This is a genomic window from Phyllobacterium sp. 22552, from assembly GCF_052044585.1.
Taxonomy (GTDB): Bacteria; Pseudomonadota; Alphaproteobacteria; order Rhizobiales; family Rhizobiaceae; genus Phyllobacterium; species Phyllobacterium ifriqiyense.
The window spans coordinates 395,903-453,573 of the sequence record NZ_JBQENG010000001.1 but is presented as its reverse complement, the minus strand read 5'-3'; the positions used below and the strand labels follow the sequence as shown (position 1 = coordinate 453,573).

The 57,671-nt window shown below is 53.4% G+C and carries 53 protein-coding genes and 1 other RNA gene (2 of these 54 running past the window's edge); 16 read left to right on the top strand and 38 right to left on the bottom strand.

Going from position 1 to position 57,671, the window contains the following annotated elements; genetic code table 11:
* Both ACTJI9_RS02265 and ACTJI9_RS02260 read right to left on the bottom strand, forming a co-directional pair.
* A protein-coding gene (locus tag ACTJI9_RS02265) for a glyoxalase superfamily protein (protein ID WP_115052575.1) crosses the window boundary here: on the bottom strand, nt 1-281 show its 5' portion. 253 nt of this gene lie to the left of the window's left edge; the window shows 281 of its 534 coding nt (coding positions 1-281); its start codon is at nt 279-281; the stop codon falls past the left edge of the window.
* A gap of 180 nt (nt 282-461) precedes the next feature.
* A complete protein-coding gene (locus ACTJI9_RS02260) occupies nt 462-2,804 on the bottom strand; it encodes a glucose/quinate/shikimate family membrane-bound PQQ-dependent dehydrogenase (RefSeq protein WP_440805731.1) in 2,343 nt (780 codons plus the stop codon).
* Nucleotides 2,805-3,062: 258 nt separating this feature from the next.
* On the opposite strand from ACTJI9_RS02260, the gene ACTJI9_RS02255 reads away from it, so the two are divergent.
* The gene (locus tag ACTJI9_RS02255; protein WP_115053246.1) at nt 3,063-5,504 is read left to right on the top strand and encodes an ATP-dependent helicase; all 2,442 of its coding nucleotides are present in this window, start codon (nt 3,063-3,065) and stop codon (nt 5,502-5,504) included.
* A gap of 93 nt (nt 5,505-5,597) precedes the next feature.
* Here ACTJI9_RS02255 and ACTJI9_RS02250 read toward each other — a convergent pair whose 3' ends face one another.
* From ACTJI9_RS02250 to ACTJI9_RS02240, 3 genes are all read right to left on the bottom strand, one after another.
* Complete coding sequence (locus ACTJI9_RS02250; RefSeq protein ID WP_440805729.1) at nt 5,598-6,221, bottom strand: N-acetylmuramoyl-L-alanine amidase; 624 nt, start codon at nt 6,219-6,221, stop codon at nt 5,598-5,600.
* Nucleotides 6,222-6,325: 104 nt separating this feature from the next.
* Nucleotides 6,326-6,808 (bottom strand): CreA family protein, encoded by a 483-nt coding sequence (locus ACTJI9_RS02245; RefSeq protein WP_440805726.1) that lies wholly within the window; start codon nt 6,806-6,808, stop codon nt 6,326-6,328.
* An 86-nt stretch (nt 6,809-6,894) separates the two neighbouring features.
* Complete coding sequence (locus ACTJI9_RS02240; protein ID WP_440805724.1) at nt 6,895-7,527, bottom strand: DapH/DapD/GlmU-related protein; 633 nt, start codon at nt 7,525-7,527, stop codon at nt 6,895-6,897.
* Nucleotides 7,528-7,641: 114 nt separating this feature from the next.
* On the opposite strand from ACTJI9_RS02240, the gene ACTJI9_RS02235 reads away from it, so the two are divergent.
* The 4 genes from ACTJI9_RS02235 to ACTJI9_RS02220 all read left to right on the top strand — a co-directional run bounded on the left by ACTJI9_RS02235 (nt 7,642) and on the right by ACTJI9_RS02220 (nt 11,665).
* A complete protein-coding gene (locus ACTJI9_RS02235) occupies nt 7,642-8,517 on the top strand; it encodes a 50S ribosomal protein L11 methyltransferase (protein ID WP_115053243.1) in 876 nt (291 codons plus the stop codon).
* A gap of 82 nt (nt 8,518-8,599) precedes the next feature.
* On the top strand, nt 8,600-8,863 hold the full coding sequence (locus tag ACTJI9_RS02230; protein WP_440805721.1) for a hypothetical protein: 264 nt from the start codon (nt 8,600-8,602) through the stop codon (nt 8,861-8,863).
* A 114-nt stretch (nt 8,864-8,977) separates the two neighbouring features.
* A complete protein-coding gene (locus ACTJI9_RS02225) occupies nt 8,978-9,727 on the top strand; it encodes a hypothetical protein (protein WP_440805719.1) in 750 nt (249 codons plus the stop codon).
* A 99-nt stretch (nt 9,728-9,826) separates the two neighbouring features.
* Nucleotides 9,827-11,665, top strand: coding sequence for an aminopeptidase P family protein (locus ACTJI9_RS02220; RefSeq protein ID WP_440806203.1), 1,839 nt, complete (start codon nt 9,827-9,829; stop codon nt 11,663-11,665).
* A gap of 1 nt (nt 11,666) precedes the next feature.
* Here the strand turns inward: ACTJI9_RS02220 and ACTJI9_RS02215 are convergent, their stop codons facing one another.
* Nucleotides 11,667-11,960 (bottom strand): AzlD family protein, encoded by a 294-nt coding sequence (locus tag ACTJI9_RS02215; RefSeq protein ID WP_307279148.1) that lies wholly within the window; start codon nt 11,958-11,960, stop codon nt 11,667-11,669.
* On the bottom strand, nt 11,960-12,706 hold the full coding sequence (locus ACTJI9_RS02210) for an AzlC family ABC transporter permease (protein ID WP_337354520.1): 747 nt from the start codon (nt 12,704-12,706) through the stop codon (nt 11,960-11,962). Before ACTJI9_RS02210 ends, ACTJI9_RS02215 begins: the two co-directional genes overlap by 1 nt.
* A 136-nt stretch (nt 12,707-12,842) precedes the next feature.
* Between ACTJI9_RS02210 and ACTJI9_RS02205 the strand changes: the two genes are divergently transcribed.
* A complete protein-coding gene (locus tag ACTJI9_RS02205; RefSeq protein ID WP_115052565.1) occupies nt 12,843-13,187 on the top strand; it encodes a cupin domain-containing protein in 345 nt (114 codons plus the stop codon).
* 53 nt (nt 13,188-13,240) lie between these two features.
* Here the strand turns inward: ACTJI9_RS02205 and ACTJI9_RS02200 are convergent, their stop codons facing one another.
* The 8 genes from ACTJI9_RS02200 to ACTJI9_RS02165 all read right to left on the bottom strand — a co-directional run bounded on the left by ACTJI9_RS02200 (nt 13,241) and on the right by ACTJI9_RS02165 (nt 22,857).
* On the bottom strand, nt 13,241-15,505 hold the full coding sequence (locus ACTJI9_RS02200) for a TonB-dependent hemoglobin/transferrin/lactoferrin family receptor (protein ID WP_440805713.1): 2,265 nt from the start codon (nt 15,503-15,505) through the stop codon (nt 13,241-13,243).
* Nucleotides 15,506-15,730: 225 nt separating this feature from the next.
* Nucleotides 15,731-16,435 carry a DUF2461 domain-containing protein gene (locus ACTJI9_RS02195; protein ID WP_440805712.1) on the bottom strand — a complete coding sequence of 235 codons (705 nt, stop codon included), beginning with the start codon at nt 16,433-16,435 and terminating at the stop codon, nt 15,731-15,733.
* The gene (gene ligA, locus ACTJI9_RS02190; RefSeq protein WP_440805709.1) at nt 16,432-18,576 is read right to left on the bottom strand and encodes an NAD-dependent DNA ligase LigA; all 2,145 of its coding nucleotides are present in this window, start codon (nt 18,574-18,576) and stop codon (nt 16,432-16,434) included. The genes ACTJI9_RS02195 and ligA overlap by 4 nt, the downstream gene beginning before the upstream one ends.
* 109 nt (nt 18,577-18,685) lie before the next feature.
* A complete protein-coding gene (gene recN, locus ACTJI9_RS02185) occupies nt 18,686-20,356 on the bottom strand; it encodes a DNA repair protein RecN (protein ID WP_440805706.1) in 1,671 nt (556 codons plus the stop codon).
* Nucleotides 20,357-20,379: 23 nt separating this feature from the next.
* Nucleotides 20,380-21,282 carry an outer membrane protein assembly factor BamD gene (locus tag ACTJI9_RS02180; RefSeq protein WP_115052560.1) on the bottom strand — a complete coding sequence of 301 codons (903 nt, stop codon included), beginning with the start codon at nt 21,280-21,282 and terminating at the stop codon, nt 20,380-20,382.
* Nucleotides 21,283-21,461: 179 nt separating this feature from the next.
* Nucleotides 21,462-22,031, bottom strand: a complete 570-nt coding sequence (locus ACTJI9_RS02175; protein ID WP_440805703.1) for a DUF4865 family protein — start codon at nt 22,029-22,031, stop codon at nt 21,462-21,464.
* Nucleotides 22,028-22,420: a cupin domain-containing protein gene (locus ACTJI9_RS02170; RefSeq protein ID WP_440805700.1), complete on the bottom strand. Its 393-nt coding sequence runs from the start codon at nt 22,418-22,420 to the stop codon at nt 22,028-22,030. Before ACTJI9_RS02170 ends, ACTJI9_RS02175 begins: the two co-directional genes overlap by 4 nt.
* Before the next feature lie 47 nt (nt 22,421-22,467).
* Complete coding sequence (locus ACTJI9_RS02165) at nt 22,468-22,857, bottom strand: tautomerase family protein (RefSeq protein WP_115052557.1); 390 nt, start codon at nt 22,855-22,857, stop codon at nt 22,468-22,470.
* A gap of 108 nt (nt 22,858-22,965) precedes the next feature.
* On the opposite strand from ACTJI9_RS02165, the gene ACTJI9_RS02160 reads away from it, so the two are divergent.
* A complete protein-coding gene (locus ACTJI9_RS02160; RefSeq protein WP_440805697.1) occupies nt 22,966-23,856 on the top strand; it encodes a LysR substrate-binding domain-containing protein in 891 nt (296 codons plus the stop codon).
* A 1-nt stretch (nt 23,857) separates the two neighbouring features.
* On the opposite strand, the gene lpxC is transcribed toward ACTJI9_RS02160, so the two are convergent.
* The 22 genes from lpxC to ACTJI9_RS02050 all read right to left on the bottom strand — a co-directional run bounded on the left by lpxC (nt 23,858) and on the right by ACTJI9_RS02050 (nt 47,918).
* Entirely contained in the window at nt 23,858-24,778 is a 921-nt protein-coding gene (gene lpxC / locus ACTJI9_RS02155) for a UDP-3-O-acyl-N-acetylglucosamine deacetylase (RefSeq protein WP_354344155.1), read from the bottom strand.
* A 145-nt stretch (nt 24,779-24,923) separates the two neighbouring features.
* Nucleotides 24,924-26,612 carry a cell division protein FtsZ gene (gene ftsZ, locus ACTJI9_RS02150; RefSeq protein WP_115052554.1) on the bottom strand — a complete coding sequence of 563 codons (1,689 nt, stop codon included), beginning with the start codon at nt 26,610-26,612 and terminating at the stop codon, nt 24,924-24,926.
* A gap of 67 nt (nt 26,613-26,679) precedes the next feature.
* Entirely contained in the window at nt 26,680-28,002 is a 1,323-nt protein-coding gene (gene ftsA / locus ACTJI9_RS02145; RefSeq protein WP_440805695.1) for a cell division protein FtsA, read from the bottom strand.
* Nucleotides 27,999-28,940 carry an FtsQ-type POTRA domain-containing protein gene (locus ACTJI9_RS02140; RefSeq protein WP_115052552.1) on the bottom strand — a complete coding sequence of 314 codons (942 nt, stop codon included), beginning with the start codon at nt 28,938-28,940 and terminating at the stop codon, nt 27,999-28,001. Before ACTJI9_RS02140 ends, ftsA begins: the two co-directional genes overlap by 4 nt.
* A complete protein-coding gene (locus ACTJI9_RS02135; RefSeq protein WP_440805691.1) occupies nt 28,928-29,854 on the bottom strand; it encodes a D-alanine--D-alanine ligase in 927 nt (308 codons plus the stop codon). Before ACTJI9_RS02135 ends, ACTJI9_RS02140 begins: the two co-directional genes overlap by 13 nt.
* Before the next feature lie 405 nt (nt 29,855-30,259).
* Complete coding sequence (murB, locus tag ACTJI9_RS02130; protein WP_115052550.1) at nt 30,260-31,234, bottom strand: UDP-N-acetylmuramate dehydrogenase; 975 nt, start codon at nt 31,232-31,234, stop codon at nt 30,260-30,262.
* A 45-nt stretch (nt 31,235-31,279) separates the two neighbouring features.
* Nucleotides 31,280-32,680 (bottom strand): UDP-N-acetylmuramate--L-alanine ligase, encoded by a 1,401-nt coding sequence (gene murC / locus ACTJI9_RS02125; RefSeq protein ID WP_440805688.1) that lies wholly within the window; start codon nt 32,678-32,680, stop codon nt 31,280-31,282.
* On the bottom strand, nt 32,677-33,804 hold the full coding sequence (locus ACTJI9_RS02120) for a UDP-N-acetylglucosamine--N-acetylmuramyl-(pentapeptide) pyrophosphoryl-undecaprenol N-acetylglucosamine transferase (protein WP_440805685.1): 1,128 nt from the start codon (nt 33,802-33,804) through the stop codon (nt 32,677-32,679). Before ACTJI9_RS02120 ends, murC begins: the two co-directional genes overlap by 4 nt.
* Before the next feature lie 3 nt (nt 33,805-33,807).
* A complete protein-coding gene (gene ftsW / locus ACTJI9_RS02115) occupies nt 33,808-34,965 on the bottom strand; it encodes a putative lipid II flippase FtsW (protein WP_115052547.1) in 1,158 nt (385 codons plus the stop codon).
* Nucleotides 34,965-36,377, bottom strand: coding sequence for a UDP-N-acetylmuramoyl-L-alanine--D-glutamate ligase (murD, locus tag ACTJI9_RS02110; RefSeq protein ID WP_440805682.1), 1,413 nt, complete (start codon nt 36,375-36,377; stop codon nt 34,965-34,967). The genes ftsW and murD overlap by 1 nt, the downstream gene beginning before the upstream one ends.
* Before the next feature lie 10 nt (nt 36,378-36,387).
* A complete protein-coding gene (mraY, locus tag ACTJI9_RS02105; protein WP_115052545.1) occupies nt 36,388-37,470 on the bottom strand; it encodes a phospho-N-acetylmuramoyl-pentapeptide-transferase in 1,083 nt (360 codons plus the stop codon).
* Nucleotides 37,471-37,502: 32 nt separating this feature from the next.
* Entirely contained in the window at nt 37,503-38,936 is a 1,434-nt protein-coding gene (locus ACTJI9_RS02100) for a UDP-N-acetylmuramoylalanyl-D-glutamyl-2,6-diaminopimelate--D-alanyl-D-alanine ligase (RefSeq protein WP_440805680.1), read from the bottom strand.
* Nucleotides 38,933-40,402, bottom strand: a complete 1,470-nt coding sequence (locus tag ACTJI9_RS02095; protein WP_115052543.1) for a UDP-N-acetylmuramoyl-L-alanyl-D-glutamate--2,6-diaminopimelate ligase — start codon at nt 40,400-40,402, stop codon at nt 38,933-38,935. Before ACTJI9_RS02095 ends, ACTJI9_RS02100 begins: the two co-directional genes overlap by 4 nt.
* A gap of 72 nt (nt 40,403-40,474) precedes the next feature.
* The gene (locus ACTJI9_RS02090) at nt 40,475-42,214 is read right to left on the bottom strand and encodes a peptidoglycan D,D-transpeptidase FtsI family protein (RefSeq protein ID WP_440805677.1); all 1,740 of its coding nucleotides are present in this window, start codon (nt 42,212-42,214) and stop codon (nt 40,475-40,477) included.
* On the bottom strand, nt 42,214-42,627 hold the full coding sequence (gene ftsL, locus ACTJI9_RS02085) for a cell division protein FtsL (protein WP_115052541.1): 414 nt from the start codon (nt 42,625-42,627) through the stop codon (nt 42,214-42,216). Before ftsL ends, ACTJI9_RS02090 begins: the two co-directional genes overlap by 1 nt.
* A 3-nt stretch (nt 42,628-42,630) precedes the next feature.
* Entirely contained in the window at nt 42,631-43,668 is a 1,038-nt protein-coding gene (rsmH, locus tag ACTJI9_RS02080; protein WP_440805673.1) for a 16S rRNA (cytosine(1402)-N(4))-methyltransferase RsmH, read from the bottom strand.
* Nucleotides 43,668-44,111 (bottom strand): division/cell wall cluster transcriptional repressor MraZ, encoded by a 444-nt coding sequence (gene mraZ / locus ACTJI9_RS02075; RefSeq protein WP_115052539.1) that lies wholly within the window; start codon nt 44,109-44,111, stop codon nt 43,668-43,670. Before mraZ ends, rsmH begins: the two co-directional genes overlap by 1 nt.
* Before the next feature lie 363 nt (nt 44,112-44,474).
* Nucleotides 44,475-44,908, bottom strand: an RNA gene (gene rnpB / locus ACTJI9_RS02070) — RNase P RNA component class A.
* An 88-nt stretch (nt 44,909-44,996) separates the two neighbouring features.
* The gene (locus ACTJI9_RS02065) at nt 44,997-45,755 is read right to left on the bottom strand and encodes a lytic transglycosylase domain-containing protein (protein ID WP_354344170.1); all 759 of its coding nucleotides are present in this window, start codon (nt 45,753-45,755) and stop codon (nt 44,997-44,999) included.
* 214 nt (nt 45,756-45,969) lie between these two features.
* Nucleotides 45,970-46,734 (bottom strand): N-acetylmuramoyl-L-alanine amidase, encoded by a 765-nt coding sequence (locus ACTJI9_RS02060; protein ID WP_115052537.1) that lies wholly within the window; start codon nt 46,732-46,734, stop codon nt 45,970-45,972.
* Nucleotides 46,721-47,440, bottom strand: coding sequence for a DnaJ family molecular chaperone (locus tag ACTJI9_RS02055; protein WP_337354508.1), 720 nt, complete (start codon nt 47,438-47,440; stop codon nt 46,721-46,723). The genes ACTJI9_RS02060 and ACTJI9_RS02055 overlap by 14 nt, the downstream gene beginning before the upstream one ends.
* A gap of 121 nt (nt 47,441-47,561) precedes the next feature.
* Nucleotides 47,562-47,918 carry an antifreeze protein gene (locus ACTJI9_RS02050; protein ID WP_115052535.1) on the bottom strand — a complete coding sequence of 119 codons (357 nt, stop codon included), beginning with the start codon at nt 47,916-47,918 and terminating at the stop codon, nt 47,562-47,564.
* Between the two features lie 172 nt (nt 47,919-48,090).
* Between ACTJI9_RS02050 and ACTJI9_RS02045 the strand changes: the two genes are divergently transcribed.
* From ACTJI9_RS02045 to ACTJI9_RS02010, 8 genes are all read left to right on the top strand, one after another.
* Nucleotides 48,091-48,591 (top strand): N-acetyltransferase family protein, encoded by a 501-nt coding sequence (locus ACTJI9_RS02045; protein WP_440805670.1) that lies wholly within the window; start codon nt 48,091-48,093, stop codon nt 48,589-48,591.
* Between the two features lie 78 nt (nt 48,592-48,669).
* A complete protein-coding gene (locus ACTJI9_RS02040; RefSeq protein WP_115052533.1) occupies nt 48,670-49,116 on the top strand; it encodes a MarR family transcriptional regulator in 447 nt (148 codons plus the stop codon).
* Between the two features lie 5 nt (nt 49,117-49,121).
* Nucleotides 49,122-50,765: an MFS transporter gene (locus ACTJI9_RS02035; RefSeq protein WP_370878723.1), complete on the top strand. Its 1,644-nt coding sequence runs from the start codon at nt 49,122-49,124 to the stop codon at nt 50,763-50,765.
* Nucleotides 50,766-50,772: 7 nt separating this feature from the next.
* Complete coding sequence (locus ACTJI9_RS02030; RefSeq protein WP_440806200.1) at nt 50,773-51,813, top strand: HlyD family secretion protein; 1,041 nt, start codon at nt 50,773-50,775, stop codon at nt 51,811-51,813.
* 166 nt (nt 51,814-51,979) lie between these two features.
* Nucleotides 51,980-53,245, top strand: coding sequence for a DUF3419 family protein (locus tag ACTJI9_RS02025; protein WP_307279233.1), 1,266 nt, complete (start codon nt 51,980-51,982; stop codon nt 53,243-53,245).
* Between the two features lie 3 nt (nt 53,246-53,248).
* Nucleotides 53,249-53,908 (top strand): class I SAM-dependent methyltransferase, encoded by a 660-nt coding sequence (locus tag ACTJI9_RS02020; protein ID WP_440805666.1) that lies wholly within the window; start codon nt 53,249-53,251, stop codon nt 53,906-53,908.
* A gap of 108 nt (nt 53,909-54,016) precedes the next feature.
* Nucleotides 54,017-54,835 carry a glycoside hydrolase family 25 protein gene (locus ACTJI9_RS02015; RefSeq protein WP_115052528.1) on the top strand — a complete coding sequence of 273 codons (819 nt, stop codon included), beginning with the start codon at nt 54,017-54,019 and terminating at the stop codon, nt 54,833-54,835.
* A gap of 114 nt (nt 54,836-54,949) precedes the next feature.
* On the top strand, nt 54,950-56,161 hold the full coding sequence (locus tag ACTJI9_RS02010; RefSeq protein WP_307279239.1) for a lytic murein transglycosylase: 1,212 nt from the start codon (nt 54,950-54,952) through the stop codon (nt 56,159-56,161).
* Here the strand turns inward: ACTJI9_RS02010 and ACTJI9_RS02005 are convergent.
* Nucleotides 56,156-57,391 carry an alanine racemase gene (locus tag ACTJI9_RS02005; RefSeq protein WP_115052526.1) on the bottom strand — a complete coding sequence of 412 codons (1,236 nt, stop codon included), beginning with the start codon at nt 57,389-57,391 and terminating at the stop codon, nt 56,156-56,158. The genes ACTJI9_RS02010 and ACTJI9_RS02005 overlap by 6 nt on opposite strands.
* A 140-nt stretch (nt 57,392-57,531) precedes the next feature.
* On the opposite strand from ACTJI9_RS02005, the gene ACTJI9_RS02000 reads away from it, so the two are divergent.
* On the top strand, nt 57,532-57,671 hold the 5' end (the start) of the coding sequence (locus tag ACTJI9_RS02000; protein WP_440805663.1) for a DMT family transporter. It continues 796 nt past the right edge of the window; 140 of the gene's 936 nt are visible here — the first part of the coding sequence; the start codon lies at nt 57,532-57,534; its stop codon lies beyond the right edge, outside the window.

Here is a 57,671-nt window from a genome sequence, read left to right as displayed (position 1 = left end):
CGATGCTCCCAATCGAGCGTGAAGCCAAGAAAATCGAGATAGAATTCCCGGGCTTTAGAAACATCAAAGATACGGAGGATGGGATTGGCAGGTCCGAACGAGATACCTTCTTTCGGGGCTGGTTCATCGGCAATTTTGGCCGCAAGCACATTCCAACTATCGAAACCGAAACCGGCTGCGACGAGTTCAAGCCCCTCACCGTGAGAAATTTTGATATTCTTTTCGTCCAGAGCGTTGCGCAGCGATTTGGCAATAGCCTTGGCGTCATTGAAAGTACGCATAATCATTCCTTCGTCGTCGGTGAATCTGGAAAGTCAGTGCTCGCATTGCCGACCAGTTCACCTTTCAAAGGATGAAGCCAAGCTTATTTATTCGATACATTCACCGTAACCCGAAGGCCGCGAGCGGCTGGCTGTATCAGCCGCTTGCAGCAATATTCCTGCTTCGGATTACCGTCAATCTTATTTTGGCAGAGTATAGGCGATGACATAATCCCCCGGCTTTGTGCCGACCGAACCATGGCCACCCGCAACAATGACCACATATTGCTTGCCATCATCCAAGGAGAAGGTCATCGGCGTTGACTGGCCACCGGCAGGAAGGCGAGCCTCCCAAAGCTGCTTGCCATCAGTCACGTTATAGGCGCGCAGATAATCATCAACCGCGGCCCCGAGAAACGCAACGCCACCGGCTGTGATGATCGGACCGCCAATGCCCGGCACCCCAACCTTGAATGGCAATGGCACTGGCGAGGAATCCCGCACAGTGCCATTGCGGTGCTTCCAAGCGATCTTGCCTGTACGCAGATCGGCACCGGCGACATAGCCCCATGGCGGCGACTGGCAAGGCAGGCCAAGCGGTGAAACAAATGGACCCATCACCACCGCGTAAGGAGCGCCCTCATTGCGGTTAAGCCCCTGCTCGCTACCCTTGGTGCCAACTCCGGGCGGAGGCACATCGGCGCGTGGCACAAGACGCGAGGTAAAGGCAAGATATGTCGGCATGCCGAACATGATCTGCCGTTCCGGGTCAACTGCGACGCCGCCCCAGTTGAACACGCCAAAATTACCCGGATAGACGAGTGATCCTTGCAATGATGGCGGAGTATAGCGCCCTTCATAGCGCAATTTCAGGAATTCGATCCGGCAGACGAGCTGGTCGAACATAGACACGCCCCACATATCCTTGCCCGTCAAAGGTGGCGGCGAGAATGTCAGGTCCGAAATCGGCTGCGTGGGAGAGGTAAAGTCACCCTCGATAGCGCCTGTCGGCGCGGGAATTTCCTTGATCGGAATGATCGGCTCGCCCGTACGGCGGTCGAGAACATAGAGATCGCCCTGCTTGGTTGGTCCTACCAGTCCCGGCACTGTGCCATTGACCGTATTGATATCAACTAGCGTTGGTTGTGCAGGAACATCCATGTCCCAAAGATCATGATGGACAGTCTGGCGCACCCAGCGCATCTGACCGGTATTAAGATCAAGCGCAACGATTGAGGACGAGAATTTCTCCACATTTGCGGAGCGCCCAGCACCAAGCTGGTCAGGTGTCTGATTTCCAAGAGGTACATAGATCAGACCAAGCTTTTCATCGGCACTGGAAACAGACCAGCTATTGGGAGAATTATGCGTGTAGGTCTGTCCATCCGGCAAAGGTGTCGTTACATCCGGATTGCCGGAATCCCAGTTCCACACAAGCGCGCCAGTATTGATATCGAAAGCGCGGATGACACCGGACTGTTCCTTCGTCGAATAATTATCATTGACCGCGCCACCGATTATGATCTTTCCCGCCGCAACAACGGGCGGCGATGTGGAATAGTAATAGCCTGCGGGGTTATAGGGCATGCCTTTTTCAAGATGCAGCGTGCCTTTGTCAGCAAAGGACGAGCAAATCTGGCCATTGGCCGCATCAAGCGCAATCAAACGCGCGTCGGACGTCGGCAGATAGACGCGTTCGGCACAAGGCTTGCCTGGTGTGGCAGCAGGATCGGCATAATAGGAAACGCCCCGGCAGGTCTGATGTTGACGATCGGGATTCATGCCGGAATTGGAATCAAACTTCCACTTTTCCTTGCCTGTTGCCGCATCAAGCGCGATGGCCCAATTGTGCGGCGTGCAGATGAAAAGTGTATCGCGAACCTTGAGCGGCGTGACCTGATAAGTGGTCTCGCCAACATCCTCCGGCAACTTGACGTCGCCAGTCTGATAGGTCCAGGCGACTTGCAGCTTGTCAACGTTTTCGGTGGTGATCTGCTTCAACGGTGAATAACGCTGACCATAGGGCGTACGCCCATATTGGTGCCAATCGCCCTCCGGCATATTGCCGCCCAGATCGACAGTATCTGAGACAATTTCCCTGCTCAATTCACCCGTAATTTGCAACGGATCCTGGGTCATCGAATAGCCTGCAACAACCAGCGCCACAACAACAGCAACGGACAACGACAGAGCCGGAACAGCGGAGGAAGAACCAGCACCGCTTGCAGATGAATTCAAGCCCCGCCTGATCCATGGTGTGAGCAGCCACAGCCCAAGGATCATGATGACGCCGCCGCGTGGCGCAAGCTGCCACCAGTCGAAGCCGATTTCCCAAATGGCCCAGCCAAGCGTTCCTACCACCAGCAGCGCATAAAGCAGCAGAGCGGATGACCGCCTACGGAAGAGCAGAAAAGCAACCACAAGGAACGCAAGCGCAGCAATGATATAATACCAACTGCCGCCCAGGACAGCGAGCCATACACCGCCGACGCCAAGAGCCGCGCCAATGAGAAGGAAAACGAGTGCCGTGAGAGTGATTGCCATGAGGAAAGTCCCTTTCCGATCTCAATCAAAACCAGATGATCCTGACATGAGGCGACGAATGTTGCCATCGGCTGTCAAAACCTTGAAGTCACGAGTCATTAATCAAAATGGGTAGGCTCATAAATCGAGTGACGCAATATCCTGACTTGATATTTCAACCGCCCACTTCAATTGAAAGTGGGGGGCTAATTGCAATTGTTCTCTTTTTGTATCGCATTTTTCTGGTTTTTCGGTACCGAATCACTACATTGGGTTCAAATGTCTGGATTACCTGACGATATTCCGTTTTTCGACGAACCTGATGCGCCCCGCCAGCCTTCGGGCATAGCTGCACGCGCCATGCAGGCGCGTAGTGCACCACCTTATCTCAATGGACTTAACCCCGAACAGCGACTGGCGGTTGAAACCACCGAAGGGCCTGTACTCGTTCTGGCTGGTGCTGGCACTGGCAAAACACGGGTTCTGACTTCCCGTATTGCGCATATCCTTTCGCTCGGCAAAGCTTGGCCAAGCCAGATACTCGCCGTCACCTTCACGAATAAAGCAGCACGCGAGATGAAGGAGCGCATTGGCGTTCTCGTCGGCGGTGCTGTCGAAGGGATGCCATGGCTCGGCACGTTCCACTCCATCGGCGTCAAGCTATTGCGCCGCCATGCGGAACTCGTGGGGTTGCGCTCCGATTTCACCATTCTGGATACGGATGATGTCATAAGGCTGATCAAGCAGATCATTCAGGCGGAAGGGCTGGACGACAAGCGCTGGCCCGCCAAACAATTTGCCTTGATGATTGATGGCTGGAAGAACAAAGGGCTCGGACCTTCCGAAATTGCTGAAGGCGATGCCCGGTCGTTTGCCAATGGTAAGGGCCGAGAACTTTACACCGCCTACCAGAACCGTCTGAAAACATTGAATGCCTGCGATTTTGGCGATTTGCTATGCCATCCAATCCGGATGTTCCGCGCCTATCCCGATATCCTCAAGGAATATCACGCCAAGTTCCGCTATATTCTCGTCGACGAGTATCAGGACACCAATACCGCGCAATATATGTGGCTGCGCCTGATCGCACAGGGATCGAAGAATGTCTGTTGCGTTGGCGACGACGACCAATCGATCTATGGCTGGCGCGGGGCAGAGGTAGACAATATTCTTCGCTTCGAAAAGGATTTCCCGGGCGCAGTCGTGATCCGGTTGGAGCGCAATTATCGCTCTACCGCGCATATTCTTGGCACCGCATCACATCTCATTTCCCATAATGAGGGACGGCTTGGCAAAACGCTTTTCACCGATGCCCCAAACCCGGAAGATGCCAAGGTCAATGTGCATGCCGGCTGGGATTCCGAGGAAGAGGCTCGGGCAGTCGGCGAAGAGATCGAACAAGCGCAGCGCAAAGGCCACAATCTCAATGATATTGCCATTCTTGTGCGCGCTTCCTTTCAGATGCGCGAGTTTGAAGACCGCTTTGTCACGCTAGGTCTGAATTACCGCGTTGTCGGTGGTCCACGCTTTTACGAGCGCATGGAAATACGCGATGCGCTGGCCTATTTCCGCGTTGTTGCGCAGGGTTCCGACGATCTGGCGCTGGAGCGCATTATCAATAATCCCAAGCGCGGACTTGGCGAAGCTGCAATCCGGCAGGTGCATGATTATGCCCGCGCCAAGGACATCGGCATGCTTGATGCAGCCGCAGATCTTGTTGAAACTGAGGAGTTGAAGCCCAAACCGCGCTCGGCTTTACGCGAAGTGGTGGAAAATTTCCGGCGTTGGCAGTCGCAAATTGATTCCGTACCCCACACGGAACTGGCGGAAAAGATTCTCGACGAATCCGGTTATACCGCCATGTGGCAGGCAGACCGCTCAGCCGAAGCGCCGGGTCGCCTCGAAAACCTTAAAGAGCTTATCCGCTCTATGGAAGAATATGAATCACTGCGCTCTTTCCTTGAGCATGTCGCGCTGGTCATGGATGCTGAGCAGAACGAAAATCTTGATGCTGTAAACATCATGACGCTGCACTCGGCAAAGGGGCTGGAATTTGAAACGGTCATTCTTCCCGGCTGGGAGGAGGGTCTGTTTCCGCATCAGCGTGCGCTGGATGAAGGGGGACGCTCTGGGCTGGAAGAAGAGCGCCGTCTTGCCTATGTCGGCCTGACGCGCGCCAAGAAAAACCTGCATATCTGGTTTGTTTCCAACCGCCGTATCCATGGTCTGTGGCAATCCACCATCCCTTCCCGCTTCCTTGAAGAACTCCCCGAAGCGCATGTTGAAGTAATCGCCGGTGGCGATAGCTATGGTGGATATGGCGGGCGCGGCGGCTACGGCCAATCGCGCTTTGATCGCGCCGACCCGTTTGAAAACAGCTACTCAACGCCCGGTTGGCAAAGAGCCCAGCAAAACCGTTCTGACGCCACACGCAATAATTGGGGCTCGCGCTCGGGCGCACGTGTGGAGCGAATAGGCTATGGCGAGACGGATTCCGGCCATGGCGCAGGGCGCGGCTCGGTTAAAGGACGCATGATTGATGGTGAACTCGTCGCCAAATCCGTCAGTGAAACGCCATCAAATTTCGATGTTGGCGACCGTGTATTCCATATCAAATTCGGTAATGGCAATGTCTCATCCATCGAAGGCAACAAGCTGACGATCGACTTCGACAAGGCCGGACAAAAACGCGTGCTGGATAGTTTCGTGAAGGGGATTTGACCAGCTACGTAAAGTTGCTGAAAGAATGTGCGTGGTATCTCTTTCGATAAGCCAGGAGAGCGAACCACGCCTATCGATTTTGTAAATTGCAATTTATCGTTCGCCTCCCCTTACCCTCTCCCTGAATGCTGCCATGTCCCAAGCGGGTCCGGGGTCTGATTTGCGACCGGGAGCAATATCGTCATGGCCTATGATATCTTCGATCTTATAGGCGGCGCAGATTGCCCGCGCTGCCGCTTGCGCTGTTTCAATCTGCGCCTTGGTGAAAACCTCCCAGCCACAATCCGGCACACCGAATTTATGGCGCGCCTCGATAATTTTGGAACGAACAACATCAACGCCCGTCCATGAAATCCAGCGGTCCTCAATTTTCTTGAGTGGCCCCCAATTTTCCATTTCCATGCCGATCGAGGAATTGTTCAAGCCGGAATAGAGCACGCCATTTTTCCCCGTCCATTGGCTTTTGCCCGCGTGCCACGCTATCCTATTGAAAGGAACACATTGCTTTACAGTCCCGTCACGGCGGATAACCAAATGGGCCGAAACATTGGCCGATTTTTTAGCGAAATAGCTGGCAATATCGGAATCCGGGCCGCTGGCCGTATAGTGAATGATCAGAAATTTCGGGGAAAGCTTCCCACCAATATTGGGCGATGGGATGAGGGGAATCGCACTGGATCCGACATATAGTCTGTGGCTTTTAACCGCAAAATTCATGAAAAAATTCCTTAAAACAACACAAACATGCCTATCATAAGTTTTAATTCCTATTCGTCAATGAAAAAGATGCCGCTTGCTGCGGCACCTTTCAGGTTTTCTAATTATTCCGGCTTGCCCTTTGTCCAGGTAACATTGCCTGCAAATAGCGGGATTGTGGATATGGATGTTTTGGCCGAACCATCCTGAACCTGACTGGCATGAGCCAGATAAATCAGTGTGTTGTTCGCCTTGTCATAAATGCGGGTGATAATGAGCTTCTTCCAGATCAGGCTGGTGCGCTCCGAAAACACGCGTTCGCCGCCCTCATCCAGTTCAATATCACCGATCACGACCGGACCAGTCTGCTGGCATGAAATAGAAGCATTGGACGGATCTTCGAACCAGTTACCCTTTTGCAGCCGATCAATGACGCCGCGTGAGAACGAGGCGAGATGGCAGGTGACGCCCTGCACTTTCGGATCCGTCACAGCATCAATGACAATATCATTGCCCAGCCAATCGACGCCGACTTTACCCACCTCTTCCGCATGGGAGGGCAATATAGAGGCGGCCAAAAGAGCCAGGGCAGCAAGACTACGCTTCATCGAAATCTCCAGAAAATTGTGGCAGAACTCATAAGCCTCAGTTGGGGACTGAGCAGGTGGAATGCAACCAGAACGAGGATGGACTGCTAACGTTCCCACTTGGCAAGAAAATCCTCGATGCTCAGTGACTGGATATCAGCAATTGCATCAAACAGAACCGTATGCGGCCAATCCCACCAGGCAAGCTTGATCAGGCGGATGGCTATCTCTTGGGAAAAGCGCGGTCGAATGGGCCTTGCAGGATTTCCAGCTACGATCATATAGGGCGCGACATCTTTGGTAACGACGGCATTGGCACCAATGACCGCGCCATGACCAATAGTAATTGCTGGCATGATAACCGCGCCATGACCGATCCATACATCATGACCAATGCTGACGCGCTTGCTTTGTCTGCGCGCACGAAAATCAGCGTCTATGCCCTGAAATTTGAAAAACTCATTGGGACGATAGCTGATTTTATGGGTTGTCACCCGCTCCATAGGATGTTCGAGAGCGTTGATACGCACATTGGGAGCAATGGAGCAGAACCGGCCAATATCGGCATATATGCCCTCACTGTGACGCTCAATATAGGAAAAATCCCCCATGGTAACGTCGCGTAGGATGACGCGCTCGCCCACTTCTGCATATTTGCCAAGCTTGACACCCTTCAGATGCGCGCTCGGATGGATGCGCGGCTGCGGGTTGAGAAAGCGAGGATCATCAGTTTCAGTCATTGCGGTTTCCCGGATCAGGTCAGTGCAATTCTTTTGCACAAATGATGCACCGTTGCCTATGGCGAAAATCCTGATAGGGGTAGCCAACACATGCCTTTCCGAAAGCAAACGCCCATGACGACCCAGACCCGCCTTTTCATTACTGCCGGCAAGGCCGAAGCCGAGCGGCTGTTTATCTTGCTGGAAAATGCTTTCGAAGATGATGGCCTGCCAATCTCCTCAGCGGAGATCGATGAGGATCGCGAGATATATGAAGTTTCGGTCTATACGTTTGAACCGGAAGAAATTGAAACTCGCATGATCGACACCGTTGGCAAGAATTGGCCGGTAGAGCGCGAACAGGTGCCCGATATTGATTGGGTTGCGCATTCACTGGAAGGCTTGAAGCCGGTGCGCGCCGGGCGATTCTTTGTGCATGGCTCTCATGATCGCCACAAGCGCCGTATCAATGATCTCGGCATTGAAATTGATGCTGGACAGGCCTTTGGCACCGGCCACCACGGCACGACATCCGGCTGTCTTGATATGATCGGCGAAGTGATCCGCCGCGAACACCCACGCAATGCGCTTGATCTTGGAACAGGAAGTGCGGTTCTGGCCATCGGCATTGCAAAGCTCGCGCCTATTCCCGTTCTGGCGACAGATATCGATCCTGTCGCTGTTGCTGTTGCACGGGAAAACGTGGTGAAGAACGGTGTTGCTTCGCGGGTTCGCACCGAAACAGCTACCGGCTTCCATCATCCGGCGATGCGCGGTTCGGCGCCCTTCGACCTGATTGTCGCCAATATTCTGGCACGGCCATTGATGATGCTCGCGCCCGAAATGCGCAAACATCTTGGCTGGGGCGGCTCGCTGATCCTTTCGGGTATTCTGGAAACCCAACGCGAAAAAGTACTCGCCGCCTATCGTGTGCAGGGGCTTTTCCACGTGAAGACCCTTCGCCGCGAAGGCTGGGTAACGCTGCATTTGAAAGCGCGCGCAACTTACTAACCCATGGGCTAAATGCTTCTTTGGTATAATTGACAGCTTTATCTCGTTATAGGAATATATACCTTTGACGAGGATTTATTTCATGAGCGCATTTTTTCCCTATCTGACTGAAATCCACCACCTCAGAAACCAAGTCGCAGCAGATAGCACCAATCTTAAACATATGCGGCTGGCTCCACTTAATACCTTTCCCCGCATGCAAATTCGCCAGCACAATGAACTTGTCGCGGATATTGGCATTGATACCAGATTTGTGCCAATCATTTCATCACGTTCTCGCTCCTATCCCAAAGAAAAGGCTGGAGTTAAAACTGCAGTGGTGCATTTTCCCGAGAAGAGCTCATAAAATACTGTCCAAATTTCTTTGATTGTTCAACAATTATTGGACAAGGTTGCCTGAACCGCAGGCCCCCTCTCCAATTTTGGCTCTTCGGCACTGCGATCCATAGGCTGTTGAAGAATGAAGTGGGGTGAAACCATTCGAATGACGACAGTTGCACAAGTACGTCAGGCCCTTAAACCGCTTCTCCAGCGCCATTCAGATCTGGCGTTGGCAGGGCGTCATCTCGTACTTACGCCGATCAATCACTTCACCCGTGGCGTATATCTGGCTCGCAGCGGAAATCCAAAAATCTTTGCGCCAACAATCGATGTTGGTATAATTTTTATGGGCATCGACCGATTTCACTATGGCTGGGGCAATACAAGACTTATTCACCCAATTTTTTCCAACCTTAAAGGTGATACCAACGAGCGGGCACAAGCTATTATCAAGATGGATATCAAGCCATTCTTTGGCGGCTGGCATTTTGACAACCCCGAAAATATGGAAATCATGCTGAGTGTTATTGAAGATGCCTTGGTGCCTTTGCGCAAAATAACAAAACTGGAGGAAGTGGTCGAATTCGCTTCTCGGAACGAGAATAATTTTACACCATTTGAATTTAAGTATTATGCCCGCTTGATGATGGCTACGGCTCTTGGTGACTTTGAAGAAGCTATACGCATTATGGATGGACCGGACTACCGACAGGTCGAGCTTCGCAAAGACATGATGTACTGGAACCCGACATTTTATCCCGCTTTGATTGCAGGCGACCGGCGTGAATTGGCAAAAATCTTACATGAATTAGAGGCCATAACTATTAAAAGTCTCAAATATCGAAAATACTGGGAGCCCACACCCTTTCCGCTTGAACTCAAAGACTAAAACACCTCGAGCGATTAAACCGGTTGCTAAATTCAATGCTCCATTGCGCAGAGCAAATGGGGAAGATAGGTTTCGACCCAAACAAAAGAGGTCGATATCATCATGTTCCAGTCGTTTGAGGTGTCCAGCAATCCAGCTACCGGCGCACCGCGTGTTGCAAAATTACGAGCTGAACTCGAAGGCTTGAAGCTCGATGGTTTTCTCGTGCCCCGTGCAGACGAGCATCAGGGTGAATATGTTCCTGCCCGCGCGCAACGTCTGGCTTGGCTGACGGGCTTTACCGGTTCTGCGGGCGTTGTTCTGGTGTTGAAGAACAAGGCGCATCTTTTCGTCGATGGGCGTTACACTTTACAGGCGGCAGATCAAACCGACCCTTCCGTCTTTACGATTGAAAGCCTTATCGATACGCCGCCTGCGGTCTGGCTGCGCAGTATTGAACGTCCGCTGACCATCGGCTTTGATCCATGGCTGCACACAATCAGCGAAACAAAAGCCTTGCGCGAAGCGCTGGAGAAAAATGGCGGCAGCCTCGTCGCCGTAAAGGATAATCTTGTCGATCTTATCTGGGACGATCAGCCTGCCCCGCCGCTTGAAGCAGTGACGATCCAGCCGGAAAAATATGCCGGCAAGCTTGCCAAGGTGAAACTGCAGGAATTGGCGGATGCTGTCGGCAAAGCCAAAGCGGATGCGACCATTTTGACAGACCCATCCTCCATTGCGTGGGCGTTCAACATTCGCGGCAATGATGTGAGCAATACGCCTTTGCCCTTGGCCTTTGCACTCATCCCCGCGAATGGCGAGCCCTTGCTTTTCATCGACAAGCGCAAGCTGCCAATGGAAACAGAAGCCTATTTGACCCAGCTCGCCACATTGCGTGCGCCGTCGACGCTCGATAATGACGTTGCCGATTTTGCTGCACAGGGTCACACTGTCATGCTCGATCCGGCGCTGGCAGCGGAAAAGCTGCGGCTGATCATCGAAAAAGCTGGCGGCAAAATCGTCGAAGGTCTCGACCCCGCGCGCCTGCCGCGTGCCATTAAAAACAAAACCGAGCTGGAAGGCGCACGCAAATCGCATGAGCGTGACGGCGTGGCCATGGTGTCCTTCCTGTCATGGATTGACCATCAAGCACCGGGCACGATTGACGAAATCGACGCTGCGACCAAACTCGAAGAAACGCGCCACGAGATTGCTCAAGGCTTCCAGATGCCGCTCGAGAATCTGTCATTCGACAGCATTTCCGGTGCCGGTCCAAATGGCGCATTTGCGCATTATCGCGTCAACACGGAGTCAAACCGCAAGCTGCAGGATGGCGAGCTCTATTTGATTGATAGTGGCGGCCAGTATCGCGATGGTACAACCGACATTACCCGGACATTGCCGGTTGGCACGCCAACAGCGGATATGAAAAAGAAGTTCACACTGGTTTTGAAGGGCATGATTGCCATTTCAACCGCACGTTTTCCGAAAGGAACGCGCGGCATGGACATTGACGTTCTTGCCCGCATTGCTTTGTGGAAACAGGGCTATGATTACGGCCACGGCACAGGGCACGGTGTCGGCTCTTTCCTCTCCGTGCATGAAGGCCCGCAAAATATTTCGAAGCGGGGCACACAGGAACTCTTGCCGGGCATGATTCTTTCCAATGAACCTGGATATTACAAGCCGGGTGGCTATGGCATACGCACAGAAAATCTCCTGATTGTTACGGAGCCACAAGTGCCTGAAGGTGGCGATTTGCCGATGATGGGGTTTGAGACAATTACCCTGTGCCCCATCGACAAGCGGCTCATCGATACAAGCCTGCTTGTTCGCGAAGAACTGGTATGGCTTGATGCCTACCATGCCAAGGTCCGGGAAAAATTACTGCCTCACACCAGCGGTGAAGCGCGCGAATGGCTCGTCAATGCGACAGAACCATTCGGCCACGAAGGATAATTCAGGTAAACTGGCGCAGCAGGATGATGACTGCTGCGCCAATCAAAAACATGGTCAGCGCATTGAAGCGCAGTGACACAAGTCCGGCAATGGCAAGTGCCACAAGGCCTCGCCAATCGGCATTGGCCGCGGCGGGCGCAACCAGCGTCGTCAAGACCGCTGCCGGCACTGCATTCAACGCGACTTCAACGCGTGGATGCACCCGCTCAAAGCGCGAAAGCACGAGATGGCCGCCTATGCGGGTTAGAAAAGTGGCAACCGCGCCCGCAATAATGATCCAGAAAATCGATGACATCAGCGTTTTTCCTTTGCCGGCTCAGGCTTGGCAAGAATGACCGCCATGAGGATACCCGCGACGGCACCTATGCTGACATGCCAGGGCGATCCAATGGTTTTTGCGGCAATGATTGATGCAATGGCACTGGTAATGACAATCGGTCCCCAATTGGTCCGTTTGCGGAAACCCATCACCAATCCAAGGAAGTAAATGGGAAGCAGCATATCGATACCCAGCGCATGCGTATCCGCAATGAGATTACCAAAAAGCCCGCCAATAAAAGCCTCAACGACCCACATTACATAGATCGGTGTAGCAACGCCGAGATACCAGATGAAGGTTACCGGCTTTCCGGACTCTGCACGCTTTTCGGTTTCAGCATATTGCGGATCAGTCAGCAAAAAATAGCTGAGCATTGCTTCTAATGGCTTGAAATGTCCGATACGACGGCCAACCGCTGCCGAATAAAGAACATGTCGGAAATTGACCGCGAAGATGGAAAAGACGATAAGCCAAGCAGGGATATGCTGTCCAAACAGCTCAATTCCAACCATTTGGCTGGCACCGCCAAATATGGCAGCACTCATAAGTACAGTTTCGAACAGGGAAAAGCCCTGATCAATCGCAAGTGCACCAAACAATACCCCGAATGGCGCGGCCGCAATCATGATCGGCAGCCCTTTGGCAAACCCTTCCCAAAATTGCGTGCTTTTGCTCACTGGAACAGCCTGCGATGGCTTCTGCTGATATATATGTTCATCCATGTCCCCCATCTAGGCCACCGAGCTTATTCTGTCACGTTAGTTTTGTTGATGGCTATCATCAATCTCAGACACGGTCGCATCTTGTCGGTGATGTCTCGGCTCTCTAGATTTCCAGTTGAAGAGCGGAGGAGAAATCATGGCGCATATTATTAATAGGGAAGTTTGGGAAGATCTCCCGCTAAGCTGGCATGGGGAAATTACCGGCAAGCCCTATGGCACCAATGTGTCGATTATATTCAACAATCAGGAACGCGTCGGCGCCGGACCGCGATTGCATAAACACCCCTATACTGAAACCTTCATCATACGCAGAGGGCGGGCGCGCTTCACGGTGGGGGAGGAAATAATCGATGCCGAGGAAGGGCAAATCGTGGTGTGTCCGGCGAACACGCCGCATAATTTCAAAAATCTGGGACCAGGCGCGCTGGAAACGATCGATATTCACGCCAATGAAGTGTTCGTCACTGAATGGCTGGAGTAGCTTAATTATGCGGTACGGCTCCCCGCCTGGGCAGGGAGCCATGCCAATTTTAATCAGAATTTCTGTGTCAGCGACACACGGAAGCTACGGCCAACTTCGGAATAGCGGTCTGCTATAGCAAGGTTGATGCTGTCTGGTACGTCGGTTGCGGACCAATATTTCTTGTCGAATACGTTGAATACACCAACTTGCAGCTTCATGCCTTTGGCAAATTTCGGCTCCCAATAGGCAGTTGTATCGACAATGCCATAACCTGGGGCAACAAAACCACCCTGGCTTACCTTGTCGCGTCTGGCAGCCATGGTCAGGGACACATCGGCGCCCCAGCTATCAGCCGCATAGCCAAGACCAACAATGGCGCGGATTGGTGGAATAGAGTTCAGATACTCATCTGTCTTGGTGTCCTTGCCTTCAACAAACGCAATGGATGTCCATGTCGTCCAATTATTAGCGAAGTTCACGCGCCCACTCAGTTCCGCACCATAAATCTGTACGCGGCTAAGGTTCTCATAGCCCGTAATACCACCAACCGGATACTCGCCACCGGGAGGTGCGATGGTCACGTCATGGATGAAGTTGCGGTAGTAATTGTTGAATATGCTGGCTGACAGCGCATAGGTGCCATCATCATATTTGGTACCAATTTCGAAACCATTGCTGGTCTCTGCCTTCAGGTCCGGATTACCGATTCTCGCATAGGAACCGGGAGCGCCATAATTCTGGTAAAGCTCCATCGCCGAGGGCATGCGGAAGCCCTGCGCCCATTGAGCATAGAAATCGAGATTATTATTTGCGTGCCATGTCGCACGAAGCTTGGGCGTGAAGCGGGAATCGCTGTTTGACGCAGGCAAGCCGCCATCATAATTCGGCCCCCTCTCGTAAGCTGCTGTCGACTGCGGGCTGTGCTCATACCAGTCAAAACGACCACCCGGCGTCAGCGTCAGCTTGCCGTTGAGAAGCTCGATATCGTCCTCGACATAGAGGCCAAATCCAGTTGTTTCCACATCAGGCATATCGGACGCATTCGAGTGCAGCATTTTGCACGATTGCGGGCCGAATGGTGAGGGAATTCTTGTCCAATCAACATCCGGACAATTGTCCACACCCGCTGAATATTGATGGAGATCCTGGCGGTAAATTTCCGCTCCAATACGGAACTTGTGCTCAATGCTGCCAATCTCGACAGTCTTGCTCGCATTGCCGGTAAAGCCGTAAGCGTCAAGCTCCAACTCATTGTCGCGCTTATAGATGCCGAAAGGATAGCCATAGCGGAAAGGATCACGCGGTATGATGGACGCTCTGCTGTCCCGCAGGCGAATTGCATCAGTGGTATTATTCAGAGTCTGCCGGGTCCAGTAAGCGATGGCGTGCGCCTCATCGAGCCAGCCGGTTTTATCCGGCGCGACATAATCATAGCTGCCCGAAATGCGGATACGCTCTGACTCTTCGCCCGACTGGAATTTCCCACGCTCATAGGAAGACGTTGTGCCAATGAAGTTCTCGCCGTCCTGTTCGCGATTGGAGATTTCTCCAGTCAAACCAAAACGATGGCCACCCTCGACGTTCTGATAGAGCTTTACCAGCAAATTGCGTTGGTCGACATCGAGAGGATTCGGCTCTGTGCGTCCGGCGCCGTAACCGCCAATATCACCCATGCGGTCCTTTTCATGACCTGTCGTGTAGCCGCCCTGAACAAGCAACTCAGTGTCATTGATGCGCGTTGCAGCCGCAATATTTGTCCGCCAGCTGCGGCTTGAATCATCATAGGTGCCCTTGGTCCAGACACCCCAATTCTTCCCCTCACCAATAATATCGGCAGGGTCCAGCGTGTGAATCTGGATAACCCCACCAAGTGCGCCAGAGCCATAACGGCTGGAATCCGTACCCTTGGTGATGTTGATCTTGGAAAGGCCGTCAAAGCCGAACGTATCCAGCCCGCCTTGCGTGCTGCGTGGATCGGAAATCCATGGCACACGAATTCCATCAAGGGTGGTCAATACGCGATTCTGATCCAGCCCGCGGAGGTTGATACTCTTGGAGGTGGAATTGTAATTAACACCTGCATCAACCCGTCGGCCGAGGTCTTCAAAGTCTTGGACCATACGGTTTTGGATAACTTCGCGGTCAACTGTATTTGTCAGGACAGTCGCTTCGTCGCCGCCCGGTTTGTTTTTAAGAACGATGGGTGCAAGCGTGATATTCTCGCCATCAGCAGGAGCGGTCTGCGCCGCCGCAATCCCCGAGCCCAATCCAAGCGCCAAAATCGTACTGGCGCTACCACACATAAGGCGTGCAAACAGAATCTTACCCAAAACCATAACAAGTCCCCGCGAGAGAATGCTTGGCTGGCTGGACCTGCGATAGGCGATCGCGAGATGTCGGTGGCTTGCTGAGCGAATAATGCACGCAATTACGTGCAACTGGCGCTAGCTACTTAAACTTTACCATTTAAGTCAAGATTAATTGCACAGAATATTTCCATATGTTTCAGCGAGGAGACATATGTGACAAGAAGGACACAATTGCTAACTGCAACAAGCTTTTTAAGCAGGGAGCGTGCGTTGAATTGCCCTGCCCCAATCAATAAGCGGCTTGGCGCGCAATGCAAAATCAAACAGGTCATCCGCCAGCTCCGGAGATGTAATTCTCGCAGGTTCAATCGTATGGCGCACCATGAAATGCCGGTTGCGCAATGCTTCAATAAGATCGGCATCCGTCACCTCCTCAAACCCACGGGGGGTGCGCTTAAGACGGTCAATATCCCGAAGCTCCAATCCATTACTGGCAAGGGCTTTGACCATTGCTCGATATTTTTCCGGTTTGGCGACGATTGCCTTGCGCATCGCAAGTAAAAGCTCGGGCTTTCCCTGCCAGAACGCAACGGCGGCGTAGCAACCCCTGTATTCTTCGAGACCGACACACACGTAGAAACAACCGCTCTCGCTCCATTTGCTTCCGTCAGGAGAAAGCAGTGCTGAAAGATGCCGGTTATAGGGGCTTTTATCCTTGGAAAAGCGCGTATCGCGCTTGATCCGGAACTGCGATTTTTTGCGATCTCCTTTAAATGGCAGTCCGGCTTTTTCAAACCGCACAATTAGATCATCGACGAGATCTCCCAAAGGCTCGTAAAGATGTGCCTCAAACAGATCCTTGTTTTCCAGAAACCATTCGCGATTCTGATGAAAATCCAACGCCTTGAGAAAAGGCAGTGCTTTGTCGCCAAATCCCTTGAAAACAGTCTCGCTCATGCGCCCACCAGTTCAAACCATGCGTCTTCATCAATGACTTCGATGCCCAATGCCTGTGCCTGTGTCAGTTTCGAACCCGCGCCCGGACCGGCAACAACAAGATCGGTTTTCTTTGAAACGGAGCCTGCGGTCTTGGCGCCATAACGCTCTGCCATAGCTTTGGCTTCATCACGGGACATGCGCTCCAATGAGCCGGTAAACACAATAGTTTTTCCCTCCACGGGCGAGTCGCTGACGATACGCACTTCCTCATCAAGAGGCGTGACTTCATCGAGGAGCGCTGCAAGCGCATCGCGATTGTGCTGCTCCGCATAAAAATCGACCAGCGCCTCCGCGACAATACTGCCAATGCCTTCAACATCGTTTAATTCCCGCCAGGCATCATTACCCTTGTCCCCTTTGTCCTTCGGGGGGACGGCTGCGATTGCGGCATTGGCAAGCGCCTCATAGGAGCGATAAGCCTTTGCCAGCCGCTTGGCATTCACTTCGCCCACATGACGAATACCAAGACCGAAGATAAAGCGGCTGAGCGAAACCTCACGACGCTCGTCGATGGCATCGTAGAGTTTCTTGACTGAAGTTGCGCCAAAACCATCAATATTTTCAAGCTTGGCCAACGAGCCTGCCTGGCGTTTCTTTAGAGTGAAAATGTCGGCGGGCGTGCCGATATGCAGCGCCGGATCATCTGACTTGAAGAAAAATTCGACCTGTTTTTCACCAAGACCTTCAATGTCAAATGCATTGCGCTGAACGAAATGACGGAGGCGTTCGACGGCCTGTGCAGGGCAGATCAATCCGCCAGTGCAGCGGCGCACGGCCTCCCCCTCTTCGCGCACTGCATGAGAATCGCAGGCCGGGCATGTGTGAGGGAATATATAGGGCGTGCTTCCGCGGGGCTTATCCGCCACGATGTCAACGATCTGCGGGATGACATCGCCTGCGCGCTGCACCACCACCGTATCGCCGACGCGCAGATCGCGACCTTCACGGATCGGTTGGCCGTTCTGGCCGATGCCTTTGATGTAGTCTTCATTATGCAGTGTGACATTCGTCACCACAACGCCGCCAACTGTAACAGGCTCAAGTCTGGCAACAGGCGTCAGAGCGCCTGTGCGACCCACCTGAATATCGATACCGCGCAGAATCGTCATGGCGCGTTCAGCTGGAAATTTATGCGCAATTGCCCAGCGCGGACTGCGTGAGACGAAACCGAGACGCTGCTGTAGCGCTAAATCATCAACCTTGTAGACCACGCCATCAATGTCATAGCCGAGGAGCGCGCGTTGCTCTTCAATCTGGTGATAATGTTTGACCAGGCCTTCAACGCTTTCGAAACGCTGCATCAGCGGGTTCACGCGAAAACCATAGGATTTGAAAGCCTCCACCATGCCCATTTGTGTGGAAGCAGGCATTTCGCTCACCTCACCCCATGCATAGGCAAAGAACTGTAGAGGCCGCGAGGCGGTAATGGTGGAATCCAGCTGGCGCAACGAGCCGGCAGCGGCGTTGCGCGGATTGGCAAAGATCTGTTTGCCATCCTTGGCCTGGCGCTCGTTCAAAGCTGCAAAATCGGCATGGCTCATATAAACCTCACCGCGCACTTCGAGCACCTCCGGCGGATTTCCATCAAGCACATTGGGAATGCTGGCAACTGTACGCGCATTCAGCGTGACATTCTCGCCAGTCGTTCCATCACCGCGAGTGGCGGCAGTTACCAGCCGGCCCAGCTCGTAGCGCAGAGAGAGCGACAACCCGTCAATTTTTGGTTCGGCAGTAATAGCCACGCTCGCATTGGTACCCAGTTTTAAAAAGCGACGGATACGACCTACGAAATCCTCCACGTCGCTGTCATGAAATGCATTGTCCAGCGACAGCATCGGGATGGAATGGGTGACCTTGCCGAACTTTTCCGAAACACTGGCGCCAACCTTGTTGGATGGTGAATCTTCGCGTTTCAGTTGCGGAAAGCGTTGCTCAATAGCCAGATTGCGTCGACGCAGGGCATCGTACTCCGCATCAGAAATTATCGGTGCATCTTCGGTGTTATAACGATAATCGTGTTGAGCAATCTCCGCTGCAAGCCGACCAAGTTCCTCGACTGCTTCCGCTTCGGTCAGTTTTTCTACTGCTTTATCTGCCATGATTTGCCTACTGCTGGATTCGGCGGGAGATTAGCCGAAAAACCCCAAATTGGCACTGTCTAGATCGCCGGGCGTAATTAACGATCTATCCTTATATTTTAGCGTTGAACTAAGCAGCGTTTTCCCGAAGCAATCGCACCGCGGCAGCGCGCGCCTCATCGGTGACACTTGCACCGGCCAACATGCGCGCAATTTCTTCCTGACGATCATCCGTTTCCATTGCCCGGATCGATGTAGCCACGCGATCATTACCCGCAGAGGATTTGGCGATGAGAAAATGCGTTTGGGCCCGAGCCGCAACTTGCGGTGCATGAGTGACCGACAGTACCTGCACATTGCCGGACAAGCGCCGAAGCCGCTGGCCGATTGCATCGGCTACGGCACCGCCAACACCCGTATCAATCTCGTCAAAAACCAGTGTTGGAGCTGATCCGCGATCTGCCAGCGCCACTTTGAGCGCAAGCAGAAAGCGTGAAAGCTCGCCGCCCGATGCAACCTTCATCATTGGCCCTGCGCGCGTGCCAGGATTGGTTCGCACCCAATATTCAACCATATCAATTCCATCTGCTGTGCGATTATTCACATCCGTCGTCATCTCGACAATGAACTCCGCCCGTTCAAGCTTGAGGGCGGGCAGCTCGGCCATGACGGCCTGCTTTAGATGTTCGGCTGTTTCATGACGGTGAGCGGAGAGCGACAGGGCAGCTTCATCAAAGGCATCCCGTGCCGCAAGGGTTTCTTTTTCCAGTGCTGCCAGACGTTCGGCTCCGGCGTCAATATCGGCAAGATCTCCGTCCATGCGATCCCGTAGTGCCGATAGATCATCCACTGCCACCGAATATTTACGCGCCGCACCACGCAGCGCAAACAGGCGTTCTTCCGTCTGCTCCAGAACACGCGGGTCGAAGTCGATCGCGCGAATTGCTTGCTCAATACCATTTTGCGCTTCGGCCAGAAAATTCAGCGCTTCATCAATGGCTTTGACGACTGGTTCAAGCAAATGCGGCGCTTCGGGTACTTTACGCTCAAGCCGCCGAACAAGACTGGCAAGCGATGGTACCGGCGACGCATTGCCTGACAAAATATCATTGGCCTCATTGACATCACCGGCAATTTTTTCCGAACGCATCATTTCTGTGCGCTTTATCGCCAGCATTTCTTCTTCCTGCGGTTCCGGATCGAGCTTGGAAAGCTCCTCCACCGAAGCACGCAGATAGTCGGCTTCACGTGCCGCTGCCTCAACCTTGGCCCGATGGCGAACCAGAGCATGCTCGGCCTCGCGCCATTTCTTGTGCAGCGACCGGACCAGATTTGCTTTTGTTTCCAAAGCACCGAAGGCATCAAGCAATGTACGATGAATATCGATATCGATCAGCGCGCGATCATCATGCTGGCCATGAATTTCGACCAACCGCCGCCCAAGCTCTTTGAGCATGGTAACGCTGGCGGCCTGATCATTGATAAAAACCCGGCTACGACCATCCGCATTCTGCACGCGCCGCAAAATGATATCGCCATCATCGTCAATGTCATTTTCACGCAAAAGCAGACGAGCCGGATGACTGCCCGCGACGTCAAAAACTGCGGTAACCTGCCCCTGCTCGGCACCGTGCCTGACCAAAGACGCATCGCCCCGTGCGCCGAGCGCCAGCGACAAGGCATCAAGCAGGATGGACTTGCCGGCGCCAGTTTCACCCGTAAGCACGGACAGACCTTCGCCGAACTCGATGTCGAGCCGTTCAATCAGGACAATATCGCGGATCGACAGATGCGAAAGCATGATGGCTCAGGTTGAGTTCTAGTTTAAGCGCCTTCTTTGCCGCCAGTAATTGCTGTAGCCGCTTTCGAAAGCCAAGAGCCTGCATTTTCACGCGGCTCGAGACCACCGCTTTGCAGCAGCTTGTAGCTGTCCTTGTACCAATCGCTGTCAGGATAATTCTGACCAAGAACGGCAGCAGCAGCTTGGGCTTCGCTCGTCAAGCCGAGCGCGTAATAGGCTTCAACGAGACGCGCGAGCGCTTCTTCGATGTGACGGGTATTGGAATATTGTTCAACGACACCACGGAAACGCTTGATCGATGCGAGGTAATCCTTGCGCTCCAGATAGTAGCGGCCGACCTGCATTTCCTTGCCTGCGAGCTGATCGCGGCCGAAACGGATCTTTGCTTTTGAGTCTTCAACATATTCAGAGTCAGGATAGGTTTGCACGACCTCTTGAAACGCGGCAATCGACCTGCGGGTCATGCTCTGCTCGCGCGTAATGTCCGGAATTTGCCGGTAATAGGAAAGGCCGGTTATGTAATAAGCATATGCAGCTTCGGGCTGCGTCGGGTAAAGGGCAATATAACGCTTCGTCATGGCGATGGCATCGTCATATTTACCGCTGCGGTAATTAGCGAACGCGCCCATGACCAGAGATTTACGTGCAAATTCAGAGTAAGGATGCTGACGGTCGACCGCATCAAACTTCTTGGCTGCCTCATCAAGGCGACCCGAATTCAAATTTGCCAGAGCCTGATTGTAAAGCACGTCGGCAGGCTCAATCGTGTCCACATAGGCAGAAAGATCAAGATCATCGTCCTTGGATGCGCAACCCGAGATTGCAACAGCGCCGGCAATCGGAAAAAGAAGAAGAGCTGCACGGACCTTTCCGCCAAACCCTGCGTTTCCAAACCTTGCGCTGATAAGCGTTCTGCTATTCGCCATGCTGTCTCCGGCCCCACATTATAATTTAAGAGCATTGTCGCGAAACCCGATATCACGTTTTCGCGCCATGCTCTAGACATAGACAATCTTACCGTCGGTTGGGCGTTCATAAACCACAAGCGACAGGAATCAGCAATGTTATTGCCATGCAATCGTCCAAATTTGTGGCGGAGCGGGAATTAGTCGATCTTTGGCAGAGAAAGATGACCGACTTTATAGGCTTGAAAGCCTGTTTTTATTGTTGATTTCGGCTCTTCTTTCCATAATCGAAAACGTATCTGCATCCAGCAAGTAGGGTCAAAAGCCGAAACCGCAGCGAGCGCTCCGCCCTTTTCAACATCGGCCAAAGCCTTTTCTGCTTCGCGGCATCGCAAATCCGCAAGCGATGAATAGGGTTCTATCGGCAGTATTTCCCTTGTGGCGAAAGCAGCCGATGATATTGCAGCTGATATTTCTGCCTGCCATACTATCCATGTCTTAATGCTTGGCCGCCCGAATGACTGGCTGACCGCATCAAAGCCATTGCCGCAAACAAAATCGTTCAATCCAGCTTCGTGCCGCCACACATAAAACGGGGCATAGAGGTTTTCACGAATTTGTCGTTCGTCGTCGCGTCGCGCTGTCAGATAGGCCTTGAATGCAAGATTGGGGAAATTATCCAGCAACGGCCCCTTTTCTGCGATGCGCCGATCGATAATGCCCATGTCGTAATCGGCAGGCAGCGTAAAACTATACTGCATCGCAATCATTGCGCGGCCTCCTCGCGAATAACGGGTTCAAGCCAGGATACAGCGGTCCCATCCTGGGTTGCTTGAATGCTGATGTAGCAAAAAGCGCTGGTCGGACTTGCTCCGTGCCAATGGCGCTCATCCGGCGCAAACCAGACACAATCTCCCGCGCGCAATTCAACCATGGGACCGCCGTCGCACTGGGCAAACCCAACGCCGGACAGAACATAGAGGAACTGTCCGCGAGGATGTGTGTGCCAATTGGTGATGACACCAGGTTCGACATAGGCTTGCATGACATTATTTTCGCCATCCACATCGCTTTCCAGCAACATCTGTGCCCAGAAGGGAGCCGTGGAAATATTGGCGGGGGCCGGTGCGATGGATTGGCCTGCCCGACGAACGGTCATTTGCTGCGGGCAGCGCTTTGGACTGTTCAAAATCTCGCTAACCTCGCTCAAGCTGGCTCAACCATTTGCGTATCGCCATTGCTGAATGACCACTCGTCGCGTGTCGATGTGCTGACCACAATCATAATGTCTTGCGGCCGAATACCGGGCGACTTACCCAGAAGCTCGACGACGCGCTTGTAGAATGCCTGTTTGGTGGCCGTATCGCGCGGTTTGCCAATCGTTATTGTAAAGATAACGAAATCATCCGAGCGACCATCGCTGAAGTAAGTTGGATCAATGATGAGTTCATTTGGCCGGTGCTGATGAATGGCCTGAAATTTATCAGTCAGGGGAACGTTGAATGTTTCGACCATTGCCTGATGGAAACTGTCCGACAGCGCCTTGAGGTACTCAGGAGATTTACCTTCCAGCAGGGAGATGCGGGTAAAGGGCATTTGACTTCCTTTCATGAATTGCTTGACGCCATATCAATAAGCCCCCACAATGATCCTGAAAATCAGATTACTCAGGACTAATAGTCCTAAAAATGTGGATTGTTTCAAATGAGAAAGATCACACTTGATCTGGACGTGCTGCGGACCTTCTCTACCGGGATGGAGTTGGGCAGTTTTGCCAAGGCAGCGGAGCGCCTTGGCCGTTCGACATCAGCAGTCAGCGCTCAGCTAAAGAAGCTCGAACAACAAGCCGAGACAGCCATCTTCGTCAAAGCCGGTCGTGGACTTGCCCTAACCGAAGCTGGCGAAACCATGCTCGGTTATGCGCGCCGCATGCTTGATCTGAATGATGAGGCAATTACGGCTGTCCATGGAAGTGAACTCGAAGGCTGGGTGAGGCTTGGCTTACAGGAGGATTTTGGCGAAAGCCTGCTGACCGACGTTCTTGGCCAATTTGCCCGAGCACATCCTAAAGTGCGCATTGAGGCGCGCGTAACACGAAATGCCGACCTGCTGGATCGGATTACATCAGGACGTCTTGATCTCGCGTTGGCATGGAGCAGCGGGGCCTCTACAACACCGCATTACGAACATGTCCTGGATGTGCCAATGTGCTGGATAGGTCCGGCTGGAGAATCCAGAAACTGGCAGAATGGCGGAGATCCCTTACCTTTAATTTCGCTTGAAGCACCATGTCTTTTGCGCACGGCCGCTGTCAACGCTCTGGATCGCGCCGGCATTCCCTGGCGTCTGTCATTTATCAGCCCAAGCCTGACCGGATTGTGGGCCGCAACGGCTGCAGGTCTGGGCGTGACGATACGAACGCCATTTGGACTACCAACAACGGTACAGCGTCTGGGACCGCAGGAGGACGGGCTGCCATCCCTGCCCTCGCTCGGCTTGATGCTTCATCGGTCAGAGGCGCAGCCTGAGCCAGCCACAGCCCGGCTTGCGGCCATTCTGCTGCAATCCATCAACTCAATACCGCAAATTAAATGATTTATACGGTTGAAGCAGCACTGACTGCCTTGCTTACACCCACAGCACCACTGTGCTGCATCTTTATAATCTCAAAAGCCGACGGATCGGCGAGCAAAGCACGCACAGCGCTCGCGTTGAGACGATGCCCGCCTCGATAGGAGCGGAAACAGCCAATAAAGGGTGCGCCCGCCAGCGATAGATCTCCGATCGCATCCAATGTCTTATGGCGAACAAACTCATCCGGATACCGCAATCCACCGGGGTTGATGACGGTATTGTCGTCACCAATGACCAGTGAATTATCAAGCGATGATCCAAGCGCGAGGCCAGCGGCCCAGAGCCTTTCTACGTCCCGCATGAATCCAAATGTCCGCGCGCGCGATATCTCCTTGCGGAACACCGCGTCATCCATGTCGCCCGCGAACTTTTGACGACCTATGACAGGCGTTTCAAAGTCAATTTCGACTTCATAACGTGTGCCTTCGTAAGGAATGAACTCCGCCCATGATGCGCCGGATTCTACGCGCGAAGGTTTAAGAATGCGGATATAGCGGCGCTTTGCCGACTGTTGGCTCAACCCCGCTTCATCAAAGGCTTCCAGAAAAGCGGCTGATGATCCATCGAAGATGGGCACTTCTGGACCATCAATCTCGAGCACCATATTATCAATGCCAGAACCTGCAATGGCCGCCATCACGTGCTCAATGGTGCTGATGGTGATACCTTCAACATTTGCCAACTTGGTCGAAAGATCTGTTGCGCCAACTTCCGAAACCAGCGCTTTGATTGGGTGGCGGACACCTGCGCTGTCAATCACATTGAAAACAATGCCGGTGTTGACTGCCGCAGGCAAAAAGGAAAGCGTGACCGGGGCGCCGCTATGTACACCTGCGCCCGAGACAAAAATGCGTTTCGCAATCGTGGTCTGGAAATCCTGCAATACAAACCCTCGTAGTCGTCCATCGCATCTGTGCGGCGCCAGGCTATCAGCTAAGTCGTTTATAGTATTTTTCAATGAATTAAACGAAAAATTCCGCCATTGAGACAATGGCGGAATTTGAGTTTTGAAGATGACTGCAGTCAGATCAGTTGGCCTGACGGCGAAGGAATGCGGGAATTTCCAACTGATCGTCTTCCGAAGACTGACGCGCCTGCGGCTGTACGCGGCCCTGTTCGTCAAGCTGTCCACGACGAGGCGCATAAATGGAAGCATCTTGCGAAAGCGGACGGCGTGGTTCTGCCGGGCGCATTGCTGGTTCGCGAGGCTGAGCTGGCTCGAGACGAGCAGTCTCATCTTCGCGGCGTGTCAGACCAGCGGTAAGGCGCTTGAGCAGACCCATCGGGCCACGGTCTTCGTGGGCTTCGTGAGCAGCCTGATCACGGGAATGGTCACGCGACCCCATATCACGGGCGTTGAGTTCAGCCTGAACCAGCGGCGGGAAATCAGCAACATTTGGCATGCGTGGTGCAACTGGCTGCGGTGCAGGTTCAGCCATTTGCGGTGCAGGCTGAGGTGCTGGCTGATAGACTGGCGCCTGTGGTGCTGCTGCGACTGGTGCATCAAATACTTCCGGAGCAGGAGCCTGGAAAATGCGGCTCTGCGGACGGAATTCCTGCTGGACAGGCTGTGGTGCGTGCTGCGCTACATCAAGCCCTGCATTGCGCACCGCCTCGGCGACCGGTGATACCGACTGCTGAACAGGCGGACGAGCCACTGTTTCAACCTTGGCCACTACTTGTGGTGCCGGCTTTGGCATTGGCTTTAGCGGCTGGCGAAACTCGATCGGCGCTGGCGCCGCATCTCCAACCTGCTTGTCGATGCCAGTGGCAACAACCGAAACGCGGATGATGCCTTCAAGGCTTTCATCGAAAGTAGCGCCGAGGATGATATTGGCATCCTGATCAACTTCTTCGCGGATACGAGTTGCAGCTTCATCAACCTCAAACAGGGTCATGTCGCGACCACCGGTGATCGAGATGAGCAAGCCCTTGGCACCACGCATGGACGTCTCGTCCAGAAGCGGGTTGGCAATCGCAGCTTCAGCAGCGGCCATTGCGCGGCCATCGCCGGAGGCTTCGCCTGTGCCCATCATTGCCTTGCCCATTTCGCGCATGACAGAACGGACGTCAGCAAAGTCGAGATTGATCAGGCCTTCCTTGACCATCAAATCGGTGATGCAGGCAACGCCAGAATAAAGAACCTGATCGGCCATCGCGAAAGCATCGGCGAAAGTCGTCTTGTCATTGGCAATGCGGAAGAGGTTCTGGTTCGGAATGACAATCAATGTGTCGACATTCTTCTGCAGATCTTCGATGCCCATATCTGCGGTGCGCATACGGCGCTGACCTTCGAAATGGAACGGCTTGGTAACAACACCAACCGTCAGAATGCCTTTTTCCCGCGCAGCGCGAGCTACGACAGGGGCAGCGCCAGTACCGGTACCGCCGCCCATACCGGCAGTAACAAAGCACATATGCGTACCCTGAAGATGATCATTGATCTCGTCAATGCACTCTTCAGCGGCAGCGCGGCCAACTTCGGGCTGCGAACCGGCACCCAGCCCCTCGGTAACCGAAGCGCCGAGCTGAACCAGGCGCTCTGCCTTGGACTGCGCCAATGCCTGTGCGTCTGTATTTGCTACAACGAATTCAACACCGCGCAAGCCGGCATTGATCATGTTATTGACCGCATTGCCGCCGCCGCCGCCAACACCGAAAACGGTGATCCGGGGCTTAAGCTCGGTAATGTCCGGCTTTTGCAGATTGATGCTCATTTGTCCGTTCCTTTTTGTCTTTACCGCGTCGCCGCTGCGGTAATTTCTTTTGGGTTTCCCCGATTAATTAAAAACTCTCTTTCAGCCACTGGCCGATACGCTGAAAACGCCCACCCGTACCTGTCATCAGCGATGATGAACCGGCCTTTACAGAACGCTCTTCAATACCTGCTACCTGCGGATAGATCAGAAGACCAACCGCTGCAGAAAAAGCCGGACCCTTTGCCGCTTCGGGAAGACCCGTAACGCCCAGGGGACGGCCAATTCGTACATTGCGAGCCAGAATACGGCGGGCGACTTCGGGCAGCCCTGCCAGCTGACTTGCACCGCCCGTCAGAACAACGCGCTTGCCGACAATCTGGCCGTAACCGGATTGATTGAGGCGGTCGCGCGCCAGTTCCAGTGTCTCTTCAACACGGGCACGAATGATGCGCGTCAAAACTGCGCGCGGATATTGATTGGGAACATCGCGGGCATCATTGCCAAGCGGCGAAACGCTGATGAGATCACGGTCGTCGGCAGCGCTTGGAAGCGCCGAACCATGCATGACCTTCAAGCGCTCCGCATCATCCATATGCGCCGACAAGCCACGAGCCACATCCATGGTCACGTGATTGCCGCCAATGGCGATTGCATCAGCATGAATGAATTTGCCTTCAGAGAAGACTGAAATCGTCGTTGTGCCGCCACCCATATCGATGCAGGCAGCGCCCATCTCTGCTTCATCATCAACAAGAGCAGAAAGACCGCTTGCATAGGGAGTGGCGATCATTGCCTCGACGGACAGATGGCAGCGATTGACGCAAAGCTCAAGATTGCGCAGTGGAGCCGCATCTGCGGTCAGAACATGCATATCAACGCCAAGAGTATCGCCAATCATGCCGAGCGGATCACGGATACCGCGCTCGCCATCAAGCCCGTAAGCGATCGGCAGCGAGTGAACGAGATGACGCTCTGTTGCCAAAGCCTGCTTGGCACCGGCAGCAAGCACGCGGCGAATATCAGCCTGATCGACCTCATGACCGCCAAGATTGATGCTTGCTGAAAAGCTTTCGCTCTTCAGGCGCCCCGCCGAGATATTGACGATCATCGAATCGACCGTCAGGCCAGCCATACGCTCCGCCGCATCGACAGCGAGGCGGATAGCCTGCTCCGCGGCGTCAAGATTGACAATGACGCCAGACTTGATGCCACGCGACTTCTGATGGCCGATACCCAAAACTTCAATGCGATGTGTGCGGCCCGGCAAATGCGCACTTTCCTCGCGCGGACGCAGACGAGCAATGATGCAGCACACCTTGCTCGAACCTATGTCCAAAACCGTCAAGGAACGCGTCCGTTTTGCGGAAGACGTTCCTGATGATCCGCTTTTTCCGTTCAGAATACTCATACACGCTTCTCCGAACGCTTGGGCGCCTTATCGCGCGCCTTCAGATACTCAACACGCTGCACCATGGCTTCCGGTGTCAGCTTTACAACAACGCGGTCATCCAACCGCAAATCGACAGAGGCAATATCGCGAGACAACAGACCTGCCTTTGCTTCCATGCCCGCAATATCGGCCAAGGCCTCAGAAACGCCGTGCTCAGGCAGCATGAGCGTTACGCCATTTTTGAGAACGAGATCCCAGCGGCGATCACCCACACGAGCATAGGCTCGAACATCCTGGGCAATCTTCGGATAGGCAGCCATCTGCGCCATCAGAAGTTTTACCTGCTGATCAGCACCCGCACCGATGACCAACGGCAAGAGCGCACTGCGTCCGCCGGTGAAAGGAACAATGATCCGCCCATCGGCATCAATAACGTTCAGTTCCGTACCATTCTGCCAGACAGCCAATGCCGTGCGCTCATGGATCGAGATCTGGATTGTATTCGGGTAGACCTTGAAAACATCCACGCTCTCAACCCAAGGAAGGCCAGCGACAGCTGCCTGCGCATCAGAAGCGCTCAAACCTACCAGTGATGTTTCGCCGTCAAGGCCAAGTGCACCGAGAATATCGATCTCGGATGTTTCTTTATTGCCGACAACTTTTACATCTTCGATGGCAAAGCCGAACGTGGATGTCGTAACCTTGACGACTTCCGGCGCATGACCACCCAGGATCGCGCCATAGGCTCCGGTCAATGCAAGGAAAGCGACCGCCCCGATTGTGCCGATGTGATTCGGGACAGAAACTTCCCCATCTACCACCCGCAAGAAAACACGGACGGGCTTGCGAAGAAACTTTGGCAGGACCATGCGAAAACGGCCAAAAGCCACCGACCTGTCCGAAGACATCGGCGCAGCACCGAGGCGGTGCGTATTTTTGCCCTTCAACGCAAACACGATGCGTCCTCCACCATCCAACTCAACAATTCACCGAAGGTATGCCCTGCAGCTTTGGCGATATCAGGTACAAGTGATGTGGGAGTCATGCCTGGCTGAGTGTTCACCTCCAGCCAAATAAGCTCGCCATCTTCGGAAAACCGGTCGTCGTAACGAAAGTCCGACCGGCTGATCCCTTTACATCCAATTGCCTGATGCGCCTTGAGAGACAGTGTTTGTATTTTTTGGTAAATTTTTAGTGAAATTTTTGCGGGAACCACATGATTTGATCCGCCTGCAACATATTTTGAATCATAATCGTAGAACTGGTGCCCAACCGGGATGATTTCACAGACCCCAATGGCAACATCGCCCATCACCGCGCATGTCAACTCACGCCCGTGAATGTAGCGCTCGACCATCACCGAGCCGCCAAATTTCCATTCATCGGAGGTAACGACCTGCGGCGGATGCGACTGATCTTCCTTGACGATAACGACGCCAAAGCTCGACCCCTCGCTCACTGGCTTGATGACATAAGGCGGCTTCATCGGATGCTTGGCTGTGAATTCGGAGCGATCCATCACCTTCGCTTCAGCTACAGGCACACCCGCGGCTTTGGCAACGATTTTTGCCTGCTCCTTGTTCATCGCCAGAGCGGAAGCAAGCACCCCCGAATGGGTATAGGGAATCTGTAGATATTCGAGGATACCCTGAATGGTACCATCCTCGCCAAACGGGCCATGAAGGGCATTAAACACAACGTCGGGCTTAAGTTCTTGCAGAACATTGGCGATATCGCGGGATACATCTACACGGGTGACTGCGTAGCCCTCAGCCTCCAAGGCATCGGCGCAGGAATTGCCTGACGAAAGCGAAACAGGACGTTCCGAAGAAAATCCGCCCATCAGCACCGCAACATGCTTTTTCGCCATTAAGGCATCCCCTCAAACACATCCCCATCTGACGCATGACCGGAAACTAAAAACCCACGAAATTCTCGCAGCCATGCGCGGGCGGAAAAAGGCATGAGTCGTCGCACATCCGGCGGCCAGGACCGCAGATACCCAAGACTGGCAGAACCAGCCGACTCAAATCAGTTAACGCTTGCCCCTAAAGAATCAGAGAGTTGATTCGCTGACAAGTCCCCAATGATTCAACAATGATATTTCGTGTAAAAAAATGTGTCAGGAGCGCAATTCCGGCCGCGCGAGCTCACCATGAGGGAGGTTATTATTTGCAGGAGGTTTATTTCCTGCGAGGTTGGCAGCGACTAATATGCAATCCAACCACCTTCCTCATTGTGAGCCCTGTCGAACCGCGCACAATATGTGTGCAGGCTAGAGCAATTGCCCCATGAATTCGTGCACTTCCTGACCCGGACGGAAAAGACCAAGCCGCTTTATTTCCCAGTGCAGGCGAATTCCGGAGTTTTGGAGGACACGCGAACGGATCGTTTCGCCCAAGGTCTCCAGCTCATAGCCATTGGCCGTACCGGTATTAATCATGAAATTGCAATGCATCGGCGACATTTGAGCGCCGCCAATCCTCAAGCCACGACCGCCTGCCGCATCAATTTCCTTCCAGGCAGATGAGCCCTCAGGGTTTTTGAACGTAGAGCCGCCCGTTTTTTCTCGAATTGGCTGCACGGTTTCACGATGATGCTGGACGGCATCCATCGCGGCCTGAATTTCCGGCCGCTCACCCGGCATTCCTTCGAAAAGAGCAGAGGTAAAAATCAGATCACTGGCGGCACCGGAATGACGATAGGCATAACCCATGTCGGCATTGGAAAGGATATGCAACTCGCCCTTGCGATCCAGCGCCCTCACCTCAACCACACGCTCACGGGTCTCAACGCCATTGGCGCCGGCATTCATACGCAGCGCGCCGCCAATTCCGCCGGGTATGCCGTGATAAAAATGGAATCCGGCAATGCCCGCGTCCAAAGCGGCAGAGGCGACACGCTTGTCAGGCGTCGCCGTACCGGCACGCAGTTGCGTTTCGCCCACGCGCTCTACTTCACCAAAACCTTTTGCCGAAAGGCGCACAACGAAACCCGGAATGCCACCATCCCGCACGAGCAAATTTGAGCCGATGCCCACGGTCAGAATCGGATATTCTTCTGGAACTGCTTTCAGGAACGCTGCCAAATCTTCTTCGTCGGCGGGTTGAAACATGACTTCAGCGGGCCCGCCTGCGCGAAACCAGGTCACTTTCTCCATGCCCATATTGGGCGTAAGCCGTCCACGCAAACCAGCAAAACGGTCTCCCAGCTTCGAAAGCAGGGCTTCTCCATCAACAAGTGAAGACATTTTATCCTTTCAGCAGCTCTACCCTCTCAAGGGCAACTGCCAAATCTAGAGCGCCGCCAGTTCTTTTGGCAAGGCATAGGCCCATTGTGTGATGTTGCCAGCCCCAAGAAAGATCACAAAGTCGCCCGGCTTGGCAATATCAGCGATCAACGGAGCAATTTCCTGCGAGCCATTGATGTAGCGCGCGTCTCTGTGCGCTGCTGTCTTGATCCGCGAAACCAATGTTTCCGATGTAACGCCCTCGATAGGATCTTCGCCAGCGGTATAAACCGGAGCGACGATAACTGTATCGGCATCGTTGAAGCATGAGGCAAATTCATCGAACAGGCTGGCAAGTCGTGTGAAACGATGCGGCTGGACAATAGCGATAACGCGGCCCTTGGCAGAATCGCGTGCGGCTTTCAGCACCGCTTTGATTTCGACCGGATGGTGACCATAATCATCAAAAATGTCGACGCCACTCCAGGAACCGGTATGCGTGAAGCGCCGTTTTACACCGCCGAATGATGACAGGCCCTTTTTAATATCAGCCGATGAAATGCCCAGTTCATGTGCCACAGCAATAGCCGCCGTTGCGTTTGATACATTGTGCCTGCCCGGCATGGGCAAATGTAGTCCCGTGATCTCGGTTACTTCGCCGGTCTTGCGTTTGGCGATATGCACATCGAAACGTGAACTCGCGCCGTCGACAACCAGATTGACAAAACGCACATCGGCCTGTGGATTTTCACCATAGGTGATAACGCGCCGGTCCTCGATACGCGAGACGAGAGACTGAACTTCCGGATGGTCAAGACACATGACGCCGAAGCCATAAAACGGAACATTTTCAACAAATTGGCGAAATGCTTCACGCACCCGATCGAATGTGCCGTAATGATCAAGATGTTCTGGATCGATATTAGTGACAACTGCAATGTCTGCCGGCAATTTCAGGAATGTGCCATCGCTTTCATCAGCCTCGACGACCATCCAGTCGCCAGCACCCATGCGCGCATTAGTACCATAGGCGTTGATGATACCACCATTGATCACCGTTGGATCGAGCTTGCCCGCATCAAGAAGCGTTGCAACCATTGAGGTGGTGGTCGTCTTGCCGTGTGTGCCGCCGATAGCAACTGCCTGACGAAAACGCATCAGTTCAGCCAGCATCTCCGCGCGGCGGACAATCGGCAATAATTTCTCGCGCGCCGCCATGAGTTCAGGATTGGATTTTTTGATAGCTGTCGAAACCACGACGACTTCTGCATCGCCGATATTGGGCGCTGCGTGACCGATGAATATCTCTATGCCCTTCTCACGCAAACGCTGCACATTGGCACTATCAGACTGATCGGACCCCTGGACCTTATAGCCAAGGTTATGCAGCACTTCGGCAATGCCACTCATGCCGATACCACCGATACCGATAAAATGGACCAAACCTATATTGAGCGGCATCTTCATGGACGCACTCCTTTTTTGAATTCTTCGACGCTTTGGCCGGTTGCAATAGCCTCTGCGAGATCGCCAAGCAACCTTGCCGCGTCCGGTTTGCCTGTTGAACGTGCCTTTTCGGCAATAAATGCCAGACGCGTCGGCTCGTTCATGGCGCTTGTCAGGATCGCTGCAATACGCTCCGGCGAAAGATCCGACTGCTTGATGACATCAGCTCCGCCTGCCGCCTGCAGCGCAGCCGCGTTGGCGGCTTGATCGTGATCGAGCGCGTGCGGGAATGGCACCAGGATGGCTGGCCGCCCGATAGCGGCGATTTCGGAAACAGTGGAAGCACCAGACCGGGACAGAACAAAGTGCGATTCTGATATGCGGCGTGCCATATCGGTGAAAAACACCGCCACATCAGCCTTGATCCCCGCCTGCTGATAGGCGGCGCGAAGCTGTGTCTCATCTTCCGGGCGGGCCTGCTGGGTCAAGACAAGGCGAGCCCGCAAATCCGGCGCAAGCAAACTTATAGCTGCCGGTATCGCCGTCGAAAAATACTGGGCACCTTGGCTGCCACCAAAAACCAGAAAGTGAAATGGCTGATGTGCCTGCGATGCCTTGTATGGCTTGCCTACCTCCGCGAGCACGGCAGGGCGCACAGGATTTCCAGTAACAATTGTCTTGCTTGAAAAAGCCCCACCGTGATCGGGCAGAAAGCCCCCGGCAATGGCAGTCACACGGGCGGCAAGCGCTTTGTTGGCGCGTCCCATCACGGCGTTCTGCTCATGGACCAGTGTCGGAATTTTCAAGGCAGTAGCGGCGTAAAGCGGCGGAAGTGTCGGATAGCCACCAAAACCGGCAACAAGCTTAGGCTTTAAAGAGCGAAACAATCTGCGGGAATCAAGGTTGCCAAGCCAAAGCTTCCAGAATGTTTGCGCCAAAGCGATCGGGTTTCGCCCGCCAATTGTCGCGGAACGAACAACATGAATCTGACTTGCCGGAAAGTGGCCGGTAAAACGCTGCGCACGGTCATCAGTGGCAAGATGAATATCCCAACCTCTTTCGATCAGATCGTGAGCTAGCGATTCAGCCGGAAAAAGATGGCCGCCGGTACCACCGGCGGCAAGAAAAATAACTCCCTTGGTCATTGGCTATCCTGCACCCATCATGGCAGGTCTCTGCGAATTTCCCAAAGTTGCGGAGCGGCGCCCCTCTGGCCTGCGCCTGGTCAAAGCCAGCAATAATCCGGTCGAGATCGCCACGGAGATAAGCGAAGAACCGCCATAGGAGATAAATGGCAGCGTCATACCCTTGGCAGGCATAAGATGCAGATTGACCGAAATATTGATGATGGACTGAAAACCAAACAGGATCACCAGCCCGGACACAGCAAGACGTGTAAAGTCATCACGCTCCTTCAAGGCTATCGACAGACCGCGAATAACGATGAAAGCGAAAATCAAAACGATCAAGAGACAGAGCGCGATTCCATATTCTTCAGCAGTCACCGAGAAAATGAAGTCGGTGTGACTGTCCGGAATGATACGCTTGATGGTTCCTTCACCTGGGCCCTGTCCGAGCCAGCCGCCGCGGATAATGGCTTCACGTCCGGCATCAACCTGAAACGTGTCGCCCTCGCCCGTCATGAAGCGGTCAATACGGCCAGCAACGTGCGGAAAAACCGTATAAGCGCCAAAGAACCCGGCCACACCAAGACCGCCCAAAGCAATGATCCACATCCACGGAACACCAGCCATGAAGAACATGGCACCCCATGTACCCGCAGTCAGGATCGTTTGGCCAAGATCGGGCTGAGCAATCAGCAAGGCAGCAACAACGCCGAACAGAACCATCGAAAAGAAATTGCCAGGGATATCCTTGCGGCGTTCGTTTTCGGCAAAAAGCCAGGCACAAACGATCACAAATGCCGGTTTCATGAACTCGGACGGCTGCACCGATATGCCCGCGAGCGAAATCCAGCGGCGTGCGCCTTTGACTTCAATGCCGAAAAATAGGGCAAGCACCATGGCAAATATCGCACCGGCGAGCAGGATGATCGCAAATCGCCTAATCGTTCTTGGCGCCATGAACGATACCGCAAACATGACGATCACAGCCGGAACCATGAACATGGACTGGTGCTTGACGAAATAAAAGCTCTCAAGCCCGATGCGTTCGGCAACAGCGGGACTTGCGGCAAAAGACAACAAAATGCCAAGGCCCATCAGGCTCAGACATGCAGCCAGAAGAAAGCGATCAATCGTCCACCACCACTCAGCAACGGGACCACGGTCAATGCGACTTACCATTACAGACCCCCAATAGGTGATGCGCCCGGAAGCGCAAGAACGGCAGAGCGGAAAGCTTCACCGCGTTTTTCAAAATTCTGAAACTGATCGAAGCTGGCGCAGGCAGGAGACAGCAGAACCACGGGCTCGCCGGCTTCGTCTTTGCTTGCGTCCGATGCAGCATGTCGAACGGCAACGTCAATTGTACCGGAAATCTCATAAGGTGCGGTATCACCAAGGGTTGCCGCGAATTGCGGGGCAGCTTCGCCGATGAGATAGGCTTTAGCGATACGCGGAAAGAAACCCGACAGCGAAGCGATGCCGCCTTCTTTAGGCAGCCCACCAGCGATCCAGTAAATACGTGGAAAGGAAGACAATGCAGGCGCTGCAGCTTCGGCATTTGTCGCCTTGGAGTCGTTGACGAAGAGTGTCGAGCCTAGCTTGGCAACCTGCTCCATGCGATGAGCAAGACCAGGAAACGTTCTCAGACCAGCATTGATCTCTTCAGCCGACAGACCAGCCGCACGGCACGCGGCAAAAGCTGCAAGAGCATTTTGCGCATTGTGCTCGCCGCGCAGCGACCCTATCCCTTCAAGCGAAGCAATTGCCGTCGTCACACCGTCATGGGCATGGAACAACTGGCTTTCCTCAGCAAAATAACCCTCCGCTATGGGCATACGCTTGGAAAGCCGGGCGACACGTTTTCCAGCGCGTTCCAGCCGGTCGGCAATTGCAGCGCAAAAACTGTCATCAACGCCAATAATCGCGGTTTGGCTTCCCGCCACCAGTCTTTCCTTGATCTCGGCATAGTGCTGCATGGTGCCGTGGCGATCCAGATGATCCGGTGTAAGGTTCAATAAAATACCCGCAGTCGGATTGATCGAAGGCGCCAGATCGATCTGGTATGAAGAACATTCAACCACATAGATACGCCCGTTTTCCGGTTGACCCAGCGTCATGATTGCTGTGCCAATATTGCCGCCAAGTTGCACGTCGCGACCCGATGATTTGATGATGTGGGCGATAAGAGCAGTAGTAGTGGATTTCCCATTCGTGCCGGTGATGGCGATAAACGGTATCTCCGCACCCGGGCTATCTGCGAGGACAAGATTACGCTCCCGCACGAATAATTCTATGTCACCGATAATCTCGACCCCGGTTGCCCGCGCAAGATCAACGCTCCAATGCGGACGCGGATGGGTCAATGGGACCCCTGGGGACAAGACAAAAGAGGAAAACTGTTTCCAATCGACGTTACGCAAATCAGAGGTTGTAACGCCTGCGGCTTGGGCGCGCATTACGCTGTCAGGATTATCGTCCCATGCAATAACCCTCGCACCACCAGCAATAATGGCTTGGGCCGTTGCAATGCCCGAACCGCCGAGCCCAAAGAGCGCGACGGTTTTGTCCTTCATGGAGTGGGCAGATATCATACTTGCAGCCCTACCTCAGTTTCAGAGTTGAAAGACCGATGAGCGCGAGGATCACGGCAATGATCCAGAAACGGATCACGACCTGACTTTCGGTCCAGCCCTTCTTTTCAAAATGGTGATGGATCGGCGCCATAAGGAAAACCCGTTTTCCCGTCATTTTGAACGAGGCAACCTGGATGATCACGGACATGGCTTCCATGACGAAAACGCCGCCGATAATGGCAAGCACGATCTCGTGCTTGGTAGCGACAGCGACAGCGCCGATCAATCCGCCAAGGGCCAGCGAACCTGTATCACCCATGAAAATCGCAGCAGGCGGCGCGTTGAACCAGAGGAAGCCGAGCCCCGCTCCAATTACAGAACCGAGCACGACGGCGAGTTCACCCGTGCCGGGAGTGAAGTGAATCTGCAGATAGTCCGCGAAAATCGCGTTACCCGCCAGATAGGCAATGACGCCGAAGGAGGCAGCAGCAATCATGACCGGGACTGTTGCCAGACCATCAAGACCGTCGGTGAAATTCACTGCATTGCCCGCGCCAACCATGACGAAGGCTGCAAACGGAACGAAGAAAATTCCAAGGTTGAGTATAAACTCTTTGGCGAAAGGAAATGTGAGTGACGAGGAGAAAGGCTCCTGCCCTGCCCACATGATCGTCAGACCGGCAATGGCTGCAATAAGGAATTCGATGCCAAGACGCGCGCGGGCGGAAAAACCCTTGGACGCCTGCTTGCTGACCTTCAGATAATCATCATAGAAGCCGATTGCACCGAAACCCAAGGCGACGAGCAGCACAACCCATACATAAATATTGGACCAGTTGGCCCAGAGTAATGATGAAATGATAATGCCCGTCATAATCATCAGTCCGCCCATTGTTGGCGTACCGGCCTTCTTGAAGTGGGTCTGTGGGCCATCTGCGCGTATTGGCTGGCCGCGACCTTGACGGACGCGCAAGGAATCAATGATCCGTGGCCCGAAAAGGAAAACAATGAGCGCGGAGGTAATCAGCGCCCCGCCGGTCCTGAACGTGATATAACGAAACACGTTGAGAAACTGTAGCTGTTCCGCCAGGCCGGCAAGATAATAAAGCATTGATTAGTGCCCTTTCCCCATCCCCCGCAGGCTCACTCGGCAGGAGCGAGAGGTTCGGCGGTGTTATATTTCTGCAAGAGCGTTTTGACGATCTGGGAGAAGCCGGTCCCCTTGGACGACTTGATCATGATCACGTCACCAGCTCTGATCGTATTCAGCAATTGCGGTTGCAACTCTTCCACGCTCTGCCTGTATTCGGCACGAATTTCAACCGGCATGGCTGCTTTCAGCGCCGCCATCTCCGGTCCGCCGAGAAAAACCATGTTGATATTGTTTGCCGCAATAACTGACGACAGCTCGGCATGCAGCCTGGGCGATTGTTTTCCCAGTTCCAGCATATCGCCTAGAACGGCAATACGGCGCCCTTTGCCTGTCGGGGTTGCAGACGCGAGAAGTTCGACAGCTGCGCGCATTGATGCGGGATTTGCATTATAGCTCTCGTCAATTAGCGTAAATGTGCCCTTTGCGATCTCAAGCGTGTGTCTCTCACCACGTCCGCTTTCAGCGCGAAGCGATGAAAGCGCCAAGGCAACTTTGGCCATATCAGCGCCTGTGAGATGTGCAGCACCGAGCACCGCCAGAACGTTCTGAACGATGTGGCGGCCAGGTGCGCCAACTTTTGCGACAACCTCTTCGCCGGCAAGCCGCGCAGTCATGCACGAACAGGCGTCGTGCAGTTTGAGCTTCATCAGCCGATAATCAGCCCTGGCATTCTCACCAAAGGATTTGATGTGCTCGACACCGGCTTCAAGCGCAAGTTTCTCCAGAAACTTGTAGTGCTTGTCGTCGCGATTGAGCAAAGCATAGCCACCGGGCAGCAGGCCCTCAAAAATTTCCGCCTTGGCTGTCGCAATCTCCTGAAGGTTTTTGAAATGGCCAAGATGTGCCGGAGCAATCAATGTAATGATCGCCACGTGTGGGCGCACCATTTTAACCAGCGGACGAATCTCATCGGCATGGTTCATTCCGATTTCGAAGACGCCGTAATCCGTGTCCTGCGGCATGCGTGCAAGCGTCAGGGGCACGCCCCAATGATTATTAAACGATGCAACCGAGGCATGAACCTTACCGACTTCGGAAAGAACGTGACGCAGTGCTTCTTTTGTTGTCGTCTTGCCGACGGAGCCAGTTACCGCAATAATCTGTGCGTGAGAGCGCTCGCGCGAGGCAATGCCAAGCCGCGTCATGGCGGCCAAAACATCGTCCACAACAATCATAGGAGCTTTCAGCTTGCCAAGAGCAGGCAATTTGGCCTCTGCAACGACCAAAAGCGCCGCACCCGCTGCAACTGCGGCGGTGGCATAGTCATGACCATCCAAGGCGTCGCCTTTGATTGCGAAAAACGCCTCGCCACCGCGCAATGTCCGCGTATCGATGGAAATGCCGGTGATGCCCTCCGGAAGTTTACCGACCGGCCTGCCATTCATGGCGGCGATCATGGCATCGGAAGACCACAGAAGACTCATATACCGCCCTCCTGTGGTATACGGTCTTTCAATGCCTGAGCTACTTCAACGTGGTCCGAAAATGGCAGCACGACGTCGCCGACAGTCTGGCCTTCTTCATGACCTTTTCCCGCAACGATCAAGGTGTCGCCCGACTTCATCATTGCAACGGCTTCGCGGATAGCTTCGCGCCGGTCGCCGATCTCGCGGGCTCCGGGAGCAGCCGCGAGAATTTCGGCGCGTATGGTTGCGGGCACTTCAGAGCGTGGATTGTCGTCCGTAACGATAACGACATCTGCTAACCGCGTAGCGATTTCGCCCATCATCGGACGCTTGCCCTTGTCACGATCGCCACCGCAACCAAAGACCACGATAACGCGGCCAGTCGTAAATGGGCGCACTGACGTCAGTACATTTTCAAGCGCATCAGGCTTGTGCGCATAATCAACATAGGCGGGCGCGCCTTCTTCCGTCGCTCCCACCAGATCAAGCCGTCCCGGAGCGCCCTTGAGGCGCTCAAGGCCACGCATCGCCGCTGCTGCCGGAACGCCCGTTGCGATGGCAAGACCCGCAGCAACGAGTCCATTGGCGACCTGGAAATCACCGGCGAGCGGCAATGTTATTTCATAAATCTCGCCCGCAATATGCACTTCAACGTGCTGGCGGAAACGTTCATGTTCAACCCGCTTCAGCGATATGAATTCGCCCTTGCGACCGACAGTCAATACTTTGCAGCCAGCTTCCGCCGCTGCGGCGATTGTCGCCTTGGAAAAAGGATCGTCGGCAAAAATGACCGCGGGCGCACCTTTCGGCAGGAGTTCTGTGAAAAGCCGCAGCTTGGCCGCGTGATATTCTTCGACCGTGGGGTGGTAATCCATATGATCTCGGCCGAGGTTGGTGAACGCACCGGCTGTGAGCTTTACACCGTCAAGACGGCGCTGATCGAGACCGTGAGATGACGCTTCCATAGCCGCATGGGTAACGCCTTCCTCCACAAGTTCACTCAACAGCTTGTGGAGTTCAACCGGATCCGGCGTTGTCAGAGAACCATAATCATCGCGTGTCGGCGAGATGACGCCTGTAGTGCCAATGCTGGCGGATGCGAAACCTGCCTGCGCCCAGATCTGCCGCGTAAAGGAGGCAACAGAGGTTTTCCCGCTCGTCCCGGTGATAGCGACCATCACATCAGGCTGGCTTCCATAAAAACTCGCCGCGGCAAGCGCCAGTGTACGGCGCGGATCGTCAACATAAATGATCGGCGCACCAATATTTCCAAGCTTGGCGCCACTCGACGCGATGATAACCGACGCGCCTCTTTTTACAGCATCCTGAGCATAGGCTATCCCGTCAGCCTTTACCCCTTTGAGGGCGGCAAAAACGTATCCCTTCTGAACCTGTCGAGAGTCCGATGTCAGACCAGTGATGGCTCTTTCCCCAAATTCGGAGATTGCCAAGGCAGGGATGCCGTTCAATTCTTTCAATTTCATGGCCGGACCGGAACCTGTTCTTTCCCATGAGTTCGGTTGAAAAACGCCTCTTATTGATTCGTTTTCCGAGTGTTATTGGTTAAAGTTCACCATCATTGGAGCAGATATTTGTTCTTCGTTGAAATCCGGCTGCACGCCCAAGAAAGAGGCTGAACGGCGGATGATTTCCTGAACCATAGGCGCTGCATTGAAACCGGCAGTAGCGCCGATTTTACCTGCCTCGGCCTTCGGCTCGTCTACAATCGTCAACACCACATATTCAGGCTTATCGATCGGAAATGCGGCGACAAATGCGTTGAACCTGACATCCTTGGAGTACCGTCCATTGACGACTTTTTCCGCCGTCCCGGTTTTACCGCCAACGCGATAGCCAGGCACCGTTGCGCGATTACCCGAACCACCGGAACCTTTTTCAGCATTCAGGCGATACAGATAACGCATATCTTCGCTGGTCTTTTCGCTCACGACCTGTTTGGCGACTTTATCGGCTTCTTCCATGGTACGCGGCAGGAATGTCGGAGGCATCAGGCGACCGCCATTCATGAGAGCAGCCGCTCCAACCGCAGTCTGCAAGGGTGTCGTCGCCATACCATGACCGAATGCGATAGTGATGGAATGCACTTTCTTCCAGACTTTTGGCTCCATTGGCCGGGCTACTTCCGGCAGCTCTGTCACCATACGGTCAAGGAGGCCCATGCGGTGCAGGAACTCACGATGACCGTCAATGCCAACAACATCGGCCTCTTTTGCCGACCCGATATTGGATGAGTAAATGAACACTTCAGGCAGGGTAAGAACCCGGCCCTTGCCATGGAAATCCCGGATCGTCTGGCGGCCAATAGTGATCGGGCGGCGCGCGTCGAATGTGCTTTGCAAATTGACTTTGCCGGAATCCAGCGCCATTGCCGTGGTAAAGCTTTTGATTGTCGAACCCATCTCAAAGGCACCGGCAGACATACGGTTAAGCCGGTCTTTTTCCAGAGCATTATATGGATTATTCGGGTCAAAATCCGGGGCCGATGCCATGGCTAGAACTTCGCCAGTCTTGACGTTCAATACGACTGCACCAGCGGCGATGGCGCTATATTTCTGCATGGCCTGAACAACCACATCGCGCACCACATGTTGCACACGCAGATCAATCGAAAGCCTGACGGGCTCAAGCGACCGGCTGTCTGCAAGTCCTGCGTCCCGCAGATCCGACAGGCCATGTTCGTCGATATATTTCTCCATACCGGCAATGCCCTGATTGTCGATATTTACGAGACCAAGAATATGCGAAGCGGTAGGACCACCTGGATAGAACCGTGCCTTCTCCGTGCGAAAACCGATGCCAGGTATGCCCAGAGCCATGATCTGGCTCTTTTGCTGTGGCGTCAGGCCACGTTTCAACCAGGCAAATCCTGCCTTGCTTTTCAGCCGGCTGTAGGTCTGCTCGAAATTGAGATCAGGAAGCACTGTCGAAAGCAGCTCAATGGCTTCATCAGGGTCAATGATCTTCTTCGGTTCAGCATAAAGCGAATTCGTCTTGATATCGGTTGCCAAGACTTCGCCATTTCGATCAAGAATATCCGGTCGCGCAGCCAGCACCGTACCAGTTGGGCCATTATATCCGGTCGTATCTTCCTGAATCCCGTAATAGATCAGTCTTCCGCCGATGACGCTATATATGCCTATGAAGCAAGCAATGGCCATGACAACACGGTTGCGCGCGCGATTGCCTGATTTCTTCTTTTTTGCATCCACGGCAAAGGCCGGTGCAGTTCCAGACTCCAGATCGATCTTCTTCCGCTTGATCCAAACAGCAGCCATTATTGTGCAGCTCCTTTTGGTGCGGGATTAGCCTTTTTTGCCACGCTGCCGGTCAACGTAGAATCCGGCTTCAAGTCCTTGGCGCTGGCTTCGGTGATGATGTCTGCGACAGAGTCAAAAACAACCGGCTTTGGTTGGGGCAGATCATTGATGTCTATAATCTGATTGGCTTCAACGAGTTGAAGATCAAGCTGACCCTGGAAGGTCTCTATCAGTTTTTGCAAACGGTTTGGCTGGGTGAGCAAACTCCAATCAGCCTTCAAGAGATCAATCGTATCGTTCTCATCCGAGATCATGCGCTCAAGCTTCGTCACTTGATTCATCTGCTTCTCGGCGTCGTGCTTGATCTTATAGGTTATCGACGCCGCCGCTATCATCAACCCGATCAAAATGATGTCGAAGGTACGCAGCACTGGTCAACTCCCCATTTTCTTCTGAGACTGGGTTTCATGAAATATGGGCAGATTAGGCAAACCATAAATCGCATGATCTTCGACAAGCGGCGCACTATCCGTGCGGATGCCTGCGCGAAGCTTGGCGGAACGTGCCCGCGGATTGCGCGCCGCCTCCGCCTCTGTCGGCGCAACGATCCCCTTGCCAACCGGGGTAAATGTGGCGCGGCGCTGCTCGACCTGCGGCAAATGACGCGAGCCGCCGCCTGCGCCTGAACGATCTGCAAAGAAGCGTTTAACGATGCGATCTTCAAGCGAATGGAATGTTACAACAACGAGCCGTCCGCCGGGCTTCAACACACGTTCAGCCGCATGCAATGCGCGCACCAATTCGCCGAGCTCATCATTCACAAAAATACGCAGCGCCTGAAAGACACGCGTCGCCGGATGAATCGGAACTTTCGGATTTCGACCAACCAGAGCTTCGATTGCATTGGCCAGATCGCGGGTACGATGAAACGGCTCCGTCGCACGCCGCTTGTCGATCATACGGGCGATACGGCCCGCGTTGCGCTCTTCCCCAAGAAAATTGAAAATGCGCGCGAGGTCGCCAATTTTGAGACGATTGACCACATCAGCAGCACTCGGACCCGAACTCGACATGCGCATATCGAGTGGTCCATCTTTTTGGAAAGAAAAGCCACGCTCGGCTTCGTCAATTTGCATGGACGAAACACCGATATCAAGAACAATGCCATCGGGAGCACCCAGAAGGGCAACCTGATCCAGCGTCGAAAAGGTGCCTTGAACGAGGGTCAGCCTTCCGGCGGAGTCTTTTTCCAGGGCACGGCCAGCTTCGATAGCAGAAGGATCGCGATCAATTGCCGTTACGTCAGCGCCCGTTTCAAGAATACGCTTGGTGTAACCACCAGCTCCAAAGGTTCCATCGATAATTCGCTGGCCTTTTTCCGGCTGCAAGGCAGCAATGACTTCATCAAGCAGAACCGGGACATGACGATCATCTGCGTTTTTTGAGCCATTATCCGCGTCAGAACCGGTCATCAATTCGCCTCCAGACGGCGTTTTTCCGCGAGCCGGGCCCGAACTGTTTTGCGATGCGCTTCGAATTGATCCGGCTGCCACATTTGAAAATGCGTATTCGCCCCCGCAAAGGTCACATCTGTGGAGATGCCCGTATGTTCCCGCAGGAAATCCGTCACCGTAATCCGCCCATCTGCGTCCAATTTGAGGAAGCCGCCGTCCGCGTGAAGATAAAACGACATATCGTCCGCTGTCTCCGCAAACGGATCTTCGCTTTCCAGCTTTTTGTCGAATCGGGTCAACAGTTCCGGTCCGCCCACATCCAGAGCAGGAAGATGAAGAGAGCGTAGGGCATAAAGCTCCGTATGACCGGCGGACTGCACAATCAGACGAAACTGAGCCGGAACGGAAACCCGCCCCTTTGCGTCGATCCTGTTCGTCATATGCCCGAGGAACCGGTTCAAAGCTTAATCCCGCCGTTCTGACCTCAAGGGTCTCTGATCGTTCTGCCCCTGCCTCTCCCTGCAACCGAGGAGACAGAATCTCATAAGCGCGCGTCGCAACTCCGGCGAAATGCCGGCCCTGCATGGCAAGATCCAATGTCGGGAAACACCGTGTCGACTGAACGCTACTGATGAAATCAATCGATATCATGGGGCACTATGGGCGTCAATGGGATTAGAGTACACAGGATGGAAGTAGCTGGCAAAACCAAGCACACTTCCGGCGATTCTGAATTTATCCATCATTAAGCTTAATGAAGCGTTAGGAATCGCAAACCAGTCCCCTCCCTTACGGGGAGAATGATAAATAATCGCAGAGTTTAAAGTGCCAGCTGGCCTGTAAGCCGGGTTCTGTATGGCCGGATTTGCATCCGGCGCGGCAGCCATTCATCTTGGACGGATGTTGCCATCCGCCTCCTGCAACCTACCCGGACGACTGACCCGGAAACTGATCGCCTGACTTTCGTCAGGCACGCCGTCCCTATTCGGTTTTGCTCCCGGTGGGGTTTGCCTTGCCGCCCCTGTTACCAGTTGCGCGGTGGGCTCTTACCCCACCCTTTCACCCTTACCCCGTCATTCCTTGTGTCCCATCCATTATAGACGCGGCACAACGAAAGACGGGGCGGTTTCCTTTCTGTGGCACTTTCCCTAGGGTCGCCCCCGCCGGACGTTATCCGGCACCGTGTTTCCCTGGAGCCCGGACTTTCCTCACATGCCGCCTTTCGGCTTATGACATGCGCGGCTGCCCGGCCAGCTGGCGCCCGTATAAATGCTTATCTTCCAGAAAAGGCAAATGAAAAAAGGCTGGATAGTCATCCAGCCTTCCTCAAAGCAACTAGCGAATGCTTAGTTGGCCGCCATTTGCAGTTTGACCTTGGCACAATAATTGGCCGAAATCGGATTCATCCGGGTGGCGCCGTGCCCTGCATTATAGCGCAGGATCGTGCCGCAAGTCGTGCCATTGCCAAGCTTATGGGCTCCGGCAAGATACTTCATACCCCAACGAATATTCGTATCGGGATTATAGAGCGCCTGACGGCTACCTGTGTAGCCCAAGCCCTGTGCCGTCGAATATTTGATCTGCATCAAACCAACCTCACCAGCACGGCCAGTCATGTCAGCCCGGTAGTTGCTTTCCACGCGGACGACCGCATGAGCAAGTGCAATCGGAACACCGTAAGACGCTGCGTAAGAAGAAATGATGCTGGAATATTTGGTCGAACCACCAGCAGAGGCGGCAGATGCAATGCTGCCGGTTGTCATTGTATCAATACGGTTGTTTACCGTCGTGGTCTTGAAACGGGCTTTTGCCTGAACGACCGGACGCTTGGAACCAGAAATCTTTTTTGAGATACGCTGAGTTTTTACTGCAGCCTTTTTACCGGATGAAACCTTGGCACTTACCTTCTTGCCCTGGCTCTTTCCATCAACCTTCTTTGCAGTTTTTTCGGTCGTTTTTTTCTTATCGGCTTCAACACGCTTTGCCTTCAGATAATCGGCCAGGTTTGTCGGCTGGGCCTCGACCGGTTTGCTGAATGCTGAATTTGAACCAAACAAAGCCACCGCCCCAACAAGGGCGCAAATCATACCAAATCTATTTGTCATCGTTTTCCGTTTAATTTCTTGGGCCGCACGAAAGATGCGCGCCGGGAACGTTCCGAGCCCAAAAATCCAAACTGGGCTGCCCGAAACACTGGGCTAGGATGTGACGGCCCAATGCAGCCGAATATTGATACATCAAATAACTTTGTGTAACCCATTGTAATATATATGCTGCATCGCACAATTTCTCTCAGAAAAGGCTTTAACGTTCAATACGTTATGCTGACAATGCCGGGAGTGCAGAAAGTAGTTTGTGCAGCGTTTCAATGGTTGACATGTCCGCGACTCCGTCCACTTTTGCCGGCCGAAAGTGGCGCTGGAAGGCCAAAACACTCAATTCGGTCGCATTTCCGAAGACCCCATCAATGGGTACGCCGTAGCCATAAAGAGCCAGCATGGACTGCAAAGCCTCCACTGGCTGCCCTTGATCACCGGCAGAAAAGAACCGACCACCGCGCACCGGAGCCGGATCGACCCAATGCCCCACGCCGGAATTAAATAGCACTGGCCAAGGGAATTTCTCGCCGGGGTCGATCTTGCGTGCAGGTGCGACATCTGAATGAGCAAGGACATTTTCAGGACGAATTCCATTGCGCGAGATTATGCCTTTGCAAAGGTCGATAACCGCGTCGATCTGTTCGCCCGGAAACACCGGGAATCCAAGTAGCGGGCCGCCATTGACGATTTCAATCCCGATTGAGCAAGAATTAATATCCGTTTCGCCCTTCCACGAGCCCTTTCCGGCATGCCAGGCGCGCTCACTTTCGGAAACCAATTGCACGATCCTGCCGTCTTCGTGCACGACATAATGCGCGGAAACTTCGCTTTCCGGGTTTGCCAGCCAGTTTTCGGCAGCTTCGCCCGTCTCCATGCCGGTATAATGCAGGATAAGAATATGCGGGCGCTTGCCATCCTTGCGGGGACCGAAATTTGGCGACGCGTGAACTGCCACGTTTAAATGATCGGGCTTAAACGCGTTCATATGCCTTCAGGTCTTTTTCGACTTTTTCCCAAGCCGCATTGATAGCCGCTATACGTTGATTGGCGATAGCTATGAATTCTTCCGGCACACCTCGGGCAATCAACATATCCGGATGGTTTTCTCTAACCAGCGCGCGATACTGCTTGCGCGCAGTCTCAAAATTTACATTCCGCGCCAGACCCAAGACCAGATATGGGTCTGCCTGTCCACGCCCGACATGCCGCGCAAGGACACGGTCAAACTTTTCCTCATCAAGGGCAAAGATTTCCGCAACCGTGCCGAGAAATGTCAATTCCTTGTCGTGCAATGCGCCATCGGCCTTGGCAATATGGAAAAGCCCATCAAGAACATCTTCCAGCATTTGACAGTTCCGGTGACCGGAACCGCAAAGTGAAGCCAACTGCGTTGCGTAGGCCTCGTAACCCGCGACATCCTGCTTTGCCAGATTATATAATCTGGTGACTTGGTCCTGATACTGCTCAGGCACATGAAAAATGTCGTGGAACGCATTAACCTCGGCTTGTGATACAATGCCATCTGCCTTGGCCATTTTGGCCGACAAGGCAATCATTGCTATCGAAAACGCAACGCGTCGCCGCGTTTCGGGATCGCCTTCAAATGCGGTACGTACAGCCTCGATAATGCTGGAGAATGCATCGACTGCTGTGGTGGTGATGAAATCGCTGATGCGGCGCCAAATAGACATGGCTCTATTTTATTCAAAGTTTTTCGCAATTGCGAGAGAGATAATTACGCATCAAAACTGTTTGACATAGATGGGCGCAGGTACGGCAAACATGAGGCCTGCCGTACCTGCCAATTGAATTTTATTGAACGCCAAGCGCATCCTTGATGGCTTTTTCAGCTGCGTCGGCAGCGGCTTTAACCTGATCGGCTGTTTGTCCCGCCGCTTTTGCGGCTTCTTCAGCTGCCTTGCGGGCGGTTTCGACGGCTGCCTGCTTTTGCTCAGCAGTCATGGTTGCAGCCTGCTCTTTAATGGTCTTCATCGCGTCTTGAGCAGTCATTGGCTTTGCTGGTTCAACCGCTGTTGGAGCCGGCGCCGGTGCTGGAGCTGGTGCTTCAGTTGTAGCAGGTGGCGTTTCGGTCTTCTGCTCGCTTTCACCGCAGCCAGCCAAAGCAAACAACGATACAGCTGCCAAGGCGATAACAAATTTATTCTTCATGTGTTTTAATCCTCTCCTAGGTACTCAAGTGGCCCCTCGAATCCACTCTATCTGAAATAAGGCGGAATGGAGTTCTATTTTCATTTTCATTCAACTCTTATGTGGATATCTCTTTGTAAACATGGCGACATTCGTCATCTGCCTGTCATGATGTGATATTTGGAGTCCGAATATGAATATTTCGATCCGGGTATTGAACAGGAAGGATGCAGAGCAATTCCAGCGACTGCGCTTACATGGATTGCAAGCGGCGCCGGAAGCATTCGGCTCAAGCTATGAAGAAGAGGCCGATCTCGACATGGCCGAAATTCGCTGCCGCCTTGACGCTCTGCCAAACGCCGTTTTCGGTGCATTTGCTGAAGGTGAACTGATCGGCGTTGCAGGCTTTGCCGCAAACTCCAAGACAAAGCAAAAACACAAGGGTTTGCTTTGGGGTGTTTATGTGGATGAGAGATGGCGCAGGCATCAGCTCGGAAAAAGACTGACGCTGGCAGTTATCGATTACGCTCGAAATCACGTTGATACATTACACGCGACCGTCATGGCTGCCAATATTACAGCCCGCACGCTCTATCTCAGCTTGGGTTTTGAGGTGTTCGGCGTGGAGAAGGATGCCCTGCGTATCGACGGCAAATCTTATACGGACGAACTCCTGCGTCTCGATCTACGCTGACACGACCTTGAAATCCAATCCGTTTGGAGTTATATCGCACATTAATAATTAGCAACCTACTTATTATACGGCTATCTTATGGCACATCGTGGCTTACATTTCATTTTTGTGGACGAATTGGGCAGAGCCAGCCGAAAGCTGCGCACGCATTTTGATTCGCGTGTGAAAGAATTAGGACTGACACAAGCCAGAGCGCGGACATTGTTGCTGCTCGACAGGCTTGCAGTGCTCAATCAAAAGGAGCTTGCAGAAGAGCTGGATATAGAAACACCCACCATGGTGCGCTTGCTTGACGGTCTTGAGAGTCAGGGATTCATTCAACGCAAAGAGGCAGAAGGGGACCGGCGCGCCAAGGAAATTCACATCACAGTGACCGGCAGGACATTAGCAAAAAAGGTCAATGATCTTGCCCAAAAGCTGCGCGCTGATGTCCTGGCGGGTATCGAGAGCGAAGACCTGCAGAACACAATAGATGTCCTTCGGTCAATTAACCGCAATATCAACGAACTCGACGAGAGGGACTGAGCCACATGCTCCCCGAAGCTGAGTTTGTCGGTTATGATCCGATCAAAACTGCACCGCCTCCCCCTGCGGCGCCCGTTCCTATGCATCCGCTCCGCTCGGCTGCCTATATTGGCGCGTCAACTCTGCTATCGATGACGCAGGGCCTTGGAATGAATCTGATCGCTACAAATATCCCGCAGATTCAGGGCTATCTCGGTGCAACAAACACCGAAACCACCTGGCTGATCGCTGCCTATATGGCACCCAATGTCAGCCTGTCGATTGCACTTATCAAGATCAGAAATCAGTATGGCTTGCGAAATTTTGCCCAGTTAAGCTTGGCAATTTTCGTGCTTGTATCGCTGCTGCATCTGGTGGTCACAGATTTGCAATCGGCCATCATCATTCGTTTTGTCAGCGGCATTGCCGCAGCTCCATTGTCGAGTCTTGCCTTCCTTTACATGCTTGAGGCGTTCACACCGGCGCGCAAGATGACAATAGCCATATGTCTGGTGCTAACGAATATATCGCTGGCCTCGCCTCTGGCTCGCCTGCTTTCGCCCACGCTGTTGGATATCGGCCAGTGGGGCGGATTATATACGTTCGAAATTTCTCTCGCCCTTATCGCATTTGGCGTTATCTATCTTCTCCCTCTGACACCCATACCAAGGGCAAAGGTCATCGAGAAATTGGATATTATCAGCTATCTTTTGATAGCCATCGGTTTCGGTTGTATCGCCGTGACGCTCGTTACCGGTAGGCTTTATTGGTGGTTTGAAGCCCCTTGGCTTGGTGTGCTTCTGGCTATTGCAGTTGTCACCATTACGGCTGCGGTCATTATTGAGCTCAACCGGGAAAAACCCCTCCTCGATATCCGCTGGATTGCCAGCAAGGAGATCGTTCATTTCGCCGGAACAATTCTGCTTTTCAGGCTTGTCGTCTCCGAACAATCAACCGTCGCCAATAATTTCTTTCAAAATCTGGGCCTGTTAAACGATCAAATCAGCATGATCTATATGGTCTCCATGGCGGCAATGATTGTAGCGGGCCTCTCATGTGCCGCAGTGATGACACCCGAAAGAGTGCCTGCGATCCATGCCGTTGCCTTGATGTTTCTTATTGCCGGCTCCTATATGGACAGCCAATCAACGAACCTCACGCGCCCAGCGCAAATGTATGCGAGTCAAGCTTGCATAGCCGCTGCCACAGCTCTCTTCTTGCCGCCAGCCATGTCCGTCGGGCTAAGTTCAGCGTTGAAACGCGGGCCAAACTACATTCTCAGTTTCATTATCGTGTTTCTAGCCACACAAAGTCTTGGGGGGCTTTTCGGGCAAGCGGTTTTCGGTACGTTCATAACGATACGCGAGAAATTCCATTCCAATATCCTGGCAGAAAGCATTGTCCTATCTAATCCGCTTGTGGTTCAGCGTGTTGGGCAACTGACAGCGGGTTATAGCCGATCGATTACCGACGGCACCCTGTTAAACGCAGAAGGAATAGCGCTGCTTTCCCAACAAACGACGCGTGAAGCCAATATCCTCGCCTATAATGATGCGTTTCTGCTCATTGCCGGTATTTCGCTTTTCGCGCTCATTATTCTTTTAACGCACGTCTCCCTGCGCGCACTTTTCCGCAACCGGGAAACCGTTCTCGCCATTCAAACGAGTTGATCAGATGATGTCTAAATATATGCGCCATTCGGCAACGATAATTGCCATCCTTATTGGAATTTCCGGGCTCGTGCTTGTGCTTTATGCCTGGCGCCTGCCACCATTTCAGAGCGATATCGAGATAACAGAAAATGCCTATGTGAAGGGCTATGTTACTCTGATTAGTCCGCAGTTGAGCGGCTATATCGTTGATGTTCCGGTACAGGATTATAACAAGGTCAAACAGGGCCAACTTCTGGCCAAAATTGACGACCGGATTTTTGCGCAAAAACTGGATCAGGCAAAAGCGACTCTCGCCAGTCAGCAAGCCGCTCTTGACAACTCAACACAGCAGCAACGTGCCGCCGAGGCACGCATTGGATCCAGCCAGGCACAACTCGACAGCGCTGAGGCTGTATTGCGGCGAGCACAGGCCAATTGGGCCCGCATCGAGCCATTGGCCCGTCAGGGTGTTTTGACAAAGAGTGACGCAGAGCAAAGTGAAACAGCATTGGAGCAAGCCCAGGCATCTGTAACTCAGGCCAAAGCAGCACTGGAAGTGTCCAATCAGGATCTTGAAACCATTAAGGTCAGTCGCGGTTCGTTGGAAGCAGCAGTCGCAGGCGCAAAGGCAGCCGTTGAACTGGCTGATATCGATTTGTCCAACACTAAAATTCTAGCTCCACGGGATGGCACTCTTGGCGAAGTTGGTGTCAAGCTCGGCCAATATGTCAGTGCCGGAACGCAGCTCATGGCAATTGTCCCCAGCGAAGTCTGGATTATCGCAAACTTCAAGGAAACACAGCTTAGCAATATTGCACTGGGGCAGCCGATCACGTTCACAGTCGACGCTCTCAATCGCAAAAGACTGTCCGGCAAGGTTGAACGATTTGCACCGGCAGCCGGCTCTGAATTCAACGTAATCAAACCTGACAACGCCACCGGAAATTTTACAAAGGTCGCGCAACGTATCTCTGTACGCATATCAGTCGATCCCGGACAGGACCTGGCACAATATCTCGCCCCCGGAATGTCGGTGGTGGTACGAACTGAACCGCCCCAACGCTGACAGCGCCAGCACAAGGCGGAAGAATCAGATTCGAAAACCAATACTTATCAATAAAATTTGAATCAAATTGTCATCAGCTTCATCCATTACGTCACAGCGGCGTCACCAACTTGTTACATGCGGGTGCTAGGCGAGCAGGAATTTCCAATAAAGGGGATTCGTTTGGATGCCAGTTGCTCGACAGTCTGCAAATACGCCGCCTCCTCGCTCGCATATCAGCAATGAAAAACTGAACAGGGCTGTTCGGCAAAACCGGCTTCTATCACGCGCCGGATTGTCTGAAAGACTGTTTGCTCACGTTTTCAAGGGACTGGTCTATCCGCAAATATGGGAAGATCCGGAAGTTGATATGGAGGCCCTGCAGATTGGTGCCGGTCATCGAATTGTTACCATTGCATCCGGCGGCTGTAATGCCATGTCCTATTTGACGGCTGATCCTGCCAGTGTTGAAGCCGTTGATCTCAATACGGCTCACGTTGCCTTCAACCGCCTCAAGCTTGCTGCTGTCGTCAATCTTCCCAATTACGATGCGTTTTATCGGTTCTATGGAACTGCCGACAGCAAATCCAATCTAACGGCCTATGAACGCTTCATCCGGCCGCACCTTGATGCAACCAGCCGCTCCTATTGGGAGAAGCGGATGGTGTCCGGCCGGCGGCGTATCTCCATTTTTTCGCGCGACCTTTACCGCCATGGCCTGCTTGGCCTGTTTATCGGCATGGGGCATCGCGTTGCCAGACTCTACGGTATTGACCCGCGCGATATTCTGAAGGCATCGACACTTGCCGAACAACGGGTTTATTTCGACACCGCCCTCGCCCCGCTCTTTGACAAACGCATGATCCGCTGGGCGACCGCACGGAAGTCTTCGCTTTTTGGCCTCGGAATTCCACCACAGCAGTATGATGCCCTTGCAACTGCAGGAAACGGCGATATGGCTGAGGTATTGCGTGGGCGCCTTGAAAAACTCGCCTGCGGTTTTCCGCTTTCAGAAAACTATTTTGCTTGGCAAGCCTTTGGCCGCGGCTATAGCGACAATGCGGAGACCGGTCCGCTACCGCCTTATTTATCCCGCAACAATTTTGCGGCAGTGCGTGAACGTGCCGGCCGAATGAGCGTCGTCAATGCGTCCTACACGGAGTTTCTGAGCGCAAAGCCTGAAAACTCAGTGGATCGCTTCATATTGCTGGATGCTCAAGACTGGATGAACGATACGCAGCTCAATGAGCTTTGGACTGAAATTACCCGCACAGCTGCTCCCGGCGCGCGGGTAATCTTCCGCACAGCCGCCGAGCCCTCTCTTTTGCCGGGCCGTGTCGATGACGCAACGCTAGCGCAGTGGGAATACAAGGAAGATCAGTCGAAAACGCTTCATGCGCGCGACCGATCTTCTATTTATGGCGGATTTCATTTGTACACATTCCGAGGTTGAATCATGTTTACGAAGATCGAACATGGTCCTCTTATGGATCGCGTCTATCGGCATCAACGCCATTTCTACGATGTGACACGTAAATATTATCTGCTGGGCCGCGACCCCATGATTGCCGGTCTCAATCCGCCAGAACGCGGCTCCATCCTCGAGATTGGATGCGGAACAGGCCGGAATTTGATTCTTGCTGGCGAGGCTTATCCAAAGACTTCCCTCTACGGCATTGATATTTCGAACGAAATGCTCGCAACCGCGCATAAGAAAATAGAGGTGGCCGGTCTTGGTAAGCGGGCCAAGCTTGCCTATGCAGACGCAGCCGACTTTAATCCCCAAGCCCTTTTCGCGCGTCGGCATTTTGACCGAATTTTTATCTCCTACGCCGTTTCAATGATCCCGCAATGGCAGTTGGTAATGCATGAAGCGGTCAGCCACCTTGCTCCGCACGGCTCTCTTCATATTGTTGACTTCGGTGATCTGGCCGATCTGCCGTCCGTTTCCCGCAAAGCACTCTATAAGTGGCTGGACTGGTATCATGTCACGCCGCGCAATGATCTGTTCGATATTGCCGAATCCATTGCATTGAAAAACAATGCCACAGTGCAGAAACAACGGCTTTATCGCGGATTTGCCTGGATAACGACTATACGCCGGAACGGTATGTAATTTCGATCCCACGTGGGTCAGCGCGACCGCTCATGATCTGTTAAGCATAATAGTGCATCTGTAAGATCGCACCAATGCCGAACAATGATCTAGCCGCGGAAATTTTATATGAAACGTCTTGCAGCCGCTTTGATGACACTCGTTTTAACCGGCTGTACGACCGTCGATTATAATTTTGAGGACGCCAGGAAACCATCCGCGACACGCCAGATGGATGCGCCCTCCGGCAATGTCAAGGCACCGCGCTACGGTGATAGCGATCCACATGAATGGACCGGAAAAACACCTTGGCATTATCCAATACACGGCACGGACGTTTCCAAATATCAATCCACCATAGACTGGCAGACTGCACGCTCGAGCCGCATCTCTTTTGCCTTTATCAAGGCCACGGAAGGTGGTGACCGGGTCGATGACCGCTTTGCAGAAAATTGGGCAGCAGCAAGAGCTGCAGGTGTTCCGCGTGGTGCTTACCATTTTTACTATTTCTGCCGCTCTGCCGCCGATCAGGCCCGTTGGTTCATCCGCAATGTGCCGAATGACCCGGGTGCCCTGCCGCCAGTACTGGATATGGAATGGAACGCCGCATCACCCACCTGCAAGCTGAGACCGAATGCAGCAATTGTTCGCAGCGAGATGCGCACCTTCATTGACATCGTACAGCGTCACTACGGCAAGCGCCCCATCATTTATACCACTGTCGATTTCTTTGATGACAATGATTTGCGCCAACTCGCCGATTATCCTTTCTGGCTTCGCTCGGTTGCGGGGCATCCTGATGAGAAATATGGACCGCATCCTTGGACCTTCTGGCAATATACCGGAACGGGTTCCATCCCCGGCATACGCGGAGATGCCGATATCAATGTTTTTGCCGGCAGCGAAAGCGCATGGAAACAGTGGCTGGCGCGCAACAAGGTTCGATAAAGCTTTGAGTCGAACAGTTCTCTCTATTCTGTGACTTCACCTGACGACGGTTATCGTGCATTAGCAGGGAAAGTGTGCGTGCCTTGGCGCGCCCGTCATCAACGAGATTTCCCAATGAATAAAATATCGATCGCCATCGCCGCAAGTCTGCTTACCATTTCCAGTGCTCAAGCTCTGGATCAGGTTGCACCAGCTCAACCTGTTGTCGCCAAACCCGCCTGTGGAGGCGAACTTGAACCCTGGTTCAATGGCTTGATCGCCGAAGCAAAGGCAGCGGGTGTCAGCGATAAAGGCATCAGCGAGCTTTTCAAGGCTTCGATGGACGACAAGGTTTTGGAACGCGACCGTGCGCAGGGCGTTTTCAGCCAGACATTTTTGACGTTTTCATCTCGCATGGTTGCTGATTACCGCCTGAAACAGGGCGCAGCCAATCTGAAGAAATATGCTGATACTTTTGCCAAAGCCGAGGCCGAATATGGTGTCCCCGGTCCTGTGATTTCGGCCTTTTGGGGCCTCGAGACGGATTTTGGTGCCGTCCAGGGCGATTTCGATACGCTGAATGCCCTTCTGACGCTATCCTTCGACTGCCGTAGGCCTGAACTTTTCCGCCCGCAATTGATTGCACTGCTCAAGCTATTTGACAGCGGCGTTGTTGATGCAAAGACGACCGGTGCGTGGGCTGGCGAAATTGGCCAAATGCAGATGTTGCCGACCGATTATCTTGAGCGTGGCGTTGATGGCGACGGTGATGGCAAGGTTGACCTGAAAGGCTCCGCACCCGATGCGATCATGACCGCCGCCCGTGTTATGCGCGATCTTGGCTGGCGCAAAGGCGAGCCATGGCTCGAAGAGGTCAAACTCACCAAAGAACTCCCATGGGAGAACGCCATCCGCACCAATCGTCTGCCACACTCCAAATGGGCTGAATGGGGTGTAACCGGCCTAAAGGGGCCGCTTGGCCCGGATGATGGCGACGCATCGCTATTATTGCCGATGGGCCGAAAGGGTCCAGCTTTCCTTTCCTATTCAAACTTCGATATCTTTGTAGAATGGAATAAGTCCATCATCTACGCGACCACGGCCGCTTATTTCGCTACGCGGCTGGCAGGGGCAGGCCCGTTGGAGCAGACAACGCCCGAACAGGGACTCAACCCTGAACAGATGAAAGAACTGCAGAACAAGCTGGCAGCGCGCGGCCACGATATGGGCCCGAAAATTGATGGCGTGTTCGGCATTCTTACCCGTGACGCCGTCCGCGAGGAACAGATGCGACTGGGCCTGCCAGCCGATTCCTGGCCAACACCGGAACTACTGAACAAGCTATAGGTCTTGTGACGCGTATTCCATCGTCTCCAGCGAAGCAAAACCTTCCGGCCGGCCGCCCGCCTCAAACGGTGTTTCCACCTCGACAAATGTATCGGGGTAGAAACCGTTAAACCGGGTACGCAACGACAGAGAATAGGCACCGATATTGCCAATCTCGATCCAGTCGCCGGTATCCACGGTTTCCGGCAGCCAGAATGGGCGGGACAAAATATCAACGGAATCGCAAGTTGCCCCGCAAACACGGAAAGGCACAATCGTTTCAGGATTGCCATTGCGATGTTTCTTGGCAGGGTCTGGGATAAACCGGGCTGGCAAAGTGATTTTTCCAGTCCAGGAATCCGAAAGCGATGCCCAGATACCATCATTGATGTAAAGCCGTCTGCCTTTGCGCAGAAGCACTCGAACAATCAGCGAAAAGGCCCGCGCAACAATAACCCGTCCGGGTTCGGCAACCAGCGGCAAATCTCCAAAACCATATTCATTGATATCGCCGCGCAAACGCGACATTAATTGCCCGAGCGAGGGCATTTCGACCTGTTTGCGCTTGGGATCATGACCATACTCGGCCGGAAAACCACCGCCGACATCAAGCCCGGCCAGTGTCACTCCTGCGCGATTTCTGACCCAATCGGCAGCGCGCAATGCGCGTTCGTAGGTATCGGGATCTTCAATCTGACTGCCAACATGGAAGCAAAGGCCGACTTTGTAGCCAATTTTTTCTGAACGTTGCAGCAATTCCACGGCATGGGCCGGAGCAGCACCGAATTTCTTTGAAAGCTCGTATGCTGCATGTCCCTTTGTCTGCAACCGAATGTAGAGAGTTATGCTGCCCGGATCGATATCCAAAGCCCGCACAATGCGGGTCACCTTGGCGATCTCATCTTCATGGTCTACGGCAAGGATACGTATCCCGTAGGTTTCAAGCGCCAGACGGATGTCCGATTGCGCTTTGATCGGATGCATGTAGAGCATATGCGCATTGGGTGCCACTTTTCGAACAGCTGCGAACTCCCCCGGCGAGGCCACGTCAAACGTATTGATGCCGTTACGGGCGAGTGTTTCCAGCACCAGATTTTCACCATTGGTTTTAACCGCATAAGCGGTCTCGCCCGGAAACATCTTCATGAAGTTATGAGCGTCCTCGATGAGGACCTGAGGCCTGAAGCAATAAACCGGTTGATCCGGGCGCAATTCAAGCGCTGCATCACGGGCGGTGGCGAATCGTTGCATCTGTGTGTCTTGCGTCATTCCAGACTCTTAGCAAGGGAAAGTGACGGATGAAAGTCGCGACTTGTTGCAAGAATCGGGTGGCGACTCGCCATAAAATGGCTAAGGATTTGCAATCCGCTTACCATGAAAGGGTCATTGCCGTGTCCGTAGCTGATGCCAAAGTGCCGCCGCCCCTTTCCATGTCCGGATTTGTCTGGCTGCAATTGCTGTTGCTAGGTGCTATTTGGGGTGGGTCATTCTTCTTCGCGCGCATCGCTGTACAAGTTGTTCCACCCCTCAC

Coding starts and splice junctions, on each gene's coding strand:
- ftsZ (WP_115052554.1), bottom strand. CDS start 26,612: ATGAGCATCAATCTGCAAAAGCCGGACATTACCGAGCTTAAGCCCCGG.
- ACTJI9_RS02055 (WP_337354508.1), bottom strand. CDS start 47,440: ATGTCTATTTGGCGCCGCATCAGCGATTTCATCACCACCACAGCAGTC.
- ligA (WP_440805709.1), bottom strand. CDS start 18,576: ATGGCAGATAAAGCAGTAGAAAAACTGACCGAAGCGGAAGCAGTCGAG.
- ACTJI9_RS02230 (WP_440805721.1), top strand. CDS start 8,600: ATGAGCGCATTTTTTCCCTATCTGACTGAAATCCACCACCTCAGAAAC.
- ACTJI9_RS02065 (WP_354344170.1), bottom strand. CDS start 45,755: ATGACAAATAGATTTGGTATGATTTGCGCCCTTGTTGGGGCGGTGGCT.
- ACTJI9_RS02180 (WP_115052560.1), bottom strand. CDS start 21,282: ATGGCGAATAGCAGAACGCTTATCAGCGCAAGGTTTGGAAACGCAGGG.
- ACTJI9_RS02120 (WP_440805685.1), bottom strand. CDS start 33,804: ATGACCAAGGGAGTTATTTTTCTTGCCGCCGGTGGTACCGGCGGCCAT.
- ACTJI9_RS02095 (WP_115052543.1), bottom strand. CDS start 40,402: ATGAAATTGAAAGAATTGAACGGCATCCCTGCCTTGGCAATCTCCGAA.
- ACTJI9_RS02225 (WP_440805719.1), top strand. CDS start 8,978: ATGAAGTGGGGTGAAACCATTCGAATGACGACAGTTGCACAAGTACGT.
- ACTJI9_RS02175 (WP_440805703.1), bottom strand. CDS start 22,031: ATGATTGCGATGCAGTATAGTTTTACGCTGCCTGCCGATTACGACATG.
- rsmH (WP_440805673.1), bottom strand. CDS start 43,668: ATGACCGGTTCTGACGCGGATAATGGCTCAAAAAACGCAGATGATCGT.
- murC (WP_440805688.1), bottom strand. CDS start 32,680: ATGAAGATGCCGCTCAATATAGGTTTGGTCCATTTTATCGGTATCGGT.
- ACTJI9_RS02035 (WP_370878723.1), top strand. CDS start 49,122: ATGCTCCCCGAAGCTGAGTTTGTCGGTTATGATCCGATCAAAACTGCA.
- ACTJI9_RS02210 (WP_337354520.1), bottom strand. CDS start 12,706: ATGGATGAACATATATATCAGCAGAAGCCATCGCAGGCTGTTCCAGTG.
- ACTJI9_RS02135 (WP_440805691.1), bottom strand. CDS start 29,854: ATGGCGAAAAAGCATGTTGCGGTGCTGATGGGCGGATTTTCTTCGGAA.
- murB (WP_115052550.1), bottom strand. CDS start 31,234: ATGTCTTCACTTGTTGATGGAGAAGCCCTGCTTTCGAAGCTGGGAGAC.
- ftsA (WP_440805695.1), bottom strand. CDS start 28,002: ATGAGTATTCTGAACGGAAAAAGCGGATCATCAGGAACGTCTTCCGCA.
- ACTJI9_RS02165 (WP_115052557.1), bottom strand. CDS start 22,857: ATGCCCTTTACCCGCATCTCCCTGCTGGAAGGTAAATCTCCTGAGTAC.
- ACTJI9_RS02025 (WP_307279233.1), top strand. CDS start 51,980: ATGCCAGTTGCTCGACAGTCTGCAAATACGCCGCCTCCTCGCTCGCAT.
- ACTJI9_RS02060 (WP_115052537.1), bottom strand. CDS start 46,734: ATGAACGCGTTTAAGCCCGATCATTTAAACGTGGCAGTTCACGCGTCG.
- murD (WP_440805682.1), bottom strand. CDS start 36,377: ATGATATCTGCCCACTCCATGAAGGACAAAACCGTCGCGCTCTTTGGG.
- ACTJI9_RS02260 (WP_440805731.1), bottom strand. CDS start 2,804: ATGGCAATCACTCTCACGGCACTCGTTTTCCTTCTCATTGGCGCGGCT.
- ACTJI9_RS02215 (WP_307279148.1), bottom strand. CDS start 11,960: ATGTCATCGATTTTCTGGATCATTATTGCGGGCGCGGTTGCCACTTTT.
- ACTJI9_RS02200 (WP_440805713.1), bottom strand. CDS start 15,505: ATGGTTTTGGGTAAGATTCTGTTTGCACGCCTTATGTGTGGTAGCGCC.
- ACTJI9_RS02235 (WP_115053243.1), top strand. CDS start 7,642: ATGACGACCCAGACCCGCCTTTTCATTACTGCCGGCAAGGCCGAAGCC.
- ACTJI9_RS02240 (WP_440805724.1), bottom strand. CDS start 7,527: ATGACTGAAACTGATGATCCTCGCTTTCTCAACCCGCAGCCGCGCATC.
- ACTJI9_RS02020 (WP_440805666.1), top strand. CDS start 53,249: ATGTTTACGAAGATCGAACATGGTCCTCTTATGGATCGCGTCTATCGG.
- ACTJI9_RS02050 (WP_115052535.1), bottom strand. CDS start 47,918: ATGAAGAATAAATTTGTTATCGCCTTGGCAGCTGTATCGTTGTTTGCT.
- ACTJI9_RS02100 (WP_440805680.1), bottom strand. CDS start 38,936: ATGAGTCTTCTGTGGTCTTCCGATGCCATGATCGCCGCCATGAATGGC.
- ACTJI9_RS02170 (WP_440805700.1), bottom strand. CDS start 22,420: ATGACCGTTCGTCGGGCAGGCCAATCCATCGCACCGGCCCCCGCCAAT.
- ACTJI9_RS02160 (WP_440805697.1), top strand. CDS start 22,966: ATGAGAAAGATCACACTTGATCTGGACGTGCTGCGGACCTTCTCTACC.
- ACTJI9_RS02090 (WP_440805677.1), bottom strand. CDS start 42,214: ATGGCTGCTGTTTGGATCAAGCGGAAGAAGATCGATCTGGAGTCTGGA.
- ACTJI9_RS02045 (WP_440805670.1), top strand. CDS start 48,091: ATGAATATTTCGATCCGGGTATTGAACAGGAAGGATGCAGAGCAATTC.
- recN (WP_440805706.1), bottom strand. CDS start 20,356: ATGCTTTCGCATCTGTCGATCCGCGATATTGTCCTGATTGAACGGCTC.
- ACTJI9_RS02040 (WP_115052533.1), top strand. CDS start 48,670: ATGGCACATCGTGGCTTACATTTCATTTTTGTGGACGAATTGGGCAGA.
- mraY (WP_115052545.1), bottom strand. CDS start 37,470: ATGCTTTATTATCTTGCCGGCCTGGCGGAACAGCTACAGTTTCTCAAC.
- ACTJI9_RS02010 (WP_307279239.1), top strand. CDS start 54,950: ATGAATAAAATATCGATCGCCATCGCCGCAAGTCTGCTTACCATTTCC.
- ACTJI9_RS02255 (WP_115053246.1), top strand. CDS start 3,063: ATGTCTGGATTACCTGACGATATTCCGTTTTTCGACGAACCTGATGCG.
- ACTJI9_RS02015 (WP_115052528.1), top strand. CDS start 54,017: ATGAAACGTCTTGCAGCCGCTTTGATGACACTCGTTTTAACCGGCTGT.
- ACTJI9_RS02195 (WP_440805712.1), bottom strand. CDS start 16,435: ATGAGCGAGACTGTTTTCAAGGGATTTGGCGACAAAGCACTGCCTTTT.
- ACTJI9_RS02245 (WP_440805726.1), bottom strand. CDS start 6,808: ATGAAGCGTAGTCTTGCTGCCCTGGCTCTTTTGGCCGCCTCTATATTG.
- ACTJI9_RS02030 (WP_440806200.1), top strand. CDS start 50,773: ATGTCTAAATATATGCGCCATTCGGCAACGATAATTGCCATCCTTATT.
- ftsW (WP_115052547.1), bottom strand. CDS start 34,965: ATGGTAAGTCGCATTGACCGTGGTCCCGTTGCTGAGTGGTGGTGGACG.
- ACTJI9_RS02250 (WP_440805729.1), bottom strand. CDS start 6,221: ATGAATTTTGCGGTTAAAAGCCACAGACTATATGTCGGATCCAGTGCG.
- ACTJI9_RS02205 (WP_115052565.1), top strand. CDS start 12,843: ATGGCGCATATTATTAATAGGGAAGTTTGGGAAGATCTCCCGCTAAGC.
- ACTJI9_RS02005 (WP_115052526.1), bottom strand. CDS start 57,391: ATGCAACGATTCGCCACCGCCCGTGATGCAGCGCTTGAATTGCGCCCG.